We start from the raw sequence: 57,671 nt of genomic DNA on the forward strand, positions 1-57,671 counted from the left end.
AACAATAATGAAATCTTGGATTGTGATAATATGCGAATCGTGCATTGCCTCGCTCAATATTTATACTTTTTGGAGAATTAGGCAAAGCGCTAAATTGAAAGAAGGAACCGTCTTTTAATAACAAATCATAATCGGAATTTTCTAGACAAGTTGCGTAAATATTTGAATAGTTATCACTTTGAAAACAATCAAAGAACTCACTTGAAAACTTATTAAAATTTAAACTAAAAGGTCTGGAAGTATTTTCAGTTTCTAATAGCTCGAAATCAGATAAAAATTTTTTTGCTCTATCATAAGACCTTGTTATAGAAGGAATATTCATTATATATCACCTTTAGAAATAGTATCTTCATCAAGTGATGCTAAGTCTTCCTCTGATAAATTCAATGCTTTAACTTTTCTTTCATATTCTTCTTGTAGCGCTCTGTATTTAGCTTTTTTAGCATGCATTTCATGTAAGTCTCGACGGATAATTCTTGATTCTTTATGTGTGAATTCTAGTGAGAATGAGTGACTAAATACTTTATCGACTTCTTGCCATAGAGAATGCTCAATCCAATTCATACCGCTTAATTTTAACCAAGCTTTTGTCCTTGTGAAGGCAGTAAAAGCTTTATTTCTCATTTTAATTGTATCTTTACTGGCATTGAATACATCGCAACCGATTACAAAAACCATGGAAGCTTCATTACCTTTTGCTTTATATACAGTTGAAAGTGTCACACAATTTTCTTTATAATAGCCTTTTTCATAATTATTTACTGAAAGATTATTAGTATAAATGTTTCTAGCCATTAATTTTTGTGAAATGTGATTAAAATAACCTTTATTAAATCTGTCATCCAAGCATATTATCGCAATATCATCTGCTCTTAAACAATCTACAGTTACAGCTTTTTCAACTTCGTCACAAACCCAGTTTATCTCATCATCAAACTCATCTGCAGAATACTTAGTGATTAGTTCTGTTGGCTTTTGTAATTGAGATATTGTTAATGGACTATTTTTTTGTTCTCGAATGATTTTCATTTGAGACCCATTAGTACAGTCTCCTTCCAGAACAGAATATCCTAAGTCATTCCAGTGAGAAATATTCTCAAGAGACTGTATCAATTTATCATTGTATATGCCAAACCCTATGCAATGTGCTAATACTAAAATCTCCCTTGGGTTTCTATAACATTTCGAGAGCACAATATCGTTATCTAAGTCTGGATGTTCTTGTAGTAGCTGAGGTAAATCTATTCCTTGAGCACCATATTCATTAGCAAATGTGCCCATAGTATTTTGAAGATTTACATCAAAAATATTTTGTAAATCATCATAACCCCATACTAAACAATCGTTATAGACTATTTCTCTACAGAGTTGATAAAATGAAGGTTTAAAATCCTGAGCTTCATCAATTAATACATAATCATACTGTTTAGCCGGTTTACCATTTGTATCAGCTAATAATTTTTCACAAATAAAATTAAATGCATTTTCTCTAGGAGTATATTTTATTGCTTGTTCAAATGTAACAGGTATTACATTATTGAATCTACAAGTATCCGAGTATACACCTTTGAGATTTTTACCACCCCATGCATGTCTAATGATAATCCCGTTTGCTAAGTCAGGTAAGCGCCCATCACCGATTTGTTTGTAAAACTTAGTTATTAAGTTTTCAACAAAATCGTATAAACTTTTAGTCATAAAAGTATAAAGTATTTTTTTATCTGGATATTTTAAATGTAGCAATGCAGCTTTTAGGCATAGGATTATTGTTTTACCGGAACCTGCCAAACCTCTGATTCTTTGAGGACCATTTAATTGAGAAAAAGCAGCGTACTTTTGGATTTCGTCAAAAGCTGCAATCTCTTCTTCTAATTTTCTTAATATATCAGCTTTAGTTTCAATTTCATCAGAATAACTTCTGTCCATTTGTTTGATTAGACCTAAAGTACTTTCAATAATGGCATTAATTTCTTTAATTTGCTCGCTACTTAATGGAACCTCTAGGCTATCTTCAAAGATAGTTTTGATTTGCGATTTGTTTTCAATAATATCGTTTTCGATATCAAATGTATCTACATCATCAACAAGATGAGGAGCATATATATATGAGACAAGGGGAAAAATAAGTTCACGCTTTGATTTCTTTAATTTTTTAGTTCTACTTTTTACTAATTTGGAAAAAATCACATTTTCTAGTTGAGATAAATAATTGTCAGTTAACTCTAATGAGTATGTACGGTTTTTATGCTCGTTATTTATTTTAAATAAGATAACACCATGATAAGGGCTTATAAGCATTACGTCAGGATAAAGAAGTTCTTCGTTTGTTATTTCTTTTAAAATAGGATGGTGATAGTAAATTACGGCTTCTTGAAGATTTAAGGAAATTTCATTCTCTAATTCTCCAATAAACTGGACTAATTGTTGTGCTGAGCTATCGGTGTAATACTCAGGGGACATTATGTGTCTTTCCATTAATATTGACTCCTCTTATATGTAATAATTTCATAATAATAGATAAATTCCCTTAAATCAATTAGTAATAAAATATTACTATAAAAGGTTTCCAACCAGACTCTACTAAAGTATTAGTTATTCTGGCATATTGTTTCTAAAGAAGTTGTGAATAGATAATCTTAATTGCAAATACAGATTATCTAAAGAATCCAAGATAAACTACATTCAGTACTGGATAGAAAAAGATATAAAAGTTTATAACCAAACAGAAGATGTGCAAATAAAGTTAGTGTTAGTGAAACTAAAATACCACGGGTTTGTAAAAGGCGTGGATTTCCTTTTCCATAAGATCGGCAGAAATTCCTTAATTCAATATGTGTATTCATTCGTAAAAATTCGACTTTAATACATAATTCTCCATCTTTTGTAGATTTATATTTTCTATCTATTTTTTATGTGGTTTACTAGAATAAGAATAGATAGGGGGAACAAATTTGGATATACAGGTACATGATATCTTTAAATATTCGGGGTATGGATATCTTATTATAGCGTTACTTAAATTAGTCGGTATTATTGAAGACTCTTCTTTTATGTTTTCTGCTTCAATTACAGCTCTAATTATTGTAGTTTGTGATTATAATGCAAGTAAAATCGAGATGAGGTTAAAATTAGCTAATAGTGAAGTAGACTCTATAGATAAATCGAAAATAAATAAATTAGAACAATCATATAGGAGAACTGGGAAAATTTTGATCTCTGGATTTGTGGTGGGGCTTTTTGTCTTACCAAATGTGTTGCCATATGTAATGTATCGTTTGAACTATTCGGATTTTATTCAAAATGTTTTACCTAATATAAATGATGGGCTAGCACTAGCTACATTAGGTTTAACATTTATAGTAATGAGCGTTAGGCAGAGACAAGAGATACAGCATTCCAGATAGCATGTATAAATGTAGAATGAATATATGCATTCATTTTTATTCTACATAATTTATTACACCTTAAGTGAAAACCAAGTAACATCAAGTTTCTGAGCAAATGTCGGATTCCTCCTGGGACGTCTGAAAATGAGTTGCAAATTATTGATACAATTTGGATTTATGGGAAAGTAGATTACGATGATGCTGTAAAGAAATTGGATTGGCTTTTTCAAAATGAATAGACAAAATATGAGGTAGAGGGAACCGCTCTATCTTTTTCTTTTTGCGATATCTTTAGTAGCTCCTAGGAGTGTTTAACTAGCCTGTGTACGTTGAGAATGAAGTAGAGGTGTATCCAGATGTACGATTGGAGTGCTACATAGTGTGGGAGTAGAGGGGGTGTTTTCCGATATATAGGTGGTCATTTTCTCATATATTATTGACCTGTTGCACTCACACGAATTGAAGTTACTAACGAAACGACATGAATAATATCATTACGATGGTAATTATGTCCCCTAAAAAATAGGGGACTAAAAGGGACTAAAATTTTTCTTGTTAAAGTAAAATCGCCATACAGCTTTTGTATATTTTGTGTGAAAGTAATGAACCTTTAAAAGTATTGCAAACCTTGATATACCAAGCGCTTTCTATCCTAACAGTAAGTGACCACATTCTAACTGGTGAAGTAACAACAGCAGAAGAACGCCAAACAACGTTCAACGATATGATCGTTGTAGCGTTAGAAGCAGCAATTCAAGACTAAGCTTAGCAAGGGTTTGTAGTTTGGAAGAAATTTCAAAGGGACTAAAAGGGACTATACTAAAAATTAATTAGATTTTTAATCCTCAATGGGTGACTCGATAAATGAGAGCCTGTTGAGGTTTTTTTGATTATAAAGAGTTGAAAAGCTCCGTAGCACTATTCTTAGGATATTTTTGCTGAAGGTTGTTTGTATAAGCATGTTCCTGAAGAGGTTTGTAGCATTGCTTGCTTCTAACGAGATTGAACAGCGCTCAACGTAATCGAGTGACCAACTATTCATATGTTCATTTCTCGATTCGCCTAAGAGTGCTGTTCAGAACTTGAATGACGGCAGATAAAGCCATGCCACACGTATGCAGTTCAGCACATGAGGCTTTCACAATGCCATAATAGATTTGATCGCCTTAATAGAATATCATGAAAGCCGTGCTGACCATTCGTTAGATGGTTTGTGAAGTTAAGTTATGATATTGAACGCAAAGTACATTCCAACTAGGATAGCTAACGTAATAAAAGGTTTGAAAACCCACTGTGGGGCTTTAATTATTTTCAAAACCACTCCTATAGCAACACCTGCTACAAGCATGATTATTAGAATAAGAGCTAATTGAATTGCCATGTTATTTATAACTGAATTATCTATAAAAAAATCCATTCTCTATTTCCTCCTTCTTTACATGTAATTGTAAATGAAGAAGCAAGTGAGAGCATTAATGTATTTTTGATATTAGTAGGATTTGTGCAACTTAATCGTTTGACCGTTACTCATAGCGAGACGATTAGGTCTAAATCATTTTAAGTTTGATTTAGCTTACAACAACAATCGTAGCAAGCTTACAGACCCATTTAACGATATTTAACGATCCTGTAACAGTTGATAGATTTGGCTTGGGCTTGTCTCAATGGACTTTAGGAAGCTTACATATTTAACAAAAAGGTAAAAATCCAACAATCACTATTTACAACCCTTTCACAGAATCCATATTAAACAATATATGTTAGGGCTATCATTTATCACTCAATCCTGTTAAATGAAAGAAACATTGACTATTACCACTATCCTAAATATTGGGTTTGTGATAACATATATCTGAATCTTTTAACTTTAGAAAATATGAAAGGAAGTGTAATATTCATATATGAAAAAGATATTGAAACCATTGATTAGTGTTATTGCCATTGGTGCCCTCTCTCTATCTATAAATATAGATAAAAATGTATTAGCTAATAATATTGCAAATTCATGTGATTATGATTCGGCATCGAAAGGGAATCCTGATTTTTCCACAATGAACTGTTTGTTAACCGAAACAGCACTGATTTATGATGTTCCTCCTGAAATTGTGAAGGCAATAGCGGAAGGTGAAAGTGGAAATTGGCGTCATTTCGATAAGAATGGTGAAGCGATTGTGACAGCTGATAATGGAATTGGTGTTATGCAAATTACAAATCAAGCCGGCTACAATCAAGATAGACTAAAAAGCGATATTGTCTATAATATTCAAGCTGGTGTAGAGACTCTAAATAATATGTTTAAGCGGAAGGATTTACCTAGCATCAACGGTGGGGAAAGAGATGTACTGGAACATTGGTACTTCGCTATCATGGCTTATAACGGTACTAAGCCAGTAAATAGTCCAATTGTCCAAGCAACTGGTGAAAGAAATGCAAATGCCTATCAAGAAAGAATTCTCCAAATTATTGAGAAATCGGAATTAATAGACTTGACGGAGCTAACTTTTTTACCCGAACATTTTCAATATGACTCTAACAGCAGGGAAAATATTGAATTTTCAGCGATGAACTATCATTTTGATTTACCATTAAATAAATCAAAGTATTTTTTTGAAACAAATCAAAAAGTTAGTGCAACTACTAATGTAACATTAAGGACAAGACCTACTACGGATAGTCCATCTATGGGTACTTTACGTGAAGGAGAAATTGTTACCATTACGGGTCCTTTTGTATATGAAGAAGTATCAACGAAGAAAAACCATTTTGTTTGGTATCCTGTGAAAAGAAGTGACGGGACAAAGGGGTATGTAGCATCAAGTTATTTAAACTACTCAGCTTCAACACCAACGCCAACACCTCCAACAACGGGAAACGTTGATGTATCAAAGTTTGCTGATTACAATGCAAACCAATACTGGGCTGAGGATTTTAAGTGGGCAGTCAACATCGGTATCATCAGTGGATACCCAAACGTGAAAAACCCATCAACAGGTAAGTACGAAAACTTACTTAAACCGTACAATAACTTAACGGAAAACCAAATGTTATCTATCCTATTTCGTTACTTCAAACCATCAGAACTAGCTTCAACGATAGCTAATACTTCATGGTATGGAGACGTAAACTACCAACTGGCTACAAAATACTCTCTACCAGTCCTAGGTGCAAACACAGCATCCAAACAAGCCATTGCAGGGAAGGATATCACACGGGGTAACTTCGCTCGTATCTTAGCTTCAATGCATTATGGTAAGACTGTATCTCAGTCAGAAGCTATTAAATTCCTTCGTGATAATGGTTTAACAACTACTAAAACAAATGAAGAGTTTAAACCAAATGATTCTCTAGCAAGAGCGCACACAGTGGCATTCTTCCACCGTTACGAACAAATATTCAATAACTAAATTGCTACTTACAAGTGAAAAGGTGACTATAAAAGTCATCTTTTCTTTTTTATGTTTAATAAATCCTTTCTTGATCCTCCTCGAACCTTTCATAACTAAATTCATTGAAAGAGATTGCTTGATGGGAGCTACAAAGTCTTGTGAGAAGCTACAGGAGAGGTTGAGGAAGCATAACAAAAGGACTTGCATGTAATGAGGTTGAATCATACACGTAAGTCCTGTTCATTTTGGAGAGAAGCACCTGTTTGTAGCACGACTATATACTTACCATTACGGAGTCAATAAATAATAATATTAAAAAGATACCGACAATATATTTAGAAACTTGCTTTAGCTTTTCATTTTCGTATGTTTTATTTAATAAGAAAAAGAATCCTATTACCCATATGCCATTTTGAAAAAAGGTAGCAGTAATACTTCTGAGCATATTAAGAATAAAGTATATGTCCATTGTTTCCCCTCATCTTTCTCTTGATATAGTTGTTTGGAAAGTTCTGCAATTTGGCTCGATTGTTGAATAACCGAATAATTAGTTGTTTGGTATATTATAGCGCATTTACAATTATTGGTTCGTCCTAATCTTAATTAAACTAAAGCCCCATTAGTCTAAGTTTAAATCTCCACAAAGTTCGTTTCTTCCTTCAAGAATTAAAGGTAATATAAATCATCAAAACTATGAAGAAAAATAATGTTTCAAGATTAATTAGAAGTGTATTGGCTTTTGCCTTTGAAAAAAACTTGATTCGTTTTACTAAGCTTGTATCCAGCACTATAAATAAATAATAAAAAATTAGTGAACTGAATAAAAACATAATACTTGCCATTAATAATTCTCTACTATTCCAGAAAGTAAATCCTAAAAATAATGCCCAAATACTTTTGAAAACATTTGCCAATCCTTCGAAAGGATTAGATAATGTTGCCATCATATAATCTCCTTGTTTATCTGTAATTGATTTATTAACATTATGTTTTACTATATATGTAATATGACCTGTTTGAAGTGTCATTGTAATCACTATCATAATTAAATAAACTAAGCCAAATATTGTCCCCACATGTAGAAATTCCGAATTTAATAATTGGTACAAAGCCAATGGTAAAGGAAACCACATTGCATACATCAATGCCATTAAGTTATGCAAAAAAGCAAACTCGTTATTTTTAACCAACTTTTGAAATGTAAAAACAATAATTAAAAATATCAATATTCCTATCCAGCCCAAAATTATTGTGGAAATTAACATAAGTCCCCCCTAGAGCTCATTTTAAAAAACCAAAATCTACTTTCCGTCGCTTCAGTTGTTCTTTCCGTCGTTTCGATGGCTCTTTCCGTCACTTGGTTGTTCTTCCGTCGCTTCAGTTGTTCTTTCCGTCGTTTCGATGGCTCTTTGCTTATAGTCTGCTAATCTGCGCCGTTCGTTGGATATCTGAATGATCAGTTGTTTGGTCTAGTTTAACACATTTCCAAATGTTGGGGTGGAGAGGTGTGTAAGTTGATAAAGTAAATTGTGAAGAAGTTCCGGTAGCTGGTGCTTTGTTAAGTCCCGCAGATCAGTGCTCAGATGATTCGAGTATGGGATAGATGGATACTTGATGGCAGACTGCTCTCGGGTCAATGTGAGAGCATAACAAAAGGACTTGTGTACAATCCTTTTATACTTATTATCACAGCGATTTAAATATACTTACAGGTATAAGCGTATCAAGGGATTAGTAGTTGGAAGAAATTATAAAAAGACTAGCCTTTACTTTACATCATTGATTAAAGCACCTGCCTGAGCCTTTTCTTTGTGAGTAGGGTTAGTGTTTAACGTTTTGTTTCCTTTATCCCGTTAAAAAGGGGCAAATGTGAAACGTATGCCATGAAAAGCGTAGCATGTCTGCGGTGATGATGTACAATACCGCTCCATTGGATCTTCAATTAAGAGGGGACCATAACAAAAGGACTTGCGTGTACTGAATTGTTATCATACGCAAGCCCTAGACTGGTGAAGTTGAAAATTCATTATTGTTTTGGAAATTAAATCTTTGGAATTGCGCCCGATCCTAAATTATTTTCATAAACAAACTTTGAACAAAAAACCCAATAAGAGGACTCATAATTTCCGAGAGGGAGACTAAACAGGGTGCACGACTTTTCGACCGTCTACCACAAAATGAGGAAGTCCCAATTTGACCAACCGAAGTACACTGGTGGCAAATATAGGCGAATGCTTAGACGGTCAAACCTTGCTTCGCATATCCTAAACCGAAATCGAAAGGGGGAAAATTATGCAATATTATGACCGAAACGATGGGGATTGGGATTATGACAGTTATGGAAGGCGTCGAAGAAGACGAGACCGTTATCCGTTTTACCCATTCTATCCATTCTTCCCACCATATTATCCGCCGTATTACCCGCCATATTATCCATACTATCCACCACGCTATCCACGTCCATACGGCTACTAATAAATAATGGATCTACTAAAAAATTAGAAACGACAACACCTTCAATATAGAGACTGTCGTTCCAGTTCGTTTATAGTAATCAGTTAAAACGTCCACAATTATGCCGAGGTAAATTTCAAAGAAAATAGGATAATTAAAAGGTCACTTTGTCAAAGTGACCCTGAATGAAGAGGAGTAAGGCTAGAAAGCTTTACCCTCTTATTTTTTCTACTCTGACAATACAACAGAGGCATTTGTAAATTAATATATGAAAGAAGCGCCGACAATAATTAAAAGAATAAATAGAACAACAATTAGAACAAATGTTGAACCGTTATAGCCACCTCCATAGCTATAACCCCCATAGTAACAATTGTTGTTATAATTACCCATATTTCCGCAGTAACCCATGAAGCATTCCTCCTTTCTACGTCTATAATATGTACCGTTATAAAAAGTGGAGGAGATATTTATCCAACTAAAAATCCCTTTGTATTAGAAATTTAGAAAATAATTATAACCTAACGTTCGATGAGAATTTAAAAGGGCCACCCAATCGAAGTGACCCCTCAGTAACAATTCAAGGCGGTGTAAGCTAACAATTAGCTTATATTATGATTATGACGGGATAGCCACTTTTACATAGTGTATTGCCTTAGAGAAAGAATTATTTTGCAATCTACAGCCAGAACAAAGAAATGATGCTTGGTACATAATTGTGTTGTCGATTCATCAAACGATTGATTTGATGTACTATCCCTTTGGAGTTCTACTAGAAAGCTTATCATTTTGGATAAAAAAGCAATTCTATTTAATGTCTATTCTTCACTTTATAATAACCTAAACCTTATGAATCATTTTCCATATTCTATTATTATTATCAATCGATTGAAAAGAGGGTAAAGTGATGATGGATTCTTGCTGCAATTGTGATTGTCACAAAAAAATATTTCGGTTAAATAAGTTGTCTTCCTGCCCGGATTGTCGATGTAGTTCAGTTCAATCTTATTTCCTAGCAATTTTACTTCAGGAGCAATATGGAGAAATCCCGAGACGGAGAAAATAGTTGTCTCTCTCTTAAATAAATCAGACGTAGCCCGGACAGTGACAGTATCGGTAGTAGATTGGCAAAATTGTGCCCAAGCAGAGATGCCAAAAGAAGCGTTCTTATGTGGAGAATCTCAACCTTCACTTTTTTATGGCACACCAACGCCTCTTACGTTTACCATACCAGCCAAAAAACTTCTCGTCGTTCACGCAACTCCGCAAAATATTTGGCTTCCAAATGATCCATGTTATGAGGTGCTTGTTATAACCCCAGGTGATCCTGTCCTTCCTAGTGATCCAGTCTTCCCTTCTGATCCCGTTATCTTTAATACATGGGGGATTAATGATTCAGGAGTGCCTCAAGAAGGAAATACAGTGTTACATCAACAGTTTCATCGAACGTTTTTTGTTTGAAATAGGGAAGAAGAAAAACTTCTTGTGAGTTAATACATGACTAGAACATATTTTCAAATTGATTGACTAGTCATTTTTTCTACTAATATCGTTAACCCAATTCAAGTGGTGTACGCCTTTTATAGAATGAAGTAGTACTCTTGCCAAACAAGCTCACTGGGCCATGCATTCATATTATCTAATGTGAGTACAGGTCTTTTTGTATTTTATATCCTTGATAGTTCGTTTAGCCAGTAGTTGTAATGAAGGAGATGGATTTGATGATAATCGATGTTTGTATTGCAAATGAGGAGCAGGACTGAATCTGATTATAAAGAGCTAATTAAAAGACGTAGAACGTGATATTCTAATAGCAAAGGAAGATGAAAGTGTAGTAGGTTTCGCAGTAAAGCTTCTCCATCTTTCAAATCGCTTATTCACGTAGATTAGGGTCACCGGAGGAAAGTGACCCTGAGTTATATTTTGAAGGTAAAGGGGTAAATTAGTATATCCTTAGTGAAAATATGATTAACAGATATATTTGCGTCGGCGAGTATTAATAATGCATGAAGCTTGCACCGACAATAATCAATAGAATGAATAGCACTACAATTAGGGCAAATCTTGAACTAGAGTTGTTGCTACCTGAATATTCCATTATCTTTTCCCTCCTTTCTTTAATCTATAGTATGTATAGTTGTAGAAAAGGGGAAAGGTAATCATCTAATCTATTTATTTTTTCGAAATTTATATTTATGAATAGAAATAGTTTTAAAATAGAAAAAGGTCACTCGGATAACAGTGACCCCGAAATGAGGAAGGATAAATTAGTTTCCTTTCCTATTACAGCATATTTTACATAGAAGATCATGTTGAAGGCTTTAGCTTTATCCATTCATGAATATTTCGAATAAAAGCTAAAGCCTTTTTAACATTAAAAAAAGAATGTTAAATTAATACATGAAAGTAGCGCCGACAATGATTAGAAGGATGAATAGAACAACGATTAGCACGAATGTAGATCCGTAACCTCCGCCAGAGCCACCAGAGCCACAATTGTAATTACCCATATTTCCGTAGTATCCCATAAATATTCCTCCTTTCTACAACCTATAATATGTACAGTTGTGGAAACGAGGAGAGTTAATCATCCAATCCATCCTTATTTAGTTGGAGCGGCCATTTCAGAAGAAAAATTTTTCTCAAGATTTTCTTTTGTTTCAGCATTGACGGTTTTTTCCTTTGCTTCTGCTTGTTCGCTAGCGGGAGCTTCATCTTTAGAAGAACATGCGGTTAGGAGTAATGTAGCCATTGCTCCAATATACAAAAATTTCTTCAATGCTATAACCTCCGTTATTGTTAGTTACCTTTTAGCTTGCACAAATTACACTTAGAATATAACGGAATTGGCAATGATAAAATTTGGATTTGCAGCAAAGAATGATTAATGGTTTTTAATTGCAGAAGCAATGCGTTCTGGGTAAACATGATCTAGAATCTCGATCGCTAAAGAAGATTTGTCATTCAAACAACAATCTAAAGTAAAAAAGTTTAATTATTTTCTTTATTTCATTTCAGAATCGTGTTTCATAATAATTTGAATCGTCAAGAACGCACTAACTAAAGCCGTTATCAACAGTAAAATCCCATCAGCATGAAGAATGTTAAAGCCGTAAACAATGCTCCCACAAATCACACAAGTTAAAGTATTCAAACCAAATAAAATACCCCAAACAACTTCTTTAAATCGTTTATAGGCTCTATTGCCTGTTAGAAATTTGATATAAAAGAAACAAATCAATCCTATGCCTAACACGATCATCAAAGAAGTAACGAAAGATGATGTAAAAGTAATCGGTTCCTCCCGTGCCATATCAACAGCAATAACATTCGTGAAATTAACCATATTGAAAGTAACTATACAAAGAAAAACGTAAAAGAACAAAATCCATTCGGCTACATATACCATCGGAACGATAAATTTTTTCAATACAGACGTACTAACCATACAAACTCACCTCCTTAAATTTGATATTTTTAGTTAAGACGGAAAAAGTAGACAAGAGTTTCATAAGGGACTGAATGAATACTATAGCTACAAAAGTATGCTAAAAAAGAGGCCAAATTAAGTCTCTTGGCTGCGCCGACAAATCGAAAAGAAATTTCCACACGGCAATCATCTTTCTTGACAGTCTACGTGGTTAAACAATAAGTGGGAGTGTAACTAAATTCTGAGAATTCAAAGTGGAATCTGTAAATTAAACAAGATTTACTCATTAAACAGTTATAGATAATGCAGTATAAACCGCATCCAATGTCCAATACTAAAGCTGTTTTAAAATATTCAGCATGAGAAAGGTGGATATCATCAGTGAGGTTATTAACAGTGGGAATTATAGGCGCTGCTGCTATTTTTAGTGTACTGAAACGCTTTGGGCTAACAAACAATGCACAACAAATGACACAAGGAACGACACCAGTACAATTAGTAGCAAATAGTAATCCACTTACCGCCAATACACCAAAACAGTAAGTAGAATAAGCAAGATCAAGCTTATAGACCTTTCTTTTTCCAATGGTCTATAAGTTTTTACATAAAAAACACAGATAAAAATGAGGAGTAATTATGACGAATTATCAATTAATATATGATGTTTACAGTTATACCCATGTACAATATGATTGTCTAAAGAATGTAAATGAAAAGGATGATTAAAGTTGTTACAAATAAGAAGGGTTTATAAAGAAGATTTTCCTAACGGTAAAAAAATTATCTATCAATACACCTCCGATAACTACTATGATGTTTCCTATAAAGAGCGCGAAAATGGCTGGGTAATTGATTTTACATTAAAACCTTTTAACACACCCTTTCATAAATATTTAGAGGGAGACATTTTTGAAGATTATATTGAAGGTATTGAATGCTATATTGCTGAGTTTGATGGAAAAGAGGCGGGAATAGTTAGCTTCAGTCATGAAGAATGGAATAATGTGTTAAGAATTAATGATATTCATATTTATCAATCTCATCAACATAAAGGGATTGGTAGCAAGCTTATGGCTTTGGTCAAAAAGCGAGCAGCAGAAAAAGGGGTGAGGGCAATCATTTTAGAAACGCAAACTTCTAATTATCCCGCCATACAATTTTATATAAAGAATGGATTTCACCTTATTGGATGTGACCTATTAAGTTACTCAAATAATGATATTGAAAAAAGGGAAGTTAGAGTTGAAATGGGACTTGTTCTTGAAACATAATTATCGAAAAAAGGGAGTTTACGCTAAGGCAAAATATCATTATGCAGGAGATTTTCCAAATGGCTTGGCAATTAAATATGCTTTCGTACATACTATGATGTTCTTAGGCTGGATTGTCGATCATGACCTATTCAGTGAAGAATTTGAGGAAGATCGTATTAATGAAATTGAAAAGTTTAAGCAAAGAGCGCTGACAGGAACACAAATATATGAAATGTGGGATGGTGTTCTGTCTGAAGATAAGTAAAGCGATGAAGGAATGGAATTTGTGAATGATTATTTTGATTTCGAAAAGGGGCTGTTTTTACATGATTATGAAGCAACGTTCCCACGAGTGGAGGCTAGTCAAAGTAGCAAAGGACCAAATTTAAGCTCTTTATAGGATTAAAAAGGGAGAACATGTTTCAAATCGTGTTCTCCCTAACTTTATTTATCGACTTTGAGTTTGAAGAGCTAATTTAACGCCTAATCCTATATAAACGAAACCGACAGCCTTTTCAAGCCAACGAGAGCTACTATTTGTTCTCGTAAAGATTTTTTCACCAATAAAGCTTGTAATGATGGCTAATAAAATAGTATATAAAGCGCTCAAGACAACAAAGGTAATACCTAAAATCAATAATTGTACAGTGACTGATTGTCCATTAGGCTGAACAAATTGTGGTAAAAATGCTAAGAAAAATAATGCCGTCTTTGGATTTAATATTTCTGCTAAAAAACCTTGTCGGAATGAAGTACTTGCAGGGCTTTGTTCAACAGTTGGTTTTTCAAGTTTTTGTGGTTTTGTTAGTAGCATTTGAATACCTAAATAAACAAGGTAAGCGACACCTATATATTTCACTACTTCAAACGCAGTGGCAGAATTCATTAAAATAGCTGATAAACCTAATACAGCAGCTAATGTATGAACTAAGTCACCTAGCCCAATGCCTAATGCGGTGAAAATACCGTTCTTTTTACCACCTTTCAGCGTTTGCGTGATCGTGATGATAACAGCAGGACCAGGAATTAAAAATAAGAGAAGAACTATTGCGATAAAAGATAACATGCTTGACCATCCTATTCTAATAAACTTAACATTCCATCCATGCAATCAGAAGATTGGGAGAATATAATGCAAAAATATTATAGTCTATCTGCTATCTGACTGTCGATAAAATACTGAAAAATTATGAATGCAACTAATAATGGTTCTTCATTATAACGTGTGGTTGAAATCCGTTCCGACTGAACGCCCACACGTTTGGTGAAAAGCCCTAATAATTAAAAAAGGGAAAATTAGTAATTTTAATATAAAGTTGTGTATGATTGAAATATAGTGAAAGGATTGAGGTGATAAATTGAAAACAATGAGATGGAATTTTCTTTTGGCATTCAAATTATATTAACTGTTTTTATTATAATGATTAGTATGTATTGCATTATATCTAAAGATTTTACTTTATTGTCTTTGTCACAGGTGTTGTTAGCACTGACCTTTATCATTATAGGGCTTCGAGAATGGAAAAAAGCAAAAAACTATGTAAGCATACTCTATTTCGGTGTTGCAATTTTTATATTATTTGTTGTTGTACAATCGTTTATTGCTTATTAGAAACATGTTCATAGGGAGATGTAACAATGAAGAATGAGAATGTGATTGAAATCGTTAGAAATGTAGATCAACTAATGGTTCCGCAAAATTTTGTCGGGATAGGTTCTACTCGAAAGGTGTTTCGATTTAAACATTGGGTTATCAAAAAGCATTTACACGAAATTGGTTATTTACAAAGTCGAAATGAGCAAAAAATTCATCATGCATTGAAAGAGAAAGGATTAGCCAATTACATAGCCCCTATTTTGTACTTAGATGAAAAAATCTCCATACAACCATATGTTCAAGCGTTACCCTTGGTTAATGGTGAAACATTTGACATAGATTTTAATACTGATTTGCGTATCTCCGCTAATTTAAAGACAGCAATCGAAGAAATAGATCGTGTTCATGACGGATTTGACTTTTTAGATAGCAGTAATTATGGCAAAGATGAGCATGGTCAATTGATTTTAATAGATTATGGCATGACAAAAACTTTATATGAAACAAAATGGATTCCACTCGCAGAAGCGGGCGTGTTACCACAAATTTATTTTGAGCCATGTATAGTATGTGGTGTAGAAAAAGAGCTTAGAATATATGGTGAACATGATACAGATAGAAGATGTTACGAATGTGGAAAAGAATAAGCCGAATCCGGGATGCACGTTGAAAGAAATTAAAATAGTACCAACTACTAATAATTAGTGATAGAATTAGATGACAAATCCATTGGAGGTTTTAAAATGTTAGATATTCAACAAATACAAGAAGTCATTAGACATCGTTATCCTTTTCTTTTAGTGGATAGAGTACTGGAGTTAGAAGAGGGTAAAAAAGCGGTAGCAATTAAAAATGTAACGATAAATGAAGAATTCTTTAATGGACATTTTCCTAATTATCCAGTAATGCCTGGTGTGCTTATTGTGGAAGCGTTAGCCCAAGTCAGTGCCATTATTATGCTTACAAAAGAAGGTAATCAGGGAAGACTAGGATTGCTAGCAGGTATTGATAACTGTCGTTTTAAAAAACAAGTGAAGCCTGGTGATCAGCTACGCCTCGAAGTCGAAATTACACGCTTAAAGGGTGCTATTGGTAAAGGGCGAGGAATTGCAACTGTTGACGGAGAAATAGCTTGTGAGACCGAGCTTATTTTTGCATTTGGAAACTAAGCCAATTTTTATACTTGATATAAGAGTGCTGCAAAAAATGATTGCAGCACTTTTGTTATGTATTAAAAACAATCCATTACGTCACGGAATATACATAAAAAACCAATAATAAAGACTTGAAGCGAAATATATATAAATGATATACATAAATTAACATAAAGAAGACCAAAAAAGACAAGAAAGGGGTATTTTATATGTCGGAATGCACACCATTTATAAAAGGTATACCTGATAAAGATGTAAAGTTTTCCGTTATAATACCTGCTCACAATGAAGAAAATTATATTGGAGAGTGTTTAGAGTCAATTGCAAAGGCTGCACAACCATTTAAAAATCAAGTTGAAGTGATCGTTGTCTTAAATCGTTGTACGGATAGGACGGAGGAAATTGCACAATCCTACAACTGCGTGACATTAAAAAATGAAGATAAAAACTTATCCAAAATTAGAAATACTGGAGCTCTGTTGGCAAAAGGCGAAATCCTGATTACAATTGATGCCGATAGTCGAATGACAGAAAACCTGTTATCTGAAGTTGAAAAGCACTTAGTATCCAATCAATACATTGGTGGTGGTGTGACCGGAAATTTTGAAAGAATGTCCTTAGGTATAGTAGTTTCAACCATGCTACTAATTGTTCCCTTACTGTTCAAGTATGGTTTTATTTCGGTTGGGGTATTTTGGTGCTATAAAAAAGACTATCAGGCAATTAACGGTTTTAATGAAAATATGCTAATGGCAGAAGATGCTGATTTTGCAAAGCGGTTAAAAGAATGGGGCAAGAAAAACGGAAAAAAATATGGAACGATTAAAAACGGAATGATTACTTCCTGCAGACGATTTGATCATTATGGGGACTGGATGTTACTGAAACGGCCTGATATGATTTTAGCTTATATCAAGGGCACTAATCAAAAGGCAGCTGATGAAGCCTATTATGATGATCAAGCGAGATAATGTATTACTCAATGGCTAGTCTCCCAGCTTAAAAGTCATTGGACTACCACTATATAAATATCATTTACCTTTATTACATTTTAAGGTATTACAGGAATTGAAAGGGTGATGAGTGTGAGTAATAAGACTAAAAACATAATCATGTTTCTTCTAGGCTTTTTCACATTTTTTATTTTATCCACTTTATATCGCTTTTTATTCTAAGGCAAGAAGATAAAAATGCGAACTTTCCGCAATAATTACTTATTTTGTTAAGGTATTTTATTTCAAATCCCTACATCACATACCACTTCATACGAAAATCTATTTTGTCTAGAAGCTAATCAATCTCAAAGAACCTACAGAGTCAACGAAATTTATAACAAGGATAGTTACATGAGGTGCTATAAAAATAAAAGATGGATTTTGTCGAAAATAACATACAACGTTCATTCCTTCATATAATTTTAGTATCTGAAAGATTTGGGTGACTTTCAACAAATGTTCTCATTAAAGTACGGTGACTTACGCCGGAGAGGCATTTGGACAAAAGATGTTTTTGCGCGAAAGAGAAGCGACAGCACAAGCTCCTCTTTCGCTACAAAACGTTTGCTGAAAGAAGTTAAATATCAGGTAAACCAGTATGAGAGGGTGAGGGGGTTTGAAACATCCCAGCGCAAATATTTTAGAAAATAAAGAGGAATTATTTATACCTGAAAAAGCATTAAAAAAAGATTTTTGTGATCAATTAGTAACAAAAATTCATAAAAACATACTGAATGAAAATATAGCAAATGATGTGTATATGTCATATTTTGTTATTTTCGATCAACGATATACATTGAAAGAAATTCGATATTTATTAGATGTTTTAAAATTGCAAGCAGATGAAATTATTCGATCTAAGCCAATTTATATTACATTGAGTGGTGTGATAATATCATTAATGGTCATAATTGCCTCTGCCATCCATACGAAACTGGTCATTGGGATCTCACTTGTCCAAATTTTTGCTTTAGCAGTTTTAAGCTTTAATGTAGCTATTTTGTTTATCTCCTATAAAATAGAAAAAGAATATAAAAAAATAAATGAAGTCATAAAATTAATTGACTATTACTTAAGCTTTTATAAGTAGCTGACTTCTATTTTCTAATTCCGTTGCTATTCAAAACCTCCACCCTGAGTTCTCCAATTTTTACACATTGTAAAAATCAAAAATAAAGCATGTTATTTTTAAATCCTCAAATAATAAAGTACGAAATATTTTATTTGGGGAAGTGAAGATTTGAAAAAATTTTTCCTGTTGTTATTACCTATTTGCCTTTTAACGGTCTCTTTTTTTTATGTAAAAGTTAGTGCAGCCACATATGAAAATAAAGGACGAAAGTATTATGAAGAAGCAGGACAAATTGTTTGGGAAGTTAAAACGAATGAAAAGATGATTGCCATTACTTTTGATGATGGACCACATCCAAAGTATACACCTCAGATTTTAGATTTATTAGCCAAATACAATGCAAAAGCAACTTTTTTTATTGTCGGTCAAAATGCAGATAAAAATCCTGAAGTCGTTTCAAGAATGTATAATGACGGTCATGAGCTGGCCAACCATACATTTACCCATCCATTAAGGACGAATGTTCCAAACCTACTTAAGGAGATTAAGCAAACGAATGAAACCATTCATACCATCACTGGATTTAGTCCTACTTTATTTCGACCTGTTGAAGGACAGTATTCTGATGCGATGATTGAAGCGATTGCAAAAGAAAAATATAAAGTTGTAATGTGGTCATGGCATTTAGATACTTTAGATTGGAGAAGTCCTGGTACGAATAGAATTGTTGATACTGTGTTAAAAGGTGTAAAAGAAGGAAATATCGTTCTTTTTCATGACGGAGGCGGGAATCGTCAGCAAACGGTCAAAGCACTGGAAAAAATATTACCCGAACTTGAAAAGCAAGGATACCGATTTGTCACAGTCTCTGAATTACTCGACGTGCAGAATAATCACTAAAAAAGGCAATAAAACAAGAATAATGAAAATCAGGCTAAACTGGATATAGCCTGATTTTTTATTGTTAAGGAAATGATTTATGAAAAATAGGTTAATTGTTGTGCGGTAAAAGGATTTTAATATGAGTCTTCTTATGAATCACGGTGGGTAAAAATGGATAATTGACGCAGCGGAGAAATTATAGCGTTTTTTCCTGTGGTACTAGAGCGTAGAAAAGGATCCTCACCAAAAGTTGTGGTGATGACGCTCATCGGACGCCCCCAGTCGAAAAGGAATTCAACTACACGTCATGGTGATAATACCAAAAAAAGGTATAATTACTATCATATATAGGGGGGGATTGGCATTGAGTAAAGTTGAACTGGTTGAATTAAATCCTGAAATTTTAGAGGGGGTAGGCAGCTTTTGTCTTAGAAGTAAGAAGAAATCGACGGGTTATATCAATAAAAATAAATGGCTGCATAATAGCTTTGAAGAGGGCTTGAAATATGTGCAAGTAATCGATAATAAAAAACAAGTAGGATTTATTGAATATACTAAAGCAGAAAATTCCTCAAGAGTCGTTCACGCTGATGGTTATTTAGTGATTCATTGTTTGTGGGTAAGTGAAGTTGGAAAAGGCTACGGGACTCGATTGATCCGTAAATGTGTAGAAGATGCAAAAAAGCTAGCAAAAAAAGGTGTTGTCGTGATCACGAATTCAAAAACATCTTGGACGCCCAGTAAAGAGATATTTTTAAAAAATGATTTTCAAGTTATTGATTCAGCGCCATATGATTTTGAATTACTTGTCTATCCATTGAGCAACGAAGCCAAAAAACCATATTTTCCAACCGATTGGGAGGAGAGAATAAAAAAATTCAATCATTTAACGATCCTACGTTCATTCCAGTGTCCATACGTTGAAATTGCAACTGAAAATATTATAGCTGGTGCCAAAAAATTGAATATACCGGTTGAACTTATTGATTTCCAAGATAGAGGAGAGTTGATGGCATTATCGCCAACTCCGTATGGTATTTTTTCGGTCATTTATAAAGGACAGCTTATTTCATTTCATAGGCTAACAGTTCATTCAGTCATAAAAAAATTAAAAGCACTTACGTAAAAACTTAGTGCATTTACTATAAAAATACTAGTAAATTCGGTTGAAACTCGTGGGGTTATTAATGCTTATAAAAACACAATAGAAGTTACAAAAGGTGCATAATATAGAGTGAAATCAATTATCTATCTTCGGCACGAATGATAAGATAGTTTGATTTTTTACAAAGTATTTTAAACGTCCTGCTTTTTGGCTATAGAACAAAGAGAAGGGAGGTAAACCTTTTGGTAACGATTCGCCAAAAATTAGTATCAGCTTCACAAGCAGTTAAAATTACAAGTGGTAAAAATAATGAAAAAAAATATATTGTCGTTCATGAAACCGATAATACGGGCGTTGGAGCCGATGCGGATGCTCATGCTCGCCTACAGAGCAATAGCAATAGCAATAGCAGGCAAGCTAGCTGGCACTGGCAAGTGGATGATAAGGAAGCTATTCAATCATTTGAACATTTTTGGGAGTGCTGGGCGGCAGGAACATATACCGGTAATAAGCAAGGCATTCATGTGGAAATTTGCGTAAATAGCGATGGGGATTATTATAAAGCTGTGCAAAATGCTGCGACTCTTATTGCAAAAATAATAAAAGATGAAAATATCGCAATTCAGAATATTGTTCAACATCATTATTTTAGTGGGAAAAACTGCCCTCGAAATATTCGCGATGGAAAAATCTCTTGGTCTCAATTTATTGAAATGATAAAAAATGCTGGAGATATTCCAAAACCGTCAGCGGAGACGTCGAAGTATCGTGTCATTACGGGAATCTATAATTCCCTGAAAGCAGCAGAAAGCGCGGCACAGGTGATGAAAACAACATTTGGTTGGGTTGTTTACATTGAGCAAGATGACACAAACTATCGAATTAGAACAGGAACTTTTACAGGAATCAATGCAGCGAAAAATGCTGAAAACAAAATAAAAGCCGCAAAATTGGCGCAAGTTACGTATATAAATGATGCATAAGCGGATATTTGATTTCTATTAATCTATGAGGATTTTAGTTGACTGCTTCTAAGAAACGAGTAAAATAGAAAAGCAGTACCATTATATACCTTTAACTTAGCAGAGTGTAAAGGTGCCTTAGAAAGTCTGTCTAAAAGCACCTTTACTTTAATTAAAATCTAAAGCAATAACGCCTACATAGAATAAAGTGGATAAACAATATAAGCGATTAAGTAGAAAAGTTGCTTTAAAATGCTGGATTTTATGAAGATCGTTGAAAGACGAGATTTGTCTTGAAATTTTGACAGTCTTTTTCTTTTCGTCTTCTCCATAACCTGTTAAGATGGTAATAGTGTGACAACAAGTTAGTGTATATGAGAGTGGTGACAATCAAGATGGATGAACAGAAAAAAGATGGTATAGAGCAGCAACAAGAACAAAAACCGGCTGAAGTAAAACCGGCAGGGAAATTTATTCAATTAAAACCGTTTAAATTTATCATGCTGATGTTCTTTACAATCCTTATTACTTCAGGCTTAACGATATTTGCGTTAACATTCGGTGATAAGAATGTTGTTGAAGTGAAAGTACCGACTGAACGTGCAGAATTTAAAAAATTGTACGAAGCCTTCGATTTACTTAATAACAAATATTACAAAGATATCGATGGTGAAAAAGTGGTCGATGGTGCTATTAACGGCATGTTCGATGCTTTAGATGATCCGTATTCTGATTTTATGGTGAAGGAAGAAGCAGATCAATTTAATTCTGGTTTATCTTCTAGTTTCCAAGGAATTGGTGCGGAAATTCAAGAGCGTAATGGCTTTATTACAGTAGTGTCACCTATAAAAAATTCTCCTGCTGAAAAGGCTGGCTTATTACCGAAAGATATTATTTTAACGGTTGATGGGAAAAGCATTCAAGGATTCAGTGCTTCAGAAGCGGTAGCACGTATTCGTGGTGAAAAAGGAACATCAGTGGAATTAACCGTGAAACGTGGCGAAAATACTGAGCCTCTTAAAATGACAATTGTTCGTGATGAAATTCCAGTTGAAACGGTTTATGGTGAAATGCTTGATGGCAATATTGCTCATATCCAAATTACATCTTTCAGCGAAGAAACTGCAAAAGAGCTAGAAAAAATCCTTGCAGATTATGAAGGCAAAGGGATGAAAGGGATCGTCCTAGATTTACGTCAAAACCCTGGTGGTTACTTGCAAGCTGCAATAGAAATTTCGAATCTATTCGTTCCAGAAGGTAAACCGATTGTTCAGGTTCAAGAAAAAGGTGAAGAACCAAAAATCACAAATGCAATTGGTGGTAAAAAATATGATCTTCCTGTGACAGTTCTTGTCGATGGTGGTAGTGCATCTGCATCTGAAATATTAGCTGCTGCATTAAAAGAATCTGTTGGTGCTAAAATTGTTGGAGAAACATCATTCGGTAAAGGTACCGTGCAAAATGTGATACCACTAAAAGATGGCTCTAACCTTAAATTCACAACAGCTAAATGGTTAACACCAAATGGTAACTGGATTAATGAAAAGGGCATTGTACCAGATGTTAAAGTGTCATACCCTCCTTATGCATCATTACCATACTTGGATCCATCTGTGGAAATGAAAAAGGGCGTGCAGTCTAACTCTGTAAAAGCGGCACAAGAGATGCTAGAAGTTCTAGGATACAAGCCAGGTAAAGCAGACGGCTTTTTTGGTCAATCTACAGAACAAGCAGTGAAAAAACTGCAAGCTGCAAATGATCTTGAAGAAACGGGTGTTTTAACTGGCGATACAACGTATGCTTTAATGGATGCATTACGTGTAAAAATAAAAGCAGAGGATCCTCAATTGTTAAAAGCAAAAGAGCTGCTTACTGGTACGCCAGCAAAAACTGAGTAAACTACAAACTAACAAAGTAGCTGTCGCAGCAGGCGTTTCTAACGACCTCTGGCGACAGCTTTTTTCATAGGAGGAAATGAATGTGAAGGACGTATACTTATTTAGTGGCTTTTTAGGCAGCGGGAAAACATCCATGCTAACAGATGTTATTCGACAACTGAAAGAAAAAAATTTAAAGCCTGCTGTCATCATGAATGAGCTTGGAAAGCTGCCATTTGACTCACAGGCTGTAGAAAAGGATATTCCACTAAAGGAGATGCTAGAGGGCTGTATATGCTGCTCAGGCGCTGAAAAAACAGAGGCGCAGATTCAATCTCTTCTTTTAGATAGTGACTTTGATGTCCTAATTATTGAAACAACAGGTGCTGCACATCCTGTAGAAGCATTAGACGCTGTTTATTCACCGTTATTTGCGGAAAAGTTAAATGTCAAAGGAATTGTCACAGTTGCTGATTCAAAGCTGTGGTTGGATCGTGAGACCTTAACCCCGCAAGTTCGTTCCTTATTTATGGAACAAATCCGTCACGCGCATTTATTACTGGCCAATAAAACGGATTTACTTACAGAGGCAGAGCAAGCCAAAGTCGTCTATGAGCTACAAGGTTTTAATCCTCATGCCTTTATATTGCAAACAACCAATGGCCGAGTACCATTGCGTTTATTAGAAGATTTAAAAGCAACTGCACAGGTAGACACACAAGATATTGTGAAAGCTCCAATCGCATCGATGCATTTAGGCTCACGATTAGTTGAATTTAAGGACGTTGACTTTACGCAAGAGAAATTTGAGGATTGGATTCGTACATTACCTGAAACCGTATATCGAATGAAAGGCTACGTGCCAATTGAAGGTGTAAAAAATCCTATGTTGTTTCAATATGCTTACGGCATGGTCCAATGGCTTCCGGAGTACGTAAAAATGCCTGCAAAACTTGTCATCATCGGTGAAAATGTAGCTTCTTTACATGTAATAGGTATGGACTAAGGGTAAAAAACAATGCTCAAATTTGCTGAGATTTACTCGTGGACTTCAATATTATACTTATGAAATTAATATGCTCTCCAATAGGTAGACAGAAAAAATATAAATCTGTTTATCAAGGGAGAGCATTTTTTTATGGCTCGAAGTAAGTACTTAAAAGATGAAAAACTAGACATTTTAAGGCTTCACTACAAAAGTCACAATTTCTAGCTATTATGTTTTACGTTCCTTATTAAAGATTGAATAATGGAATTACAAATATGAATTAGATGGAGAAGTTGGCTTTGAAGTGTCTTCTTCTACTCGATCGAGAATGTGAAGGAGAATACTATAGCAATAAAAGTGCTTTCTTAGGGAAAGCATTGATAATTACACAACGATCTTTTATGCTCCTAATGAAAAACTCCTTCAAAAAACGACCGATTACACTTCTTACTATTTTTTTATCAAATAATATTGATAGAAGAATAAAAGCTATTTGACTCAATTTTAGTCTGATAAAATTGTTTAAATTTTGAAAAAGTTTGCTAGTTTTTAAGGAGTGTCAACCCTATTTACAACGTAAGTATTTCATAGACTGGTGAAACCTGTTAAAAACTAAAGCAAAAAAACGCTTATTTTACGCGAATCTGTTTCTGTAATGGTGTTGTTAGCAGATGCTGGTAAGAAATTAAATAAAAACGTCCTTTACGATTAGTTGCAGAGAAGGAGGAATTGCAAACATGAAAAAAACACTAACTGCAATTTGTGCAACATTTCTATTAGCAGCTCCAATTCAAATGGCTTCTGCTGCTTCAAATACAACAGAAGGGGATACTGTTCAACAAACGAATAACTGTAAAGTCTATTATTATACTTGGTCAAATAATAAGTGGAATGTACAACTACCACAAACATCAGCACCATCAAAAGAAACTACAAATAATAATACACAAACAACTCAAAAAGAAAATACAGCAACTGCACCATCTAAATCAACACCATCTACAACTACTTCAGATGTAAATGCTTTTGAACAAGAGGTAGTAAAATTAACGAATGCTGAACGTACAAAAGCTGGTTTAGCACCTTTAAAAACAGATAATCAATTGATGGCTGCTGCTCGTGAAAAATCACAAGATATGCAATCTAAAAAGTATTTCTCACATACGAGCCCGACATTCGGTTCACCATTCGATCGTATGAAAGCTTTAGGTATTAGTTATAAGAGTGCAGGTGAAAACATTGCACAAGGTCAACGTTCACCTCAAGAAGTAGTACAAGCTTGGATGGATTCACCAGGTCACCGTGCAAATATTTTAAACGCGAAATTTACGCATATCGGTGTAGGTTATGTGAAAACAGGTAACTACTGGACACAACAATTTATCCAAAAATAATAGTGTAAATTGAATAGCTTCATTGAATACAAGGATGTCCACTAAAGTCGTAAAATACTTAGTGGGCATCCTTTTTATTTTGACTGAAAAACAAGTGAGTACATTACCAGGGATAATTGAATACATTAGATATGTTGAAAAAATGCCTTCACTAGGCGATCTAGCAAATAGTTGAATAATTTACTGTAGCGATGAACAAAATTCATTTAAGAGGCTATAGGGCTGCGTTAATAAACTGAAAAAGGAGAGTGATATATGATATTAATAAAATGTGGAGAATGCGGTAAATTAATAATAGATAGAGCAAAAAGTATTTATAACACTCAAGCTGATAAATTTTACTGTAATGAAAGTTGTGAAAAAAAGGACTTGGAAGACATGAACAGTCGAGTTCCTCCTATTAAAAATAATAATAATGGGCAATTGTATTGGGATTTTCGAATAGAGCACCAGAGCGATGAGAAAAGCTTGTAAGGAAGTACTAAAAAGAAATAAATCTTACCATTAGTTTATAAAACCATATTCTTTACTATTCAAGAGGATGCAAATTAGGAAAGAGATTGGGAAGCTTTGTATATGAAGTTCCCTCTTTAGAAGAGGGGATAATCAATGTTGATGAATGCTTTGAGGTTTTTCTTCTATTATGCAAAATAGCAAACTAAAACAATGTCTAGTTTGCTATTTTTACTTTGGACGTGCTTGTAAATCTTTTTTGAACAAGTAATAACCTAATTAATAAAGTAATTGCTCCTGTTGTCAGTCCTGCAACAAGTCCAATCCAGTAACCAAACGGTCCGAAATCTGTATGGGATGCAAGCGTATATCCGACAGGTAAGCCGATAACCCAATACGAAATAATAGCCATAATAAAAGTGATCATCACATCCTTATAACCTCTCAAAGCCCCTTGTACTGGCGCTTGAATAGCATCAGATAGCTGGAAAATGGCTGCGAATACTAAAAATTGTACGGCATATTCTAATACTTCTCGATCTGTTGTATACATATTGGCGACGGGTTCACGCAGTAAAAAAAGGATACAAGCTGATATAAAGCTAAATAAAATCGCAGTCGCAACACATAAATAGCTATAGATTCTAGCATCTTGCATTCGACCAGCACCTATTTCAAAACCTACTAATATCGTAACGCCCATTGAAATGCTAAGTGGTACCATGTATAGCAAACTGGTGAAATTTAAAGCTATTTGATGAGCGGCAATGATTTCTGTACTAAAGCTACTCATCATCATTGTGACTGCTGAAAAAATACTTGTTTCTGCAAATAAGGATATACCGATAGGTACGCCGATGATTAAAATTTCCTTCCAACAAAGCCATTCTAATTTTGGCCATTCATGAAATATACGAAAGCGTTCAAAGGGAACATGTTTTGCAATAATCCAAACGGTTATAAAGAAGATAAGCCAGTAGGTAATTGCTGTTGCAACTCCTGCACCGACTCCACCAAGCTCGGGCACTCCAAATTTCCCGAAAATAAAAATATAATTTAACATAATATTAATGGGTGTAGTAAGTAGCGTGATAATCATTGTGACGCGTGTTTGTCCGAGAGCATCAATAAAGCAGCGCAATACACAAAATAAAAAGAGCGGTAAAATACCAGCACACATCGCGTAAATATATGATTTAGCAATGTTATGTACAGAGGTTTCTAAATTCATATTCCCTAAAATCCAATCAATTCCAACTAATAGCACACTGAAAATCAGTACAGCTAATAAAATGGCTACATAGATGCCTTGCTGAACAGCCTTTTTTGCATCCAGTTCTTTTTTAGCACCTACAAGCTGAGAAACAATGGGTGTAATGGCAAGAAGAATTCCGGAAAGTCCTATGTAGATAGGCATCCAAATGGAAGAACCGATCGAAACCCCGGCTAGGTCTGCTGTGCCGTAGCGACTCGACATTAAAATATCGAAAAAAGAAATTAGATACATCGCTACTTGCGTAACTAAAATGGGTACAATCATTTTTAACATTAGTTTATATTTATCTTTTATCGTCGTTGTTTGATACATTTAGTCTAACTTCCTCCATAAATATAATGAATAAGTATAGCATATTTAAATAGGTATAAATTGAAAAATTAAAAGCTTCATCTATATCTTTTCGTTCGCATATAGTAAAATAAAAGACTGTAAACAAAAAGTAGTGACGGCTTTTTAAGGAATAGGAGAATTTATGTGAAACAACAAACAATCATTTTAACCGGTGGAGGGACAGCTGGTCATGTATCGCTCAATCAAGCGATACTCCCGTCTTTACTAGAACTAGGTTATGATGTCCACTATATTGGGTCAGATCAGGGCATTGAAAAAGAATTAATAGGCGAGGCATTTCCTGATGTTCCGTTCTACGGTATTTCAAGTGGAAAATTGCGTCGTTATTTCTCAATGAAAAATTTTACCGACCCATTTAAAGTGCTTGCTGGAATGATGCAGGCTTTTCGTATTATTAAAAAAGTGAAGCCACAAGTTATTTTTTCAAAAGGTGGCTTTGTTTCTGTACCCGTTGTCATGGCAGCGAAATTTGCTGGTGTGCCAGTGGCCATCCATGAATCAGATGTTACACCGGGCTTGGCCAATAAAATTGCGCTACCATTTGCATCACATATCTTTACGATTTTTGAAGAAACATTGCAACACTTACCGAAAGAAAAGGCAACTTGCACAGGCTCCATTATTCGTGAAGAATTATTTATGGGTGATCGAGCGGAAGGATTATCTCTCTGTGGCTTTACAACATTAAGACCTGTTCTTCTTGTAATGGGGGGGAGTTTAGGTTCAGTTGTTTTGAATGATGCACTTCGTCAAAATTTACCAGAGCTTGTCAAACAGTTTCAGATCATTCATTTGTGCGGTAAAGGAAATTATGACAAATCATTCGAGTCAATGTCTGGTTACAAGCAGTTCGAGTATGTAACAACAGAATTACCAGATTTATTACATGCGGCAGACTTTATCGTCTCACGTGCAGGCTCCAACTCGATTTTTGAATTTTTAGCACTTCACAAGCCGATGTTGTTAGTGCCATTATCTGCACAAAAAAGTCGTGGTGATCAAATATTAAATGCCAACCTATTTAAAAGACAAGGTTATGCAGAAGTATTACAAGAGGAAGAGTTAACAAAGGAATCATTTAAAAAATCGGTGCATGTGTTAACGGAGCACAAAGAAGAAATGGTTGCTACGATGCAAAAAACACAAAGACCTAAAACGCCAGAAGAAATGGCAAAATTGATTTTACAATATAAAAAGTAAGCTCTTTACTCGATATGCTTTAGCCAATACCCACAAAATAGGGGCCTTGCTGCATGCAAAGCCCGAAATAAAAGCTATGTGCCTGTCATTACGACAGAACACATAGCTTTTTTTATTGGTAGATTACATTGCTTGCTCTTCGCCTTCTTGCGTCTGATAGGCTGTTGTCAAATAGAACAAGTCTTTTGGAATTTTAAATAAATTAAATTGTGCTTCGCCTTTGTTTACCTGTGCTAATAATGTCGGGTGATCTTCGTTTGCACAAACGACATAAGGTAGCTTTAAGGCTGCGCGCTGTGATTTTATATTTTCAACACGAATACGGAGAAATACCGTATGGAAGTTATAATCATAAAAGAGTTCATTCAAAAAAAGCATTTTTGCCTTTTGGTTATATCCTTTACCTTGATAAGGGAGTCCAATCCACGTTCCTAAAAAGCCTGCACCGTCCTCAACATCATGAATGCTAATGGTGCCGATTGGTTGACCCCAATCATCAGTAATGGTCCTAGAAATAGCGAGTCCCTTCGCTTCCTCTTCAATCAGTTGTTTTGTCATAAACCAGTATTCATCAGCTGACGTGGCTTTCTGACGGACAAATGGGAAAACAGAAGGGTGTGATAATAGCTCATAAAGCTCTGTACATTCATGAAGGTCTCGATGTTTAAGCATACGAAACGCCTCCTTTACTAGGGTAGTTAAAACAATTCCGTTGAAACATAAAGAAGAAAACTACAATTCGTACTGGAATTAAAACCCAAAGAACTAGACGTTATAACTATGATATCCATAATTTCCCGCTGTCTTACTGATTTTTCGCCCATACCGAAAAAAGGCTAGTTTTTTTAATATAATATAACATTCTTACTGCTTTATGCAATCATTTTCCACGAAAAAACAAAAAATAAATATATTAGTCAGTAAATTCTGAAAGATTAATTGTTATACACTAATTTTTAGGAGATTTAAGGCTAAAATAACAATTTTCTGTATAAAAATATTTAAATAGTGTTTCTTTAGAATTATATTTTTTCTTCAAAAGAGGTAAAATATCAAAAAATACCCTGAAAAGGATACAATTTTTTCGGTTTGGAAAAGGTGATTCCTTGATAATATGTTATAATAGTAGTATTGATTTTTTGTATAAACAAACAATATTAATAAATTTTTTCAATCGTGTTGATTAGGAAAAAAATAGGTTTATTATGGAGTAATAAAAAGTTTTTTATTGCTATTTTGAAATATATTCCTATTTTCAACTGATTGTAGCGTAGGGCTACTTGACTCCCTTGGGAAAGCAAGTAGCCCGTGCGAAAATCAGCATCTTCTAATTAATTAGGATGGATAAAAAATGGTTAATCAACACACTGAAATTTTATTTTTATATGATCGACTTATGGGGGTGACAGCATGGAATATCTTTTAAGTGAAGAATTTTTTAATGAATTGTTTATTGGCAAAGATTTTGTCTTTCTAATGAAAAGAGTGGGAGACGATTATCAATATATTCGCTTAAATCAAGCAGCTCGAGCTTTGTTATCACATGAGGCGATTGGGAAAATGCTTTCTACATGTACCTCGAGTCGTAATTTTTCGATAATTCTAGAGAATTACAATCAAGCAATTGCGAAGCATAGTCAAGTTGATTATGTTGATTATGCTTATGTTAAATCTGAAGTTCGTAAATATGAGACATCTGTTCGTCCGTTTAAAAATAATAATGAAGACTATATTTTAGCTATAACAAAAGAGATTCTTTATGATCGCAGTATTGAAGATAAGTTTTTATTTATGCGCTCTATGTTTGATCATGCCTTTTTTTCTACGGTCATCCTATCAGCTGAAGGAGCTATTTATGAAGTGAATTCCAGCTTCATGGAGGACTTTGATTTAGATAATGAAACGGTCAAACACAAATTATTCGTGGATTTACCAATTGTTCCTAAAGATGAGGTAGAAAACATACAAAACTATTTACAAAGGGCAGCAATGGGCGAAAATATTGGAGAAAAACTCATCAAGCTTCATACACTGGATAAAAAAGAGCGCACGTATTTACTTTCGCTCTCTCATTTGATGCAAGGAGATAACTCTTTCGCTATTTTTCTTATCATGCAGGATTTCACACAATTCACTCAACAAAAAGCGGAGTTACGCTCAAAATCGCATGGTTTAGAGGTTTTTAAAGCTGCACTAAATTCTGCAACGTCTATTGCTGTTTTTGATATGGATGGAAAAATTGTAGAAGTTAATGATCTATTTTTAAAAGCGTCTGGTTTCACGGCAGAAGAACTAATTGGTCAATCTTATCATTTAATCAAACCTCGATATCATACGGAGGACTTCATACAATCGATTAATGCATCGGTTGGAGCGGGGGAAATTTGGCGAGGGGAATTGTGCTACCGTACAAAATATTACGCTGATTACTGGGTAGAAGCAGCTATAGTTCCATTAAAAAATGAATTTGGCAAGACAGAACAGTATTTATCCATTAACTATGATATTACAGACAAGAAAAGAATGTTAACGGAATTGAAAAATATTGAACGAACATTTCGTCTCATAACAGAAAATACAAATGATTTGATTGTCATTACTAACGAGGATGGCATCATTATTTATGCTTCGCCATCCTATGAGATTTTCTTAGGGTACGAAAACGGAGAATTGCAAGGGCAGTTTTACAGTATTATGATCGAGGACGAAAGTAAGAAGGCGTGGCAAACATTTCTAAATAATTATTCGGGTCAAACAGATACGCAGTTTGAGCTACTGCTTAAAGCAAAGGACGGTACGCCTGTTTGGACTGAAGGAAATGCAACAGTCGTACATGATCCTGAGCGCGAAAAAGTTTCACAAATTATGATGGTGTCCCGTGAAATAACCCGTCGTAAGGAGCGGGAGAGTGATCTATTATATTTAGCTTATCACGATACGTTAACACAGCTACCAAATCGTCGTTTTTTACAAAAGGAGTTCCCCAAATTACTGACACAAGCACAAGAACAACTTGTGTGTTTAGCTATTCTCTATATCGATGGGGATGACTTTAAAAATGTTAATGATTGTTACGGCCATGATACAGGGGATGATTTTATCCAGAAGTTTGGCCAAGTTTTAAATACTGCTGTACGTAGTCATGATTTAGTTATTCGCATTGGCGGCGATGAATTTATCATCGTCTTAACAGGTTTAACTCGGGATGATGACAAGAGGTATACTCAAATCATGCACATTTATAATCGCATCCGTAATGAACTAAAAAAAGGTTGGATCATCGAAAATCATCATTTTTCCCCAACTGCCTCTATTGGAATCGCTTATTATCCGGATCACGGTACTACATTAAATGAATTGCTAGAAATAGCGGATCAAGCCTTATATAAAGCGAAGGAATTAGGGAAAAATAATTTCTATATTGCTGATGCACATTAAAAAAGTCTGTACAAACAAGTAATTGCTTGTGGTACAGACTTTTTGTTTGATGTTATGCTATAACAGTGCTAAGGAGGAAATCCTTATCGTTATTTTTAGAAAAGAAGGTGATGGAATGCCTAAAAAGATACTTTTAGTGGAAGATGAGAAGCATATCGCGCGCTTTGTGGAGCTCGAATTAAAGCATGAGGGCTATGAAGTATTGGTCGCTTTTGATGGACGTGAAGGACTTGCACTGGCGTCATCTGAAAATTTTGATGTTCTGTTATTAGATGTTATGCTTCCGGGGATAAATGGTATTGAGATTTGTCGCCGAATACGTACGCAATCAAAGGTACCAATTATATTGTTAACGGCACGAGATGCTGTGATGGATCGTGTAGCGGGCTTAGATGCCGGTGCAGATGACTACATAGTAAAACCATTTGCGATTGAAGAACTACTAGCAAGAATTCGGACTATTTTACGTCGGGTAACACCTGATGAAAAAAGTGCAGAATCATTATGTTTTCGTGATATCGAAATCGATATAGCGGCCTATGAAGTATCCGTGCAGGGGACTAAGCTTGATTTGACGAAAACGGAATACGATTTACTTAAACTATTAATCGAGCATAAAAATAAAGTTTGTACACGAGAGCTCATTTTAACCTCTGTTTGGGGGTATGATACGGATATAGAGACAAATGTTGTAGATGTATATATCCGACATTTACGAACAAAACTACCGGGAGATATGAATGCCTATATAGAAACCGTTCGTGGGGTTGGGTACGTGATGCGTGAATGAAAAGATTGAGAGATTATTTAGTTCATCAACCCTTACAAAGAAAATGGATGCTAACATCGAGTGCTGTAATATTTTTTAGCTATACGATTATTTGTATTGTCGTTTATATTTCGCTCCATACATGGCTATTACATGACGAGGAAAGTAAAATCAAACGGACAAGCGATGATTTGGTGTCTTTTTTAGAGTCACAAGGACCCAATCTTACAATTCAGCAAATTCAACAAAACACAGGGTTATTAAATTCCATTGTCGATCGTGATCAAACTGTTAGAGTGTTCAATTTAGATGGTGTAGAGATTTTACGTATTAATAATGCTTCACAGGCTGCACCCATTACCTCAATGCAAGAAATTATGGAAGTGACGATTGATAATGAGGATGCCTTTGTCATAAATGTACCAATTCAGCTAGGTTTCTTTCAAGGCTATATTCAAATTATTCATCCACTGACAGGGTTCCAATCATTGATGCACTATTTATTAACGGCGATGCTTATAGCAGGTTTAGGAGCATTGTTGTTATCAGCCTCGATAGGTTATTATCTTGCTAACTATTTAATGCAACCATTACATGCGTTACGTTCATCCATGAAAACGGTTATGGATAAGGGATTTAATGAGCCCATTCAATTAACGTACACTTCACATGATGAGATTGGTGATTTATTGAAGATGTACAATGCAATGATGGATGAACTGCAAATTTCATTTACAAAACAACAGCAATTTGTCGCAGATGCTTCTCATGAGCTACGTACGCCAATTCAGGCAATCGAAGGACATCTCTCTCTATTGAAAAGATGGGGGAAGGATGATCCAGAAATTTTGGAAGAATCTATTGATACTTCCCTAACAGAAATTGCACGGATGCGTAAAATGATTGAAGAACTATTGGAGCTTGCACGTCGTGAAGAAAAAGATGACACGAGTGAGGCTGACGCAGTAACGGTTATTACAGGGGTAATAGAAGAGATACAATATCTTCACCCAGAAGCTCGAATAACGCTGTCGAAAAACGAAGAAATAGGTCATTTATTCATTACGGAAAATGCACTGAGTCAAATTGTTCGTAATATAATAGAAAACGCAATTCGTTATTGTGAAATAATTCCGGAGATTCAAATTTCACTATCCGCTTCTGATAAGGAAGCATTGTTAAAAATAGAAGATAATGGAATTGGGATAGCGGAAGAAAACATTCCTTTCATTTTCGATCGCTTTTATCGAGTTGATGAGGCTAGAAATCGTCAAATAGGCGGTACGGGCTTAGGACTTAGTATTACCAAAATGTTGCTTGAAAAATATAATGGTACTGTAGAAGTCAAGAGTGAGAAAAACGTTGGAACCGTTTTCTTCTTAAAATTCCCGCTAAAATATTAAGAAAAATCCACACTTTATTTAATTATTTTAGCCTTTGCGAAAAAATTTGCTTAATTTGATAAAAAGAGTTGTATTTTTTGTGAAGAGTAGTAAGATTGAGATGGAAAAAACGTTCTTTAAATAATGGATAAGTTGTGTTAAACATCCTTTTAAAGAACAGAAAAATATTATATAATTAATTGCAATTTAATTAATGGAACTGCCGAAAGGCAAAATTTGGAGGTCATTTTTCATGTCGAACAACGTTACAACTGTAAGTTCTCCATGGTCAGCTTTCTCTGGTCCTAACCTAGGATATGTGATGGAGCAATACGACTTATTCTTACAGTCTCCTGAAGAAGTAGAACCGGAGTTAGTATTATTATTCCAACAATTTGGTGCACCAGTAGTAGTTGAAGGTGAAGTAGCTGTAGCTAGTAATGCAGCAGCTCCTGCTGGCGATTACAAAAAAGTGTTAGCAGCTGTGAAACTAGCAGATGCAATTCGTACACACGGCCATTTAGCGGCAGATATTTACCCTCTGAAAAACCGTGAACTACAAACAGCTCAAATTGAAGAAAGCGCGTTCAACTTAAGCGCTGCAGATTTAGCTGAAATTCCTGCAGCTGTCTTCTTCAAAGATGTGCCAGCAAACGTGAAAAATGGTAAGGATGCAATCGATTACTTAAAATCTGTTTATACAGAAAAAGTAGCATTTGAATATAATCACGTAGTAGCAACAGAAGAACGTGATTGGATTCAAGCACAAATTGAATCAGGTTCATTTAAACAAACATTAGCTTCTGATGAGAAAAAAGCATTATTAGACCGTTTAACTCGTGTTGAAAACTTCGAGAAGTTTATCCACAAAACTTTTGTAGGTCAAAAGCGTTTCTCTGGTGAAGGTTTAGATACTCAAATCGTTCTATTCGATGAAATTTTAAAAACATCTGAAGCATATAACGTAGAAAAAGTACGTATTGGAATGGCTCACCGTGGTCGTTTAAATGTGTTAACACATATTTTAAATAAACCATACGACATGATGTTCTCTGACTTTGCACACGTGTCTAATGAATTATTTTTACCAGAAGATGGTCGCCTTGAAATAACTAAAGGCTGGACAGGTGATGTAAAATATCACATGGGTGCTTCTTACAACCGTGAATCTGGTATGAATGTTAAACTTGCTTACAACCCATCTCACTTAGAAGTAGGAAATCCAGTTGTTTTAGGTACTACTCGTGGAGCACAAGATGATACTTCTAAGCCAGGGCAAGCGATTCATAACCGCACAAAAGGATTAGGTATTCTTGTACATGGTGACGCTGCATTCCCAGGTCAAGGGATCGTAACAGAAGTATTAAACTTTGCAAAAACAGAAGGGTTCACGACTGGTGGTACAATTCACATCATTGCTAACAACATGATTGGATTTACAACTGAACTACAAGACTCTCGCTCATCTGTTTACTCTTCTGACCCTGCAAAAGGTTACGAAGTGCCAGTTGTGCACGTAAATGCAGATAGCCCTGAGTCAGTTGCTTTAGTAGGTCGTTTCGCAGCTAACTACCGTCAAAAATTCGGTAAGGATATCGTCGTAGACCTAATTGGTTATCGCCGTCACGGTCACAATGAAACGGATGATCCAACTGTTACAAACCCGGAAACATACAAATTAGTTGCTAAACATGAACCAGTTCGTGCTTTATATGGTGCACAATTAGCAGCTGAAGGTGTTGTTTCTGCTGCTGATGTAGCAGCTTTAGATACAGCTATCTATGCAGAAATGCAAGCAGCTTATGACCACGTAAAAGAAATGGCAGCTAAAGATGAGCACAAACATCTAGAAATGCCAGAAGAATTAAAAGTGGAATTCCCACAAATTGACACAGCAGTTGGTGCGGAACGTTTAGAAAAAATTAATGAAGAGCTTTTAGTGTTTGAAGAAAACTTCGAACCACAGAAAAAACTTGGCAAAATTTTAGAAAAACGCCGTGATGCATTTGCTTCTGCAAAAATCGACTGGGGTCATGCAGAAACTTTAGCTTATGCAACAATTATCCAAGATGGCACACCAGTACGTTTTACAGGTCAAGATGCACAACGTGGTACGTTCTCTCAACGCCACTTAGTGTTACATGACAAAAACAATGGTAACTTATTCACGCCACTTCACCATATTTCAGGTGCAAATGCTTCATTTACAGTGCACAACTCTCCACTGACAGAAGCAGGGGTAGTAGGCTTTGAATATGGTTATAATTTAGAAAATGACCATGTATTATCAGTTTGGGAAGCTCAATTCGGTGACTTTGCAAACATGGCACAAGTAATGTTCGATAACTTTATTTCAGGTGCACGTGCTAAATGGGGTCAAAAATCTGGTTTAGTAATGCTTTTACCGCATGGTTATGAAGGTCAAGGGCCAGAACACTCATCTAGCCGTATGGAACGTTATTTACAAATGTCAGCTGAAAATAACTGGTTCGTTGCAAACTGTTCAAATGCAGGCAACTACTACCACTTATTACGTCGTCAAGCAGCATTATTAGGAACAGAAGGTGTTCGTCCGCTTGTAGTGGTATCACCTAAATTCCTACTTCGTCACCCATTAGCTGCTGCAAATGCTGATCAATTAGCAAATGGCTCATTCCAAGAAGTAATTGAGCAACCTGGTCTAGGTTCAAAACCAGAAGCTGTTGAGCGCGTTGTATTAGGAACAGGTAAAGTAATGATCGACATCGCAGACCGTATTAAAGACGGTGAAGGCTTCGATCACTTACACATTGTACGTGTAGAACAACTTTACCCATTCCCAAAAGAGCAAGTTGCTGGTATTATTGCTAAGTATCCTAACGTAAAAGAAGTTGTTTGGGTACAAGAAGAACCTAAAAACCAAGGTACTTGGAATTATGCATTAGAAACATTATATGACCTTTCTGAAGGTAAAAAGTTACGTTATGTAGGTCGTCCTGCAATGAGCTCTACTTCTGAAGGTGATGCAGATTCTCATAAAGCAGCTCAAGCCGCACTTGTAGAAGAAGCAGTTGCTGAGCCTGTAAAAGTTAAATAATCAATCACATAATAATTTTAAAAGCCGGGCTACTTGCTTAGGCAGTAGCCCTTTTATGTGCACATAATGCACGTTAATCAAAGGAGGAAATGAAAGTGGCTGAAATTAAAGTCCCTGAATTAGCAGAATCGATTACAGAAGGTAGTATCGCACAGTGGGTAAAAAAAGTGGGCGATCGCGTTGAAAAAGGTGAATTCATCGTTGAACTTGAAACAGATAAAGTAAACGCTGAAATCATTTCTGAAGAAGCGGGTGTATTAACTCAAATTTTAGCTGAAGAAGGCGATACAGTACTTGTAGGTCAAGTAATCGCAGTTGTAGAAGCTGGCGAAGGTGCAGCTCCAGCTCCTGTTGCAGCGGCTCCAGTTGAAGCAACACCAGCTCCTGCAGCGCCACAAGCAGCTCCAGCTCCTGTTGCAGCAGCTCCAGTTGTTGTAGAAACTTCTGGAGAGCGTGTAATCGCATCTCCAGCAGCACGTAAACTTGCTCGTGAAAAAGGTATTGACCTTGCTGCTGTATCTCCAGTAGATCCACAAGGACGTGTACGTGTACAAGACGTTGCAGCTCATGGTACAGCTCCAGTAGCAGCACCACAAGCAGCTCCAGCAGCACCTAAAGCAGTTGCAGCTGTAGATGAATCACGTGTGACAGTTGAAAAAATGAGCCGTCGTCGCCAAACAATTGCAAAACGCTTACTTGAAGTAAAACAATCTACTGCAATGTTAACAACATTTAACGAAGTAGATATGACAAACGTTATGGCATTACGTTCTCGTAAAAAAGACCAATTCTTCGAGTCAACTGGCTCTAAACTTGGTTTCATGTCATTCTTCACTAAAGCAGTAGTTGCTGCACTTAAAAAATATCCATATGTGAACGCGCAAATCGTTGGTGACGAAATTCACTTAAACAACTTCTTTGATATCGGTGTAGCTGTATCAACAGAAGAAGGTTTAGTAGTACCAGTTGTACGTGACGCTGACCGCAAAAACTTCGCTGAAATTGAAGATTCAATTGCAGACCTAGCGAAAAAAGCACGTGACAAAAAATTAGGTTTAGCAGATCTTTCAGGTGGCTCATTCACAATTACAAACGGTGGGGTATTCGGTTCATTAATGTCTACACCTATCATGAATGGTACACAAGCTGGTATCCTAGGTATGCACACAATCAAAAAACGTCCAGTTGAAGTGAATGGTGAAGTAGAAATTCGCCCAATGATGTACTTAGCACTTTCTTATGACCACCGTATTATCGATGGTAAAGATTCTGTAGGTTTCCTTAAAACTGTAAAAGAATTACTTGAAAACCCAGAAGATTTATTATTAAATTCTTAATACCAAAATCATATTTAAACCCTGCGAACTTTGTTTCGCAGGGTTTTTTCTTTTTGTTGAACATTGAAGGGAACGATGGATAAAAAAGCTAGAGCAACGGAAAGAATAGTCGAAGTGACGGATAAAGCAATCGAAACGACGGAAAGAATAGTCGAAGTGACGGATAGGAACCCGAAGCGACGGAATTTGAGTTTGGTAATAAATGTTAAAGATTGTACCAAAAAATACAATAATGATTTTCAATTTTTCAAAAATAGGCAATGGGTATAAGAAGATTAATACCCTAATATTGTAAAAAATCAGAAAAATGATAAAATTATCTTGACGAATATCTTACTTTTATTGTAGTATCTTAGTATCAATTAAATAAACAAACCTCACATTTGTTCTACGGTGAGGTAGAGGCGCGGTATTTATTAGTTCATTGTTGAGTATAAGCAAGCGAAGACGCAATGGAGAAGGAACTACCGCCGAAGTATAAAAGGAGCTCGTACTTTTATGCTGGGTCTGCAGTGAATAAGTGCAGGACTGTCCTAGTGAATTATTTTCCAGATTTACTAGGTTGTGCTATCTCGGATACATGGAAATTATAGTGAGGATTTGGGCAACTGTTAATTAAAGTAAGACCTAAGTTCAATTCTTAGGTCTTTTTTTGTACAGTTGTCTTATTTTTTTACAGAAAAGGGGAGTTTTTCATGAAAAGAAAATGGTTGTTATTAATGTTAACGGTAATGACTGCAATTATGTTGGCAGCATGTGGTTCTGGCGACAAAAAGGATGAAGCAACAGGTGATGCTGGTGCAGATAAAGATGGCGGAGGTGAATTCCGTGTTGGGATGGAAGCAGGTTATGCTCCATTTAACTGGACGCAACAAGATGATGCAAATGGTGCAGTAAAAATCGCGGATAATGCTGAATATGCGGGCGGCTACGATGTGCAAATGGCGAAAAAAATTGCTGAAGGCTTAGGCAAAGAATTGGTCATTGTGAAAATGGAGTGGGATGGTTTAGTACCTGCACTACAATCAAATAAAATTGATGCCATTGTTGCGGGGATGTCACCTACTGATGAGCGTAAGAAAACAATTGATTTCACTGAAAATTACTATACATCTGATTTTGTTATGGTTATTAAAAAAGGTAGTAAGTATGAAAAAGCAAAATCAATCCAAGATTTTTCAGGAGCTAAAATCACATCACAATTAAACACATCTAACTACGATGTAATAGATCAGATCAAAGACGTTCAAAAACAAACTGCAATGGATAACTTCCCTGCTATGCGTGTAGCCTTAGAAGCTGAAAAAATTGATGGCTATGTAGCAGAACGTCCAGAAGGAATTTCCGCTGCTGCAGCAAATGATAAGTTCACATATGTAAAATTTGAAGAAGGCTTTGATACAGATATTTCAAACACTTCTATCGCAGTTGGTTTACGTAAAGGTGATGAAAATCTAGGTAAAATCAATGAAATTCTAAAAGGTATTTCTGAAGATGATCGTCAAAAAATAATGGAAGAAGCAATTCATCAACAACCTGCAGCACAATAATAAGACTGCACGGACTACTTGCTTAGTCCGTGCAATATCTTTTCATCATTATTCAATGAGTACCTCTTTAAATAATGATAATGTCCTAGCTAATAGAATCATAAAATAATAAGAAAAAGTAAGTTGCAATAAAATAGCTAAGGCAAAAAAACAAGCAAACAACACGACGTTGTAAGGAGGCACATCATGAGTCTTGAATGGATTATTTCAATTGTTGAGAACAACTGGCAAATGTTTTTACGAGGTGCGTATTATACATTACTTATTTCGATTATTAGTACAATTATTGGTGCACTTATCGGATTTTTCATCGGAATTATGCATACTATTAAGGTTCGTAAAAAGGGTGTAAAATACTATAGCTTAAAGATCATTAATTTTATACTAACATGCTATGTTGAATTCTTCCGTGGTACACCAATGATTGTACAAGCAATGGTTGTATTTTTCGGATTAGATATGGCATTTGGTATTGATATGCACTTTATTACAGCAGGTATTTTAGTCGTTTCATTGAATACTGGGGCTTATATGGCGGAAATTGTACGTGGTGGTATTGTATCGATTGATAAAGGACAGTATGAGGCTGCTTCAGCAATCGGTATGAATCATTTTCAAATCATGCTAAATGTAGTCTTACCACAAGTTGCGAGAAATGTATTGCCTGCAACAGGTAATCAATTAATTATGAATATTAAAGATACAGCAGTATTAAATGTGATCGGTGTTACGGAATTATTCTTCCAAACAAAATCGATCGCAGGTAATAACTTCCGCTATTTTGAATCATTCTTCGTAGCTTGTGTCATGTACTTCATCATGACATTTACAGCATCAAGGATTTTACTATATGTAGAAAGACGACTTGATGGACCAGATGCTTATCAAAAAGAACAGAAAGAAGCAATATAGGGGGACGAACAAATGGCCGTTATTAAAATAGAGCATTTAAGTAAATCATTTGGGCGTAACCAAGTGTTAAAGGACGTCAATTTTCAAGTAGAAAAGGGTGAGGTTGTCTGTTTAATCGGTTCTTCAGGATCAGGTAAATCAACACTACTGCGCTGCATTAATCTACTAGAAATGCCTAGTGGTGGTCAAATTATTTATAAAGGTGAAAATATTTTAGACGAAAAGCATAATATCCAAGAATACCGTACACATTTAGGGATGGTATTCCAGCAATTTAACTTATTCAATAATCATAATGTGTTAAATAATTGTACGGTTGGACAAGTGAAAGTATTAAAGCGTTCAAAGGCAGAGGCCGAGAAAATTGCTTTAAAATATTTGCACATCGTTGGCATGGATCAATATGTCAATGCAAAGCCTCGTCAGCTATCTGGTGGGCAAAAACAGCGAGTAGCGATTGCTCGCGCATTGTCCATGAACCCCGATGTGATGCTATTCGATGAACCTACGTCTGCATTAGATCCAGAGATGGTTGGGGAAGTGTTGAAGGTTATGCGCCAGCTAGCGGATGGTGGCAATACGATGTTAATTGTTACACATGAAATGGAATTTGCTAAAGAAGTAGCTGATCGTGTTGTATTTATGGATAAAGGTGTTATTGTAGAAGAGGGTCCACCATCACAGGTATTAATAAACCCTCAACATGAACGTACAAAAGAGTTTTTAAAACGTACACTAAAATAATTTCAAAAAAGTGAGTCCAGATGAATGGGCTCACTTATTTTCTAGAATTCCACTCTGCATATAAAACAAAGCAAATTGCAAATGCTACGGCAATGATAAAAAACCATTGCGGTACACCACCAAAGCTCATAATAACACCTCGAAGTTAAGATTTAATTATATAATTGGATGAAAAAACGGACTTCTATGGTTTTTTTCTCCACAAAAGAACAAAAATATTATAAAATAAGCATTAGACATTAGCTTCATGCTAGTAAAGAAAGGTAGAGAGATTATGTTACATTTAAAATGGAAAGATGCACCAACACTACGCGCAGTTACATGTAAGCATACAAATGCATCAAAATATTTAGTATCAAACGTATTAACAGTAGGGAAACAATATGATGTAAAAAATGAAACAGAAGAATTCGTTTTTATTATCGATAACACTGGTAATATCGGTGGCTACTATAAAGATTATTTTGAATAATAAAAATCAATTTCTCCTTGGCGTAATGGCGTCCAGATTTTAGCAGGATGCGAGGGTTTTAGGCTAACATCCTTTTATTCATTCCTTTTAAAATCCGTGGCATCCGCCGGAGGCTTAATTTTCATTCAATAGGTTTGAATGAAAATAAGAGGGTGGTTCAGATGATTTCTGAGCCACCCTTATTCGTTGGAAAAAAGAATCAGTCCCTCTTATAGCCCTTTAATTCTGCTACATCCTGTAAATGCTGTTTTTCCTGTTCTGTAGCTGTATGTAGGGCAAAGACGTCTTGGATAGCTGTTTGAAGCTCGTGCTGTGTTTCTTTGAATTTCGATACTTGCTGTTCGAAAGAAGGGCTTGCAAAACGGTCATTCGTGCGAGATAACCGCTCCTCTAGCTGGGCATAGTGTTGGTCCATATTCATGGATAACATCATCGCCAATTGATTTTTCCAAAGCGGAATGAGGGTAACAATTGAAAATTCTATTTTTTCTGCTAGCGTTTGGTTTGATTGCTGAATCATCCGTATTTGTGGTGCCGTTTGTAAAGCCACCTGCTGCGACACTTGTAAATCATAAATGCGCTGATCGAGTCGTTCGATTTGAGCGGCAAAGTCATTAAGCTGTTGAATCGCAAGTGGTTGATTGGATGCCTGGACACTAGTCACCTTTGCAGGAAGCTCCACTTCGATTGCTTGTTGCTTCTTCATTTGCCCAGCCGCAATAGCAGTTGCTAACTCTTCAAAAAATCCTCTATTATGTGAATAAAGTTCTTCAAGCATTTCTACATCTTTAATCATTTGAAGCTGAGCACGTTCGAGCTGAACCCCAATTCGCTCTACTTGGATACTAATACGTTCAAATTCCGTTAATGTTTGCTTAATAGGACGCTCAGTTTTACCAAATATTTTTTTAAAAAAAGACTGCTTTCTTGGCTCTAACGCGTTAGGATCTACGCGGTCTAACGTTTGCATTAATGAATCTAACATTTGGCCAATTTTTGTAACGTCCTTTTGTTTTACTTGTACAAGCATTCGATCAGCAAATTGAGAAAGAGCTCGCTGTGAATCTTGCCCTAAAGATAGCACTGATTCGAATTTTGTTAGGTCGATTTGACTAGCATATAGAAGTGCACGACTTTGTGCAAGAGGCGACAGCGTTTCATACGTCGCCATCGCCTCATTATTTGTAGTTTCTAAATAAGATTGTACAAGGGGAGAAAGACCTTGTATTGTATTTAGTTGAAATGCGTGATCATTTGCTGTCACTTATCATCGCCTCGCCACTCCAATTGTTCTTTTCGTCTACTATTAGAACGATTTGCAAATTCGATTTCCATTTGAAGATGGTCGATATCATTAGAAAGCGCATCCTTTAAATCGATTTGAATCGTATCATTTAAATCTGTCAGTGTTTCTCGTGTTTTTGATAATGTTATTTGAATTTCCTTATCTTTCACTGGCTGCTTCGATAACATCGTATATTTTTCCGTTAATTCGACAGCAGAAGGTAGGTGAGCATAAAAAAATTGTTCAACATTATAAAATTTTCGTGGATCTGCCTTCACAATTTTCACGATGTTTTTTGAAATACGTGTCATTTCGATTAATTGTTTAAATGCCGAAACAGAACGTACACGTAAGTAGTTTTGGCTTAATGTTTGTATGTTTTTATTGGCTGCTTTAAGTTGTGTTTCAATTAGTTTGTATTCTTCTTTTGTTATACCTGCAATTTGTCTGACTTTCTTTTTCTGTCTATGTTTCAACAACGCTGTACTTGGCGCATAAGTACCAGCAAACAATAAACCACCAAGGAAGAATCCTGGATCTGCGGCAATTGCTGCGATAGAAACAGTTGATAGCGAAATAAAGACGCTAGCGGTATGTCTAGAGAAAAACTGTCCGACACTGAGCATGTTTCTTCCTCCTAGCATTTAAATATGTCTATATTCTTATACGAAATAATCGACATAAAGTTTCAATAAAATAAAACCCTTACATAAATTTTACTGCTAATTGTAAAGTTTCTCAATGATAATACATAAAAACGAGGAAATCCGTTGCTTTATAATAGAGAATTGGGGCAAACGAAATAGAAGTCTTGGTAGAATAGTGGCTCATCACCAAACGTGTGATTGAATTCCGTTCCGATGGAGCGCTTTTCTAGGGGCGTCCGATGAGCCGTTCCTCTATCGCTGATCCCCAGGAGGTCAGCCAGTCGGAACGATGACCAACTTATATACAAGGCATATCTCTTAACAAATGTCATCCAAGACTTTTGATAAAAAAACATAATATTATATTTGTGGTATATAATACTAATTAATTATGTTTGAGGGGGAGAATAATGAAGAAATTATTTATTGTGTTACTAGCAGCATTTGTATTTGCGGTAGTAAGTCCAACAAAATCAGAAGCGAAAGTGATGTATGATGGAGCGGAAGTTGTAAAAGGGCAAACAGGAAAAATGACCTTTAAAAAAGACATCAAGGTATATAAGAAAAATCCAGATGGTTCGTTTGATTCTTTAGTGGTTAAAAGAAATAACTTCTTTAAAACGTATGATATTGAAAAATACGATGGCAAAACATTCTACCAGATGGGGCAATATCGAGTACAAGCAACAGATTTAGTGGTTTTCAAAGAAGTACCGATCGATATTCGTTCATCTTTCTATAACAATCCAGTCTACGTCATGATTAATCATCAGGGCGTGAAAATTCCTGTCCAATATCAAGACATCGCATATGGTCAACCTTTAATAGTCGGAAAACGAGAAGAGGTTTGTACTGGTCCAAAATCAAGCTTAGTTTCTATAGAGAAAGGCAAATTAAATTACCATTATTGTGCTGGAGATATTGAAGGAGGGTAATTAATACCACTATTATTGATAGCACTGACGTTCGTATTTTCGAAAAGATAAACAAAGGTTCCTATGTATTAACTGAAGATACAGAACTTTTAAGTGCTCCAATGAAGGGGGCACCTAGTTATACAAAAATGTTGAAGGGAACTATATTCCAATTATCAGGGATTGAGATCAATGGTTATGTTGAGGTGGGTCTCAATGAGTATTATTTTAATTACATTCCAGTAAATCTACTGAAGCCAGTGAATGGCGAGTAAGGAACTAGGACTCAAACCTTAAAAAGAGAAAACATGCTTGCGTTCTGAGCTAATAGTGGATATACATGGGCAACTTAGTCCTGTAGAAGGGGCTGTCCATAAGGGAATGTATGTAAAAGGAAGTGTTTTTTACAGTGGAAAGGAAAGTATAGTTTTCAAGCGTTTCCACATTAAAAAAGACATCAACTCGCACTATTATGGGTGTATAGACCATTAAAGAATTATGGTTAATCGACTGCATTTATTCGTTCAGCAGGGTTTGCGTTACCACAAATCGGTATTAGCAAACGAGCATTTGTGGTAAAGTTGCACCCTTGAATCATTCCATTTGATAAAGAAAAAATGGAAGGGTGTTTAAGTATTCCAGACCAAGATTTTATGGTAGAGCGGTTTTACAGTTTAGAGATTATCTACCAAGGAATCAACGGCAAGGCGAAAAAATTGTGACTTTAAGGTTTTAATACGAGAGTGATTCAACATGAATCGATCATTTACATGGCGTGTTAATTTCTCAGATTTGGAAAATGTATTGAGCAAAAAATAAACGTCCAATAAAATGAAGAAAGGTAATTAAAAAAAGAGGCCAGGACATAACTGGTCAAAACCTTAAAAAGCACGAGAAATCAATTTTAGAAACGTTGATTTCTCGCGCTTTTCTGTTGTGAATTTTTTTTATTTTACTTTGAAAATATACTTATGACCAAGCCTCATTCTGTCGTTTGCTTATGAAAAGAGGAATGACACATAATGATCCAAGGAGAATGAACAGAATTAAGGTGTTGATTGGATTATCTTTTATAATAGTATCTTCTTTGTGGTTTTTTTCAAATTCTTTTACCTCTTCTATGGTCTTTACTTTATCATCTGGAAGAAATTCATTTTTATTTACATCATAGTAATAGAATCTGTGTTTGTTAAAGGTAAAAAAGTCATCTATAAGCGTTTTATATGAACTTGAAATCATTGCTAAGTTCACTTTTTCTGTATCAATCACTTTTTTTACATATTTTTCACTTTCTTTTTTAAACAATTCTTTTTCTTTTTTTAATAAGTTAGCTGCCTCACTTTTTACTTTTTCTACATCTTGCAGTGTTGTTGCTTTTTTCAATCCCTCCTCAATAAATGCTATTTGTTCCATTTTCATTTTTTCTTCAAATTCTTTTGTTTTTTGCTCTAATAATGATTTATCTTCTCTTTCTGTTTTAATCAGCACCGTTTTTGTTTCTTGTGCTAATATTTTGGCGGAGTCGTTTTTGTAATTATGAACTTCATTTTTGTTTTTATTATTTACTGAATTCAGGTACTCTTCTGTAACGAATTTTGTTGCCATGCTAGCAGATGAAAAAACGATACTCAATAGACATACTGACAGTCCGATCACACTTAATTTTTGTATAAATTTCATTTAAATCACCCCGTTTTTCATATTATTATCCACAAAAACCTCTTTGCATTTTATCTTTTAAATTCAAATTTTTTCTATTTTATGATGGATCAAGGAACTATATGAGAGATATATGGCAAACAGCGGCTAATAAGAAGCGAGGTATTACTAAAGATGAAGCAGCTCAAATTGATTTGATTAACGCTCAGATGAAGGAGAATGCGGTTAAGCATTTATCGGAATCTGAACGTGAACAAAAGTTAATATTAGAGCGTTTGAAAACTGATTCATCTGCTATCACAGCTACTCAAGCGGCTGAGGTTGTTAAGAACTCAGAGAAGCAACGTAAGGATTCAGTGAGTGCCGCCGAAAAGCAATACAACGAAACAGTTATGAATCTTCAAATGCAACGTGACGAGCTTGGTATCATTTCTGAGGAACAATATCAAAAGCTGAAGAACGATGCTGAGAAAACTAGGGACGATGCTGTTAAGAACGCTCAAGATATGCATAAGAATGTAGTATCAGAAGCTAAGAAACAAGCTGGAGAACATGTTGAACAGGTTAACTGGGAAACTGGTGAAGTTAAAACTAAATGGAGAATGCTCAAAGAAGATGTAGGTAGATCCGTTCGCGAAACCGCCGAATCAACTATTAAAAGCTTTAACGAAATGTTCACCGGAGTCAAGAAGTGGATGAGTGAAGTCGAAACCACAGTTAAAAAAAGTTGGGAAGCAGCTAAAAAGGTATTTAGTGTTGATAGTATGGTTCAAATTGGACGAGATGTTATCAATGGTTTAATTAAAGGTATTGGTGAAAAATGTGGAGGACAAAGCGCATAGAGAACGTCCAGTACATTTCTATAAATGGATAGTCTTCCACAATCAATAGATAATAGACCATGTAATTTAGAGAATTGGGTAGAATGGTAGATGGGTAAAATAATGTTATGGAAAAACACTATACTTTTGTAGGGTTTTTAACATCCATTGGTAGAATAGTAGATTACTAGTATATAATACTAAGATATTATGTTTTTAAAATTGAGTAGGAGGAGAATAATGAAAAAAATATTTATTGTGTTACTAGCAGCATTTGTATTTGCGGTAATAAATCCAACAAAATCAGAGGCTGTCAGGTATGATGGAGCAGAAGTATTTAAAGACCAAACGGGGAAAATGACTTTTACAAAAGATATTAAGATTTATAAGAAAAATGAGGATGGTACATTTGATTCATTAGTGGTGAAACGCAATAATTATTTTAAAACGTATGAAATTGAAAAATATGATGGCAAAACATTTTATCAAATGGGGCCATATCGTGTACAAGCAACAAATCTAGTAGTTTTTAAAGAAATACCGATGAAAATTCGCGCATCTTTCTATCCAAATGTAACGTATATTAATATCAACCGTAATAGCGGCGAATATGGCAAACTCTTTACGGAATGGCGTGATACTTCCATCACGGATATGAATGGTGATCAAATGTTGAGTTATTGCAGGGATACAGGAAATGGGTTAAAGTGCGAAAAGCATTATCCTGGTTCAGATATGAAAGTAGCCGATACAAAATTTAGAAAAGCCGGTGTACGTTATGAAGTAACGGAAGACTCTGAAGCGAAAACTTATCCATTAGTAGGTTCTAAAACGGAAAAAGCGATGCCGAAAGGAAGTATGGTTTATTCAGTGAGTGATTCCATTAATGCGTATTTATGTGTAAAGGAAGACTTAGAAGCTAATGATGAACAATGTACTTGGCTTCCGGTAGGTATTTTAAAGCCAATCTACTAAAGCCAGTTGAAGATGTGATAGATTATGAATTATTTAGCTCTCTAATTTATTTGATAGGGGGCTATTTTTTATGGTTTGTTGACCTACAGATAGGATGTTTGTCGATGTCTTAGGTTTAGATGAAAAGACCACTCCGTTATGGGTGGCCTTTGTTAAGATAAGATGTAAGCGATAGCTACTATAGATGAAATAGTGTCGCTTTTTATATCTTTATAAGGAGATTTAGATGAATAAACAACAATTAAATGTAACCCTTTCAATACCAATACCAGAAGATATGGTTTTAATCAAAAAAGTTGAACTTGAAGAATTACAACAAGATAGATTGATCGAAAGTCTATTGGACAATGAGAGATTTAGAAAACCGTATTGGTAAAAACTTGCCCCCAGCAAAGTCATTTTATATAAACCGTATTCATACAATAATGAATATAGCCAAAAAGCTTGATAAAACCTTGGTATTGCTCCAATACAAAAAAGGAGGAGCCAGACTAAACAATGTCTGACTCCATACGTACATAACCTTTTAAATCATCATATAGCTCTAACGTAAATGAATTAGAATCGGCTTGAGGGCTAACTCCTTTTTGAACAAACACTAGGAATTCGTCAATCGCTTTTTGTGCACCTTCAACTTCAACTTCTATTTGTTCATCATTGTTTAGTTTGCAATAACCTTTTAACCCCAGTTCAATCGCCTTTTGTTTAATAAAAAAACGGTAGCCAGTCCCATAAACATCTCCGAAAAATCTAATTAGCGCTCGCTTGTTCACGCTAAAACCTCCTTTACGTTAAGGGGAAAGAGTTCGCCCTGTACTTAGTGCATAACACGTTCTTTTTCTAAATATAAAATTAGATTATTGATAAAGTAAAGTACCTGCTTAGAAGCTTGGTCTACTTCTTTTAAATGAATTTCAGCCTGTTGAATTTGACCAACTTTGTGAGCCTCCGCCGCTAATTTTGCAGATTCATGAACACGTATATGATAGGCGTCTAATTCACGATAGTCTTGTAAGTGTCCAAATCGTTCTACAGAGCGTGGAGATAAATACCATTTACCTAGACGACATTCTTTATGAGAAGAAACATCACGTGACTCTACGTTTTCTAGACCAAGGAACATATTATAAATTCGCCATTTCCATAAAATATGATCTGCTTTTGATAATTGTAAAAGCGCAATAGATGATAGCTGAACATTATTATTGGCAATAATATCATTGCGGAAACGATTAATTTCTTTTCCTAATAAGTGAATATCGCTAGAAGTGTTATGACTATACTCACGAATATCATCCTGAAGACTAGAAATTTCAATCATTCTTGCTGAAACTTCATCTATTGCAGCTGCTTGTTCTTGAGAAATTGCAGCTGTATTTGTGACATCCAGATTAATATCTTCAATCGCACTAACAATTGCATTTAATAATGGTAACGACTCTTTCGCTTCAACTGTTGCTTCTTTAATAATCTCTGTCGTTCCCGTAATGGAGTTGGATACATCATTTGAATAACTTTTTAAATGATGAACATTTGTAGTGACCTCGCTGAGTGCTGATACAGTTCCCTCAGCAAGTTTGCGAACTTCCTGTGCAACTACAGCAAAACCTTTGCCATGTTCACCCGCACGGGCAGCCTCAATAGAAGCGTTCAAAGCAAGTAAATTCGTTTGATCAGCAATTTGGTTGATTAACGTTACGACATGTTCTATATCATTAACCCGTTTTTGCAATTCTGAAAAGGATTCAACAATTCTTGTGAATGTCTCTTCTGTTTTAAAGATTTCAGATAGGGCATGCTCAATGGCATTTTTTCCTTGTACAGCGTGATCAACAGACTCAGTTGTTTTCTCTGAAATACGAGAAGACATTCGAGCAACTTCATTAATAGAAGCGGCAATTTCTTCAGTTGCTGCGGTAGAGGATTGGATTTCTTCATTTTGTTTATCTAAGCTAAATACTAAATCTTTCATATACATGATTTTAGCGTTGACATCCATTAAAGAAGAAACCTCAGCAACTACATTTTCAATAATTCTTTCCGTTAATACTTCAACCAGTAATTCCTGATCGACATTGACAGCTGATTGAAAAGATTTCATATATTCAAAGGCTTTATAAGGTTTTAAACCGAAATTATGTAATATGTATGTAGTAATATAAAATGCGAATTGATTGAATACGACAATTAGTTTACCAGGCTCGTATTGATTTTTTCGGAATAAGTTGAAAAATTTAACGGTTTCATCCACATATTCATCATCGCGAGTACCTAAGAAAAATTGCGTTAAGTATCGGTTAATATATTCTTCACTAATCGTTAGCTGAGAGGTTGGGGAAATTTCACTCAAATAATTATGAAAAATAGCATTCATAGAAGGTGTGATGTCTTTTAACTTATTGTAGAGAGTTTTTAAATTTTCCTCATCTTGAGAATTAAAATGGTTAAATGCAAGTGTTTTATTGAAACGGCCTGTTGCATGTAAATTTGTACCACGCTTTAATAATTCCTCAAGCTCGGCTTTCGGTCGAATACTTGAAAACATAAAAAATACCTCCTAAAAATAATGAATAATAAGGCAATAATAGCATATTTCAGGGGGTTTTAATAGACATTTCAGATGTCTTTGCTAAAATGAAAATATCTTATTACAGCAGGGAATGTGGCAAATATGTATACAATTATTTACATGAAAGCTGATTATGAGCCTTGGTGGAAATTCGAAGGCTGGGAGACTTTTATCCAAACAAATGAAACGTTTGAAACGGTAGAGCAATTTGAATTGGCATTACAAAGAAAGTTGCAACATTTCCGATTAACGTATGACAATGAGGCAACTAAAGATGGGGGATTTTGGGCTTTTTGGTCAGAGGAAGAAAGTGTTTTTTGCGAAGCCTGTGATGATGATGTACAAATATATCATGGTATTATTGCAACGAAATCTGGGAATTGAAATAAAATTTTGAAATTAATTAAAAAAACAATTTTCTTTATTTGACAAAATTATGAATGATGGTTATACTTAGGTTAACAATTTAATTGCTTCACCGGATACATGAATTCACATATTACAAAAAGTGATCGCGTTAGTTCGGTACTCTTTGTAATATGTGAATTTTTTTCAATCGCTGAAGAAATTACATATTGTTCACTTTTATTTTTTGGAGGTTTTCTTAAATGAAACAAGGTACAGTAAAATGGTTTAACTCAGAAAAAGGTTTTGGATTCATCGAAGTTGAAGGTGAAAACGACGTATTCGTACACTTCTCAGCTATCCAAGGCGAAGGTTTCAAAACTCTTGACGAAGGTCAAAAAGTGGAATTCGAAGTTGTAGATGGCAACCGCGGACCACAAGCTGCTAACGTAACTAAACTTTAATTCTCAGTAATTAAAATTACTTTCGTTAATTTAAAGGCATCCTATGTAAATAGGATGCCTTTTTTTGCATTCTTTCAAACATTAAAGGAGTGGAAATTTTTTTGGTTACAAGTATAAAGTCGTAGCCACCTTGCGTTTGGGAAGCTAGAAATAAAAGGTGTGGATAGTGGGAAGAATGTACACAGCAACGTTTAAGGAGGCTTCGAATTGTGCTATACCGCAACATTTGATGTAAAATGAATGAAGTAAAGGAGGAAGATTACATTGAATACATCGCCACAAATACCGAGTGAGCAGGAGCAACAAGATTTTTATTATAAATTACGTGCTAAATTAGTATCCTTTCTTGCATCAAAATCCGGAAAGAAAAGTAAGTTTGCACAATATTTAATGTTTGTTCCAGATTTATTTCACTTATTAGTAAAAACACTTACAGATTCTAAAATCGATAAGAAAAATCGTGCCTTAATAGGTGCTTCTATAGCCTATTTTATCATGCCAGTGGATTTTATACCGGAAGGCTTAATAGGTTTTGGAGGATACTTAGATGATCTTGTCATAGCAACCTTTATTGTTAATACCATCATCAATAAATTAGGACCCGAAGTGATTGAAAAACACTGGACAGGTGACGACAATCTCCTTCATGTCCTGCAAAAAATCGCCGGAATAAGTGATGAGGTTACGAATAAAATCCCTGTAAAATCAGTTTTAGGACGTTTTATAAAAGAAGAAAGTAAAGGTCAAAAATAATTTTATTATGTAAACTAAAAAGCTACTTGTCCTATATAAATAAAGGACAAGTAGCTTTAAACGTTTTATTGTAGTTTACGCTGTAACACTTCAATAGGAACAAATAAGCCTACACGACCGTATGGCTCCTTTTCCATCGTGGCAAAGACGATTCCAATCACCTCTCCATCAGCATTTATGACAGGACTCCCACTGTTCCCTCGATAAACAGGGGCCTTCATCATCATTACGGGCTCCTGCCAATCGTTAAGGTATGTCGGTTCAAGTAGTTTACCTTCATTCGCAATACCCGTAAAGGCTAGCGGATTACCGATAAAATATACATGCTCATGCTCGTTATAGCTAGGGTTTTCGGCAAGGGAAAGGAAGGGGAAATTGTCGCCAGATACTTGTAATAACGCTAAATCAACATCTGGATAGCTTTGCAGTAACTCAGCTTTCATTAAACCTTCCTCAGGAAAAATGACAGATAAAGTATCGGCATCTTCTACAACATGAGCATTCGTTACGATCAGACCATCTGGCGAAATAGCAAAGCCAGTGCCTTTACTAGAACCAGTCGATACTTCTACTACAGCCTTCTTATATAGTTTGATATTTTCTTGTGCTGATAGCCGTGTTGATACTTTGATAAATTCAATCGCTGGAATAGAGTAAATTTGAAAGATCAGTGCGAATGTATTCAAAAATAACACAAATGCCATGCTCCAAACAATCCATCTTACAATAGGCTTTTGCTTTTTGGGCTTTTTATTTTGCTGCCGCTGTTCATGCTCTTCTGCTAACGCCTTTTGCTGTTCAGAAAGGACTAACTCAATGAATTCTTCTTCTGTCAATTCATCTTCAGCTGCTGATTTATGTATATCATTCATAAAAACTACCTCCTTATCCAAAATGAAAGACGCCCAAGCAGGACGCCTGTAGTGTGACTATTATTCAATTTTTTGTAAGGTTGACGTTATGACAAACTGTTCTTTGTTAGATGTCACCATCATATCTTCTGTACGGATAAGGCCAATGTTTTTTACAAAATATTTCGTTGTTGTTAGTGTATCTTCGGAATGTGTTAGCTGAATAACATTATGATAGACAGTTGTTGCAGTAGTGATAGAAGCCGTTGTCGATTGAATTGTCCAACCATTAAAGTTATTTCCTACTGTTAAAGGTTTTTGCAAAATTGTTTCGAGTACTGGAAAGGAAGCAGCTTCTTGTGCTGTAGGGAGAGTGGGTTTAGCGTCTACAGCTTCTTTATAGACAAGCTCAATCGCTCGATCCGTAATCCGGTACACTTTTAAAAGTGTGACACCGCCGTTATCTTCCACTTGTGCGATATGATTTGCACCGATGTAAGTTGTTTGAAGTGTGAAACTAGCAAATTCATTCCCTTCTCCTTGAAAAAAGGCTGTTGAACCATCAGGTGGGAAAAAGGATGCGAGTTCGGCTTTTTCGTTAGCTTCTTGTTCAACAGGCTGTTTGACTTCAGGTGTTTTGTCCACCACATTATGTTTAGGCTGATCCTCATGCTCTGTTCGATTTTCTTCACTACAACCAAAGAGTAATACTGCAAGAGAAAGTACGATTATATTAAGTCTCATATGCAAACTCCTTCAGCTATTTTCTATCATTATACGCGAAGTCTATATGTTATACGAATGTTATGAAAACCAGTTTTCTAGAAAGGTAATCTGTTTATTAGTCGAATCGAGGCGAACTCGTAAGCCGATGGGCATGGCATGAAGGGGATGTGTATGGCAGCAATCGACATCAGCGATAATAGGAATTCTACGTCCATCTAGCTGCTCTAACAACACATCATAAGGCTTTCTGCCAGAGCCTAAATCATCATATTGTTCATGTTTTCCTAAAATAATTGCAGAAACTTTGTCAAAAATGCCGTGTAGTTTTAACATAGCAAAGTTTTTCTCAACAACAGCAATGGTTTTAGATGTATCTTCTAGGAGTAAAATATCTCCTTCTTTAATTTGAGGGAAATAGGGTGTGCCAATAAAGCCGTACATCGTATTAATATTTCCACCAATTAAACGACCTTCAGCTATACCGGATTGGACGGTAATCCATGAGTTAGGATGCTGTGTTTTTTCAGTTGTTTTTTCTAACCAATTTACTCGGTCATCTGTCCATATTGGTGGAATTGGCATGTTATAAGGAATCGATAATGAACGTAAAAATAAATCTTTAAAATATTGCTCAGTATAATGGACAAAAGGTGGAAATTCACCAAAGGTAGAAGCTACAGAAGGTCCATAAAAGACGGGAAGTCCAGTCTTTGCATACATCGCTAGAAGTATGGCAGTTACATCAGACAAGCCAACAAGTATTTTGGGGTTGTGCTGAAAGGCTTCGTAATCTAAATAAGGTAGCATACTATTGGCGTTCGTACCACCCATAGTTGGTAAAATCATTTTGATGTGGGGATCACGCAGTAGGGCATTAAGCTCTTCTGCTCGTTCCTTTGGTGTACCGGAGCGATAAAAATCTTCTTTTCCAGTTAAAGAACCTTCTTTTAATGTAAAGCCAAGCGCTTGCAGACGCGCCTTACCGCGTTCATAGCGAGCCTTTGCAATAGCTGTAGCTGGTTTGGAAGGCGAATAAATACCAATGATATCGCCTTTAGTTAATGGGGAAAACATAAGATACCTCTTTCTTTTTAACTTATTTCAGCCGATTAAGAACGCAATTATACAGAGGCATAATTGCTAATAAGACAAAACTATTATACATGATTTTACAATTTTATGATCGTAGACTTGAACTTTAGTAAAGAGAGGTAAAAAGTAAGTGAAATGCATTGTTATAACAGAAATAAACATAATTATATTATGTAAACTTGATGATTGAAACTTGTAAGCGTGTTTATTATTTAATATGATAGAGGAGAATTTTTATGAAAATGGGGGGCGTTTACATGTATCGACAAGTAGATGATTTTATTAATGAATGGTCAGCCGCAGCACAAGGTACGATTCAAGTATTAAAAGCTGTAACGGATGACAAGCTAGAGCAAAGCATCGTAGAAGGTCACAGTACTCTTGGCTGGTTAGGCTGGCATTTAGTTGGAGCTGCTGGTTATTTCAGTTACTTAGCTGGTTTACAGGTACCAATGACTCGTCAAGAAGATCCAATTCCATCTACAGCTACTGAAATTGTAGCTGCCTACGAAAAAGTAGCAAATAGTGTGAAAGAGGAAGCGGCAAAGCTTTCAAATGAAGACTTAGTAGAGGAAGTAAAGGGCTTTACTGGACCAATAGCTAGAGGTGCATTATTACGTGTACTAGTCGATCATCAAACACACCATCGCGGACAGATGACAGTGCTTCTACGTCAAGCGGGCTTGCCAGTACCTGGCGTATTGGGACCAACGAAGGAAATGCAAAATAAATAAATGCAGCTTGAAAATGTACATGACTAAATTCAATTTTAGTGGTGTACATTTTTTATTTTATAATAATTTTTGAGCAAATTATTACATAATGAAGCATTCATATTATTATCTCAAACAACGAACAAGAAAAAATTGACATTTATATGTAATTTATTTAGAATATTTAGAAATAAAAGAAACGTATTGAATGAGAGTAGTAAGGATTTTTATCTTCATTATAGAGAAATCATATGGTGCAAGATTACAAAGAAATTTCCTAAACTTGCTCTAGAGTGGTAGGACGGATAAGGTCTTAACGGCTGATGTTCGTTATACGTTTCGAGTGGTACCACGTCAGTTACGTCTGTCGTCTCTTAGGTGATGATAGACGTTTTTTATTACATGAATGGGGTGATGAAGGTGAACATTAGAGAAGCTACAATTCAAGATGCACAAGGTATTGGAAAGGTTCATGTTGATAGTTGGAGAACGACATATAAGGATATTATTCCGGATCATTTCTTAAATAACCTTTCATATGAACAGAGAACAGAACTAGCGAAAAGGAATATTACAAAAAAAGATAATCACATGTTAGTAGCAGAAAATGAATTTGGAGAAATAGTTGGCTTTGCTGATGCCTCGACTAGAGAATCGAATGTCGTACCATGTTCAAGCGATTTAACGTCCATTTATCTACTAGAAGAATATCAAGGAAAAGGGATTGGAAAACTTTTATTGAAAGAGTTATTTATGTATTTTAAACAGAAAGGGTATCAGTCCATATTTGTAGAAGTATTGGCAGAAAATAAAACACGTTATTTCTATGAATATTATGGAGCGGAATATGTCAAAACAATGCAAATTACTATTGGTGGAAAAGTATTAGAAGAATATGTGTATGTGTGGAATGATATTGATAAGATCTTAGAAAAACTAGAATAAAGGGGCAATTGTCA

General features: G+C 35.2%; 59 protein-coding genes, 1 pseudogene and 1 riboswitch (1 of these 61 running past the window's edge). Of the genes and pseudogenes, 40 read left to right on the top strand and 20 right to left on the bottom strand.

The features are described 5' to 3' along the window. Both AB9L17_RS11790 and AB9L17_RS11795 read right to left on the bottom strand, forming a co-directional pair. On the bottom strand, positions 1-322 hold the beginning of the coding sequence (locus AB9L17_RS11790) for a DUF2290 domain-containing protein (protein ID WP_375200695.1). Its footprint begins 401 nt before the window's first position; the window shows 322 of its 723 coding nt (coding positions 1-322); its start codon is at positions 320-322; its stop codon lies off the left edge, out of view. Continuing rightward, positions 322-2,475 carry a DEAD/DEAH box helicase gene (locus AB9L17_RS11795; protein WP_375200696.1) on the bottom strand — a complete coding sequence of 718 codons (2,154 nt, stop codon included), beginning with the start codon at positions 2,473-2,475 and terminating at the stop codon, positions 322-324. Before AB9L17_RS11795 ends, AB9L17_RS11790 begins: the two co-directional genes overlap by 1 nt. 476 nt (positions 2,476-2,951) lie before the next feature. On the opposite strand from AB9L17_RS11795, the gene AB9L17_RS11800 reads away from it, so the two are divergent. After that, on the top strand, positions 2,952-3,404 hold the full coding sequence (locus AB9L17_RS11800; protein WP_375200697.1) for a hypothetical protein: 453 nt from the start codon (positions 2,952-2,954) through the stop codon (positions 3,402-3,404). Between the two features lie 619 nt (positions 3,405-4,023). After that, positions 4,024-4,149 (top strand): annotated as a pseudogene (locus tag AB9L17_RS11805) (purine-nucleoside phosphorylase); the annotation flags it as partial. 456 nt (positions 4,150-4,605) lie between these two features. Here AB9L17_RS11805 and AB9L17_RS11810 read toward each other — a convergent pair. After that, on the bottom strand, positions 4,606-4,803 hold the full coding sequence (locus AB9L17_RS11810; RefSeq protein WP_068984152.1) for a hypothetical protein: 198 nt from the start codon (positions 4,801-4,803) through the stop codon (positions 4,606-4,608). Between the two features lie 484 nt (positions 4,804-5,287). Here AB9L17_RS11810 and AB9L17_RS11815 point away from each other — a divergent pair, with 484 nt between their 5' ends. Further along, the gene (locus tag AB9L17_RS11815; RefSeq protein ID WP_375200698.1) at positions 5,288-6,790 is read left to right on the top strand and encodes an SH3 domain-containing protein; all 1,503 of its coding nucleotides are present in this window, start codon (positions 5,288-5,290) and stop codon (positions 6,788-6,790) included. A 641-nt stretch (positions 6,791-7,431) separates the two neighbouring features. Here the strand turns inward: AB9L17_RS11815 and AB9L17_RS11820 are convergent. Beyond that, positions 7,432-8,037 (bottom strand): hypothetical protein, encoded by a 606-nt coding sequence (locus AB9L17_RS11820; RefSeq protein WP_374966758.1) that lies wholly within the window; start codon positions 8,035-8,037, stop codon positions 7,432-7,434. Positions 8,038-9,064: 1,027 nt separating this feature from the next. Between AB9L17_RS11820 and AB9L17_RS11825 the strand changes: the two genes are divergently transcribed. Next, on the top strand, positions 9,065-9,247 hold the full coding sequence (locus AB9L17_RS11825) for a hypothetical protein (protein ID WP_375200699.1): 183 nt from the start codon (positions 9,065-9,067) through the stop codon (positions 9,245-9,247). A gap of 240 nt (positions 9,248-9,487) precedes the next feature. Here the strand turns inward: AB9L17_RS11825 and AB9L17_RS11830 are convergent, their stop codons facing one another. Further along, positions 9,488-9,619: a YjcZ family sporulation protein gene (locus tag AB9L17_RS11830; RefSeq protein WP_139114411.1), complete on the bottom strand. Its 132-nt coding sequence runs from the start codon at positions 9,617-9,619 to the stop codon at positions 9,488-9,490. A gap of 711 nt (positions 9,620-10,330) precedes the next feature. Here AB9L17_RS11830 and AB9L17_RS11835 point away from each other — a divergent pair. Continuing rightward, a complete protein-coding gene (locus AB9L17_RS11835; protein WP_375200700.1) occupies positions 10,331-10,687 on the top strand; it encodes a hypothetical protein in 357 nt (118 codons plus the stop codon). Positions 10,688-11,222: 535 nt separating this feature from the next. On the opposite strand, the gene AB9L17_RS11840 is transcribed toward AB9L17_RS11835, so the two are convergent. The 4 genes from AB9L17_RS11840 to AB9L17_RS11855 all read right to left on the bottom strand — a co-directional run bounded on the left by AB9L17_RS11840 (position 11,223) and on the right by AB9L17_RS11855 (position 12,674). Further along, positions 11,223-11,324 carry a YjcZ family sporulation protein gene (locus tag AB9L17_RS11840; protein ID WP_083226959.1) on the bottom strand — a complete coding sequence of 34 codons (102 nt, stop codon included), beginning with the start codon at positions 11,322-11,324 and terminating at the stop codon, positions 11,223-11,225. 295 nt (positions 11,325-11,619) lie between these two features. Then, complete coding sequence (locus AB9L17_RS11845; RefSeq protein ID WP_139114412.1) at positions 11,620-11,736, bottom strand: YjcZ family sporulation protein; 117 nt, start codon at positions 11,734-11,736, stop codon at positions 11,620-11,622. Between the two features lie 92 nt (positions 11,737-11,828). After that, positions 11,829-12,005 (bottom strand): hypothetical protein, encoded by a 177-nt coding sequence (locus AB9L17_RS11850; protein WP_175401711.1) that lies wholly within the window; start codon positions 12,003-12,005, stop codon positions 11,829-11,831. 225 nt (positions 12,006-12,230) lie between these two features. Further along, complete coding sequence (locus AB9L17_RS11855) at positions 12,231-12,674, bottom strand: hypothetical protein (RefSeq protein WP_223554362.1); 444 nt, start codon at positions 12,672-12,674, stop codon at positions 12,231-12,233. Between the two features lie 363 nt (positions 12,675-13,037). On the opposite strand from AB9L17_RS11855, the gene AB9L17_RS11860 reads away from it, so the two are divergent. The 3 genes from AB9L17_RS11860 (at position 13,038) to AB9L17_RS11870 (ending at position 14,174) form a co-directional block, all read left to right on the top strand. Next, positions 13,038-13,199 (top strand): hypothetical protein, encoded by a 162-nt coding sequence (locus tag AB9L17_RS11860; protein WP_375200701.1) that lies wholly within the window; start codon positions 13,038-13,040, stop codon positions 13,197-13,199. Positions 13,200-13,384: 185 nt separating this feature from the next. Next, positions 13,385-13,927: a GNAT family N-acetyltransferase gene (locus tag AB9L17_RS11865; protein WP_375200702.1), complete on the top strand. Its 543-nt coding sequence runs from the start codon at positions 13,385-13,387 to the stop codon at positions 13,925-13,927. Then, entirely contained in the window at positions 13,917-14,174 is a 258-nt protein-coding gene (locus tag AB9L17_RS11870) for a hypothetical protein (RefSeq protein ID WP_375200703.1), read from the top strand. The genes AB9L17_RS11865 and AB9L17_RS11870 overlap by 11 nt, the downstream gene beginning before the upstream one ends. A 183-nt stretch (positions 14,175-14,357) precedes the next feature. Here the strand turns inward: AB9L17_RS11870 and AB9L17_RS11875 are convergent, their stop codons facing one another. Beyond that, positions 14,358-14,975: a LysE family translocator gene (locus tag AB9L17_RS11875; RefSeq protein ID WP_223554367.1), complete on the bottom strand. Its 618-nt coding sequence runs from the start codon at positions 14,973-14,975 to the stop codon at positions 14,358-14,360. A gap of 363 nt (positions 14,976-15,338) precedes the next feature. On the opposite strand from AB9L17_RS11875, the gene AB9L17_RS11880 reads away from it, so the two are divergent. The 12 genes from AB9L17_RS11880 to AB9L17_RS11935 all read left to right on the top strand — a co-directional run bounded on the left by AB9L17_RS11880 (position 15,339) and on the right by AB9L17_RS11935 (position 26,409). Beyond that, complete coding sequence (locus AB9L17_RS11880; protein ID WP_223554431.1) at positions 15,339-15,521, top strand: DUF3953 domain-containing protein; 183 nt, start codon at positions 15,339-15,341, stop codon at positions 15,519-15,521. A gap of 26 nt (positions 15,522-15,547) precedes the next feature. Further along, positions 15,548-16,153 carry a protein kinase gene (locus AB9L17_RS11885; RefSeq protein ID WP_083226961.1) on the top strand — a complete coding sequence of 202 codons (606 nt, stop codon included), beginning with the start codon at positions 15,548-15,550 and terminating at the stop codon, positions 16,151-16,153. 96 nt (positions 16,154-16,249) lie between these two features. Further along, the gene (gene fabZ / locus AB9L17_RS11890; protein ID WP_068984162.1) at positions 16,250-16,675 is read left to right on the top strand and encodes a 3-hydroxyacyl-ACP dehydratase FabZ; all 426 of its coding nucleotides are present in this window, start codon (positions 16,250-16,252) and stop codon (positions 16,673-16,675) included. A 194-nt stretch (positions 16,676-16,869) separates the two neighbouring features. Further along, the gene (locus AB9L17_RS11895) at positions 16,870-17,631 is read left to right on the top strand and encodes a glycosyltransferase (RefSeq protein ID WP_375200704.1); all 762 of its coding nucleotides are present in this window, start codon (positions 16,870-16,872) and stop codon (positions 17,629-17,631) included. Positions 17,632-18,271: 640 nt separating this feature from the next. Continuing rightward, positions 18,272-18,745: a hydroxymyristoyl-ACP dehydratase gene (locus AB9L17_RS11900; protein ID WP_223554372.1), complete on the top strand. Its 474-nt coding sequence runs from the start codon at positions 18,272-18,274 to the stop codon at positions 18,743-18,745. Positions 18,746-18,895: 150 nt separating this feature from the next. Further along, entirely contained in the window at positions 18,896-19,627 is a 732-nt protein-coding gene (locus AB9L17_RS11905; RefSeq protein WP_068984165.1) for a polysaccharide deacetylase family protein, read from the top strand. 346 nt (positions 19,628-19,973) lie between these two features. Continuing rightward, positions 19,974-20,735, top strand: coding sequence for a GNAT family N-acetyltransferase (locus tag AB9L17_RS11910; protein WP_223554374.1), 762 nt, complete (start codon positions 19,974-19,976; stop codon positions 20,733-20,735). A 221-nt stretch (positions 20,736-20,956) separates the two neighbouring features. Next, on the top strand, positions 20,957-21,697 hold the full coding sequence (locus AB9L17_RS11915; protein ID WP_375200705.1) for an N-acetylmuramoyl-L-alanine amidase: 741 nt from the start codon (positions 20,957-20,959) through the stop codon (positions 21,695-21,697). Positions 21,698-22,071: 374 nt separating this feature from the next. Then, positions 22,072-23,574, top strand: coding sequence for a S41 family peptidase (locus tag AB9L17_RS11920; protein ID WP_068984168.1), 1,503 nt, complete (start codon positions 22,072-22,074; stop codon positions 23,572-23,574). Positions 23,575-23,656: 82 nt separating this feature from the next. Further along, positions 23,657-24,559, top strand: coding sequence for a CobW family GTP-binding protein (locus AB9L17_RS11925; RefSeq protein WP_375200706.1), 903 nt, complete (start codon positions 23,657-23,659; stop codon positions 24,557-24,559). Positions 24,560-25,278: 719 nt separating this feature from the next. Then, complete coding sequence (locus tag AB9L17_RS11930) at positions 25,279-25,935, top strand: CAP domain-containing protein (RefSeq protein WP_068984170.1); 657 nt, start codon at positions 25,279-25,281, stop codon at positions 25,933-25,935. Between the two features lie 255 nt (positions 25,936-26,190). After that, positions 26,191-26,409 (top strand): hypothetical protein, encoded by a 219-nt coding sequence (locus tag AB9L17_RS11935; protein WP_068984171.1) that lies wholly within the window; start codon positions 26,191-26,193, stop codon positions 26,407-26,409. A 196-nt stretch (positions 26,410-26,605) separates the two neighbouring features. On the opposite strand, the gene AB9L17_RS11940 is transcribed toward AB9L17_RS11935, so the two are convergent. Beyond that, entirely contained in the window at positions 26,606-27,976 is a 1,371-nt protein-coding gene (locus AB9L17_RS11940) for an MATE family efflux transporter (RefSeq protein ID WP_375200707.1), read from the bottom strand. Positions 27,977-28,141: 165 nt separating this feature from the next. Between AB9L17_RS11940 and AB9L17_RS11945 the strand changes: the two genes are divergently transcribed. Next, positions 28,142-29,218 carry an undecaprenyldiphospho-muramoylpentapeptide beta-N-acetylglucosaminyltransferase gene (locus AB9L17_RS11945; protein ID WP_375200708.1) on the top strand — a complete coding sequence of 359 codons (1,077 nt, stop codon included), beginning with the start codon at positions 28,142-28,144 and terminating at the stop codon, positions 29,216-29,218. A 123-nt stretch (positions 29,219-29,341) separates the two neighbouring features. On the opposite strand, the gene AB9L17_RS11950 is transcribed toward AB9L17_RS11945, so the two are convergent. Further along, positions 29,342-29,890, bottom strand: coding sequence for a GNAT family N-acetyltransferase (locus tag AB9L17_RS11950; RefSeq protein ID WP_068984174.1), 549 nt, complete (start codon positions 29,888-29,890; stop codon positions 29,342-29,344). Positions 29,891-30,628: 738 nt separating this feature from the next. On the opposite strand from AB9L17_RS11950, the gene AB9L17_RS11955 reads away from it, so the two are divergent. The 10 genes from AB9L17_RS11955 (at position 30,629) to AB9L17_RS12000 (ending at position 42,898) form a co-directional block, all read left to right on the top strand. Beyond that, positions 30,629-32,656 carry a diguanylate cyclase domain-containing protein gene (locus tag AB9L17_RS11955; RefSeq protein WP_223554385.1) on the top strand — a complete coding sequence of 676 codons (2,028 nt, stop codon included), beginning with the start codon at positions 30,629-30,631 and terminating at the stop codon, positions 32,654-32,656. Between the two features lie 115 nt (positions 32,657-32,771). After that, positions 32,772-33,446 carry a response regulator transcription factor gene (locus tag AB9L17_RS11960; RefSeq protein WP_068984176.1) on the top strand — a complete coding sequence of 225 codons (675 nt, stop codon included), beginning with the start codon at positions 32,772-32,774 and terminating at the stop codon, positions 33,444-33,446. Beyond that, entirely contained in the window at positions 33,443-34,828 is a 1,386-nt protein-coding gene (locus AB9L17_RS11965; RefSeq protein WP_068984177.1) for a sensor histidine kinase, read from the top strand. Before AB9L17_RS11960 ends, AB9L17_RS11965 begins: the two co-directional genes overlap by 4 nt. A gap of 232 nt (positions 34,829-35,060) precedes the next feature. Beyond that, positions 35,061-37,883, top strand: a complete 2,823-nt coding sequence (locus AB9L17_RS11970) for a 2-oxoglutarate dehydrogenase E1 component (protein WP_068984178.1) — start codon at positions 35,061-35,063, stop codon at positions 37,881-37,883. 95 nt (positions 37,884-37,978) lie between these two features. Beyond that, positions 37,979-39,220: a 2-oxoglutarate dehydrogenase complex dihydrolipoyllysine-residue succinyltransferase gene (odhB, locus tag AB9L17_RS11975; RefSeq protein WP_223554386.1), complete on the top strand. Its 1,242-nt coding sequence runs from the start codon at positions 37,979-37,981 to the stop codon at positions 39,218-39,220. A gap of 75 nt (positions 39,221-39,295) precedes the next feature. Next, complete coding sequence (locus AB9L17_RS11980) at positions 39,296-39,490, top strand: hypothetical protein (RefSeq protein ID WP_375200709.1); 195 nt, start codon at positions 39,296-39,298, stop codon at positions 39,488-39,490. 121 nt (positions 39,491-39,611) lie between these two features. Beyond that, a riboswitch (Lysine riboswitch) is annotated at positions 39,612-39,798 on the top strand. A 117-nt stretch (positions 39,799-39,915) separates the two neighbouring features. Next, complete coding sequence (locus AB9L17_RS11985) at positions 39,916-40,770, top strand: transporter substrate-binding domain-containing protein (protein ID WP_375200710.1); 855 nt, start codon at positions 39,916-39,918, stop codon at positions 40,768-40,770. Positions 40,771-40,956: 186 nt separating this feature from the next. Continuing rightward, the gene (locus AB9L17_RS11990) at positions 40,957-41,682 is read left to right on the top strand and encodes an amino acid ABC transporter permease (RefSeq protein WP_068984181.1); all 726 of its coding nucleotides are present in this window, start codon (positions 40,957-40,959) and stop codon (positions 41,680-41,682) included. A 12-nt stretch (positions 41,683-41,694) separates the two neighbouring features. Next, positions 41,695-42,426 carry an amino acid ABC transporter ATP-binding protein gene (locus tag AB9L17_RS11995; RefSeq protein ID WP_068984182.1) on the top strand — a complete coding sequence of 244 codons (732 nt, stop codon included), beginning with the start codon at positions 41,695-41,697 and terminating at the stop codon, positions 42,424-42,426. A 274-nt stretch (positions 42,427-42,700) separates the two neighbouring features. After that, positions 42,701-42,898: a DUF6501 family protein gene (locus tag AB9L17_RS12000; protein WP_068984183.1), complete on the top strand. Its 198-nt coding sequence runs from the start codon at positions 42,701-42,703 to the stop codon at positions 42,896-42,898. Positions 42,899-43,097: 199 nt separating this feature from the next. Here AB9L17_RS12000 and AB9L17_RS12005 read toward each other — a convergent pair whose 3' ends face one another. Together AB9L17_RS12005 and AB9L17_RS12010 are read right to left on the bottom strand one after the other, a co-directional pair. Then, on the bottom strand, positions 43,098-44,162 hold the full coding sequence (locus tag AB9L17_RS12005) for a toxic anion resistance protein (RefSeq protein ID WP_068984184.1): 1,065 nt from the start codon (positions 44,160-44,162) through the stop codon (positions 43,098-43,100). After that, complete coding sequence (locus tag AB9L17_RS12010; protein ID WP_068984185.1) at positions 44,159-44,809, bottom strand: 5-bromo-4-chloroindolyl phosphate hydrolysis family protein; 651 nt, start codon at positions 44,807-44,809, stop codon at positions 44,159-44,161. The genes AB9L17_RS12005 and AB9L17_RS12010 overlap by 4 nt, the downstream gene beginning before the upstream one ends. 431 nt (positions 44,810-45,240) lie before the next feature. Here AB9L17_RS12010 and AB9L17_RS12015 point away from each other — a divergent pair, with 431 nt between their 5' ends. Beyond that, complete coding sequence (locus tag AB9L17_RS12015) at positions 45,241-45,765, top strand: hypothetical protein (protein WP_375200711.1); 525 nt, start codon at positions 45,241-45,243, stop codon at positions 45,763-45,765. A 948-nt stretch (positions 45,766-46,713) separates the two neighbouring features. Here AB9L17_RS12015 and AB9L17_RS12020 read toward each other — a convergent pair. After that, positions 46,714-47,424 (bottom strand): hypothetical protein, encoded by a 711-nt coding sequence (locus AB9L17_RS12020; RefSeq protein ID WP_375200712.1) that lies wholly within the window; start codon positions 47,422-47,424, stop codon positions 46,714-46,716. A gap of 101 nt (positions 47,425-47,525) precedes the next feature. Here AB9L17_RS12020 and AB9L17_RS12025 point away from each other — a divergent pair, with 101 nt between their 5' ends. From AB9L17_RS12025 to AB9L17_RS12035, 3 genes are all read left to right on the top strand, one after another. Then, entirely contained in the window at positions 47,526-48,245 is a 720-nt protein-coding gene (locus AB9L17_RS12025; protein WP_375200713.1) for a hypothetical protein, read from the top strand. A gap of 219 nt (positions 48,246-48,464) precedes the next feature. Further along, positions 48,465-49,199, top strand: coding sequence for a hypothetical protein (locus AB9L17_RS12030; protein WP_068984190.1), 735 nt, complete (start codon positions 48,465-48,467; stop codon positions 49,197-49,199). 226 nt (positions 49,200-49,425) lie between these two features. Further along, complete coding sequence (locus tag AB9L17_RS12035) at positions 49,426-49,575, top strand: hypothetical protein (RefSeq protein ID WP_175401718.1); 150 nt, start codon at positions 49,426-49,428, stop codon at positions 49,573-49,575. Positions 49,576-49,690: 115 nt separating this feature from the next. Here AB9L17_RS12035 and AB9L17_RS12040 read toward each other — a convergent pair whose 3' ends face one another. Both AB9L17_RS12040 and AB9L17_RS12045 read right to left on the bottom strand, forming a co-directional pair. After that, complete coding sequence (locus tag AB9L17_RS12040) at positions 49,691-49,972, bottom strand: acylphosphatase (protein WP_068984191.1); 282 nt, start codon at positions 49,970-49,972, stop codon at positions 49,691-49,693. 44 nt (positions 49,973-50,016) lie between these two features. Further along, positions 50,017-51,744 (bottom strand): globin-coupled sensor protein, encoded by a 1,728-nt coding sequence (locus tag AB9L17_RS12045; RefSeq protein ID WP_068984192.1) that lies wholly within the window; start codon positions 51,742-51,744, stop codon positions 50,017-50,019. A gap of 126 nt (positions 51,745-51,870) precedes the next feature. On the opposite strand from AB9L17_RS12045, the gene AB9L17_RS12050 reads away from it, so the two are divergent. From AB9L17_RS12050 to AB9L17_RS12060, 3 genes are all read left to right on the top strand, one after another. After that, positions 51,871-52,152: a DUF1033 family protein gene (locus AB9L17_RS12050; protein ID WP_068984193.1), complete on the top strand. Its 282-nt coding sequence runs from the start codon at positions 51,871-51,873 to the stop codon at positions 52,150-52,152. Between the two features lie 224 nt (positions 52,153-52,376). Continuing rightward, positions 52,377-52,577: a cold-shock protein gene (locus AB9L17_RS12055; protein ID WP_004230088.1), complete on the top strand. Its 201-nt coding sequence runs from the start codon at positions 52,377-52,379 to the stop codon at positions 52,575-52,577. A 264-nt stretch (positions 52,578-52,841) separates the two neighbouring features. Beyond that, complete coding sequence (locus tag AB9L17_RS12060) at positions 52,842-53,330, top strand: YkvA family protein (RefSeq protein ID WP_375200714.1); 489 nt, start codon at positions 52,842-52,844, stop codon at positions 53,328-53,330. 65 nt (positions 53,331-53,395) lie between these two features. Here AB9L17_RS12060 and AB9L17_RS12065 read toward each other — a convergent pair whose 3' ends face one another. Genes AB9L17_RS12065 through AB9L17_RS12075 form a run of 3 tightly spaced genes read right to left on the bottom strand, consistent with a single transcriptional unit; the run spans position 53,396 to position 55,981 of the window. Continuing rightward, the gene (locus AB9L17_RS12065) at positions 53,396-54,202 is read right to left on the bottom strand and encodes a S1C family serine protease (RefSeq protein WP_068984195.1); all 807 of its coding nucleotides are present in this window, start codon (positions 54,200-54,202) and stop codon (positions 53,396-53,398) included. A gap of 60 nt (positions 54,203-54,262) precedes the next feature. Beyond that, on the bottom strand, positions 54,263-54,925 hold the full coding sequence (locus AB9L17_RS12070; RefSeq protein WP_068984196.1) for a hypothetical protein: 663 nt from the start codon (positions 54,923-54,925) through the stop codon (positions 54,263-54,265). A gap of 60 nt (positions 54,926-54,985) precedes the next feature. Further along, positions 54,986-55,981, bottom strand: a complete 996-nt coding sequence (locus AB9L17_RS12075) for a S66 family peptidase (protein ID WP_068984197.1) — start codon at positions 55,979-55,981, stop codon at positions 54,986-54,988. A gap of 275 nt (positions 55,982-56,256) precedes the next feature. Between AB9L17_RS12075 and AB9L17_RS12080 the strand changes: the two genes are divergently transcribed. Both AB9L17_RS12080 and AB9L17_RS12085 read left to right on the top strand, forming a co-directional pair. Next, the gene (locus tag AB9L17_RS12080; RefSeq protein ID WP_068984474.1) at positions 56,257-56,733 is read left to right on the top strand and encodes a DinB family protein; all 477 of its coding nucleotides are present in this window, start codon (positions 56,257-56,259) and stop codon (positions 56,731-56,733) included. A 399-nt stretch (positions 56,734-57,132) separates the two neighbouring features. Then, positions 57,133-57,657: a GNAT family N-acetyltransferase gene (locus tag AB9L17_RS12085; protein ID WP_068984198.1), complete on the top strand. Its 525-nt coding sequence runs from the start codon at positions 57,133-57,135 to the stop codon at positions 57,655-57,657. Positions 57,658-57,671 lie beyond the last annotated feature (14 nt).

The sequence above is a fragment of the Lysinibacillus sp. RS11 genome (assembly GCF_042019215.1).
GTDB classification, from domain to species: domain Bacteria; phylum Bacillota; class Bacilli; order Bacillales_A; family Planococcaceae; genus Lysinibacillus; species Lysinibacillus xylanilyticus_A.

Excerpts from the sequence above, each read along its gene's own strand:
- AB9L17_RS11990 (WP_068984181.1), top strand. The coding sequence starts at position 40,957 with ATGAGTCTTGAATGGATTATTTCAATTGTTGAGAACAACTGGCAAATG.
- AB9L17_RS11895 (WP_375200704.1), top strand. The coding sequence starts at position 16,870 with ATGTCGGAATGCACACCATTTATAAAAGGTATACCTGATAAAGATGTA.
- AB9L17_RS12015 (WP_375200711.1), top strand. The coding sequence starts at position 45,241 with ATGAAGAAATTATTTATTGTGTTACTAGCAGCATTTGTATTTGCGGTA.
- AB9L17_RS11980 (WP_375200709.1), top strand. The coding sequence starts at position 39,296 with ATGGATAAAAAAGCTAGAGCAACGGAAAGAATAGTCGAAGTGACGGAT.
- AB9L17_RS11995 (WP_068984182.1), top strand. The coding sequence starts at position 41,695 with ATGGCCGTTATTAAAATAGAGCATTTAAGTAAATCATTTGGGCGTAAC.
- AB9L17_RS11815 (WP_375200698.1), top strand. The coding sequence starts at position 5,288 with ATGAAAAAGATATTGAAACCATTGATTAGTGTTATTGCCATTGGTGCC.
- AB9L17_RS12045 (WP_068984192.1), bottom strand. The coding sequence starts at position 51,744 with ATGTTTTCAAGTATTCGACCGAAAGCCGAGCTTGAGGAATTATTAAAG.
- AB9L17_RS12080 (WP_068984474.1), top strand. The coding sequence starts at position 56,257 with ATGTATCGACAAGTAGATGATTTTATTAATGAATGGTCAGCCGCAGCA.
- AB9L17_RS11950 (WP_068984174.1), bottom strand. The coding sequence starts at position 29,890 with ATGCTTAAACATCGAGACCTTCATGAATGTACAGAGCTTTATGAGCTA.
- AB9L17_RS12010 (WP_068984185.1), bottom strand. The coding sequence starts at position 44,809 with ATGCTCAGTGTCGGACAGTTTTTCTCTAGACATACCGCTAGCGTCTTT.
- AB9L17_RS11955 (WP_223554385.1), top strand. The coding sequence starts at position 30,629 with ATGGAATATCTTTTAAGTGAAGAATTTTTTAATGAATTGTTTATTGGC.
- AB9L17_RS11930 (WP_068984170.1), top strand. The coding sequence starts at position 25,279 with ATGAAAAAAACACTAACTGCAATTTGTGCAACATTTCTATTAGCAGCT.
- AB9L17_RS12070 (WP_068984196.1), bottom strand. The coding sequence starts at position 54,925 with ATGAGACTTAATATAATCGTACTTTCTCTTGCAGTATTACTCTTTGGT.
- AB9L17_RS11855 (WP_223554362.1), bottom strand. The coding sequence starts at position 12,674 with ATGGTTAGTACGTCTGTATTGAAAAAATTTATCGTTCCGATGGTATAT.
- AB9L17_RS11970 (WP_068984178.1), top strand. The coding sequence starts at position 35,061 with ATGTCGAACAACGTTACAACTGTAAGTTCTCCATGGTCAGCTTTCTCT.
- AB9L17_RS11875 (WP_223554367.1), bottom strand. The coding sequence starts at position 14,975 with ATGTTATCTTTTATCGCAATAGTTCTTCTCTTATTTTTAATTCCTGGT.
- AB9L17_RS12050 (WP_068984193.1), top strand. The coding sequence starts at position 51,871 with ATGTATACAATTATTTACATGAAAGCTGATTATGAGCCTTGGTGGAAA.
- AB9L17_RS11935 (WP_068984171.1), top strand. The coding sequence starts at position 26,191 with ATGATATTAATAAAATGTGGAGAATGCGGTAAATTAATAATAGATAGA.
- fabZ (WP_068984162.1), top strand. The coding sequence starts at position 16,250 with ATGTTAGATATTCAACAAATACAAGAAGTCATTAGACATCGTTATCCT.
- AB9L17_RS11880 (WP_223554431.1), top strand. The coding sequence starts at position 15,339 with ATGTATTGCATTATATCTAAAGATTTTACTTTATTGTCTTTGTCACAG.
- AB9L17_RS11825 (WP_375200699.1), top strand. The coding sequence starts at position 9,065 with ATGCAATATTATGACCGAAACGATGGGGATTGGGATTATGACAGTTAT.
- AB9L17_RS12065 (WP_068984195.1), bottom strand. The coding sequence starts at position 54,202 with ATGAATGATATACATAAATCAGCAGCTGAAGATGAATTGACAGAAGAA.
- AB9L17_RS11830 (WP_139114411.1), bottom strand. The coding sequence starts at position 9,619 with ATGGGTAATTATAACAACAATTGTTACTATGGGGGTTATAGCTATGGA.
- AB9L17_RS11885 (WP_083226961.1), top strand. The coding sequence starts at position 15,548 with ATGAAGAATGAGAATGTGATTGAAATCGTTAGAAATGTAGATCAACTA.
- AB9L17_RS12030 (WP_068984190.1), top strand. The coding sequence starts at position 48,465 with ATGAAAAAAATATTTATTGTGTTACTAGCAGCATTTGTATTTGCGGTA.
- AB9L17_RS11845 (WP_139114412.1), bottom strand. The coding sequence starts at position 11,736 with ATGGGTAATTACAATTGTGGCTCTGGTGGCTCTGGCGGAGGTTACGGA.
- AB9L17_RS11985 (WP_375200710.1), top strand. The coding sequence starts at position 39,916 with ATGAAAAGAAAATGGTTGTTATTAATGTTAACGGTAATGACTGCAATT.
- AB9L17_RS12000 (WP_068984183.1), top strand. The coding sequence starts at position 42,701 with ATGTTACATTTAAAATGGAAAGATGCACCAACACTACGCGCAGTTACA.
- AB9L17_RS11940 (WP_375200707.1), bottom strand. The coding sequence starts at position 27,976 with ATGTATCAAACAACGACGATAAAAGATAAATATAAACTAATGTTAAAA.
- AB9L17_RS11840 (WP_083226959.1), bottom strand. The coding sequence starts at position 11,324 with ATGGAATATTCAGGTAGCAACAACTCTAGTTCAAGATTTGCCCTAATT.
- AB9L17_RS11820 (WP_374966758.1), bottom strand. The coding sequence starts at position 8,037 with ATGTTAATTTCCACAATAATTTTGGGCTGGATAGGAATATTGATATTT.
- AB9L17_RS12075 (WP_068984197.1), bottom strand. The coding sequence starts at position 55,981 with ATGTTTTCCCCATTAACTAAAGGCGATATCATTGGTATTTATTCGCCT.
- AB9L17_RS12055 (WP_004230088.1), top strand. The coding sequence starts at position 52,377 with ATGAAACAAGGTACAGTAAAATGGTTTAACTCAGAAAAAGGTTTTGGA.
- AB9L17_RS11920 (WP_068984168.1), top strand. The coding sequence starts at position 22,072 with ATGGATGAACAGAAAAAAGATGGTATAGAGCAGCAACAAGAACAAAAA.
- AB9L17_RS11810 (WP_068984152.1), bottom strand. The coding sequence starts at position 4,803 with ATGGATTTTTTTATAGATAATTCAGTTATAAATAACATGGCAATTCAA.
- AB9L17_RS11960 (WP_068984176.1), top strand. The coding sequence starts at position 32,772 with ATGCCTAAAAAGATACTTTTAGTGGAAGATGAGAAGCATATCGCGCGC.
- AB9L17_RS12035 (WP_175401718.1), top strand. The coding sequence starts at position 49,426 with ATGAATAAACAACAATTAAATGTAACCCTTTCAATACCAATACCAGAA.
- AB9L17_RS12025 (WP_375200713.1), top strand. The coding sequence starts at position 47,526 with ATGAGAGATATATGGCAAACAGCGGCTAATAAGAAGCGAGGTATTACT.
- AB9L17_RS11965 (WP_068984177.1), top strand. The coding sequence starts at position 33,443 with ATGAAAAGATTGAGAGATTATTTAGTTCATCAACCCTTACAAAGAAAA.
- AB9L17_RS11795 (WP_375200696.1), bottom strand. The coding sequence starts at position 2,475 with ATGGAAAGACACATAATGTCCCCTGAGTATTACACCGATAGCTCAGCA.
- AB9L17_RS12020 (WP_375200712.1), bottom strand. The coding sequence starts at position 47,424 with ATGAAATTTATACAAAAATTAAGTGTGATCGGACTGTCAGTATGTCTA.